This is a genomic window from Brevibacillus sp. HB1.2, from assembly GCF_013332495.1.
GTDB lineage: Bacteria > Bacillota > Bacilli > Brevibacillales > Brevibacillaceae > Brevibacillus > Brevibacillus porteri.
The window spans coordinates 115,343-173,013 of the sequence record NZ_JABMIU010000009.1 but is presented as its reverse complement, the minus strand read 5'-3'; the positions used below and the strand labels follow the sequence as shown (position 1 = coordinate 173,013).

Below are 57,671 nucleotides of genomic sequence, written 5' to 3'. Positions count from 1 at the left end.
AGTGAAACGTCTGGAAGCATCAGGAGCGACAACGATTGTCGTCGTTCCGCTATTCGCTACGGCAGGAAGCAATCACGTAGGGGAAATCCGCGCGATGCTTGGACTAGACCCATGGCCGACAGGAGAGACAGACCTGATTCGCGTTCCGGTTCAGGCAAGAATTCTCTGGTGTCCGCCATTGGAGGATCACGGAAATGTCGAGCAGATCGTGGCAGAACGAATCGCAAGTCTATCACGCTTACCTAGTCAGGAGGCTTTGTTGCTCGTCGGGCACGGCAGTGACTTGCCTGGATGTCATGAACGGTGGGAAAAGCTGCTCTTGCGTCTGACATTCCGCTTGCAAAACCGCTATGCATTTGCCGCTGCCGGATATGCGACACTGAGGCCCGATACTCTGTACGATCAAGCCTGTTCACTGGCACAAAAAGGGGATGTCCTCGTGCTTCCTCTGTTCGTCAGCCAGGGCTATTTCACGCGACAAGTAATCCCGAAACGACTTGCGGGCTTGGCTTATCGCTATGAGGGCAGTGCGTACTTGCCCCACCCCCTGATTGCGGACTGGATGAGCCAATCGATTCGAATGGCATTGGTAACTGACATCTTCTCACAAAGGAGCATGTACGAGCATGGCAGAGAGAAAGCAGTGGAAGTGGGCTGCTGATCCATCCCTCAACAAAATGGAGTTTACGAAGCTGGAAAAAGACGGTCTGGATGTCATCGAAACGATCGTAAACACCTATTCCAAAGAAGGCTTCGCATCGATTGAATCTTCTGACATGGATCGATTTAAATGGGCAGGCATCTATCAGCAGCGACCAAAGAACGGCCACTTCATGATGCGCGTGCGCATACCTGGAGGCATTTTGAGCAGCGAACAAGCTCGGGTGCTCGCCAACATCGCGGAAGATTATGGACGTGATCTGGTGGATGTAACCACACGTCAGGCCGTGCAATTTCACTGGCTCACGGTAGAATCGCTCGCTGACATTTTTGATCGGCTCGCCTCTGTGGGACTATCCTCTTTTGAAGCATGTGGAGACTGCCCGCGGCAAATCATGGGGAACCCACTGGCAGGAATTGATCCCAATGAAGTGCTGGATACGCGTCTCATCGTAGCGGAGCTGGAAAAATTCTTCTTGCTCAATCGTGACTTCTCCAATCTGCCACGCAAGTACAAAATATCGCTTTCTGCCAATATTCATAACGTTGCGCATGCGCAAATCAACGATCTGGCTTTTACTCCGGCTAAAAAAGTCATGGCTGGCGAGGAAGTAATCGGCTTTCATGTATGGGTAGGTGGCGGCTTGTCAGCGAAGCCATACTTGGCGAAGCAACTGGATGTGTTCGTTCGACCAGAGGAGGTCGTCAAAGTGGCGGCAGGAGTTACGACTCTGTTCCGCGATTTCGGCTACCGTCAAAAACGTACCCATGCCCGTCTTAAGTTCTTGGTCGCTGACTGGGGACCGGAAAAGTTCAAGGAGCAATTAATAGAGCTGGTTGGAGAGCTTGAGCCGGGTGGTATCGATTTAACCTCGGGCTGGAATGGTGGATACTTTTACGGCATTCACGAGCAGCGCCAAGCAGGACTATATTACGCAGGCTTGTCTGTTCCCGTTGGACGAATGAATGCAGGGGAGCTAAATGAAGCTGCCCGTCTGGCAGACGAATATGGCGATGGAACGATTGGCACCTGTAACACCCAAAATGTCCTGATACGCAACATTCCCGAAGCGAAGGTCGCAGCTTTCCGCAATGAGCCGATAATTGTGAACCGTTTCAAATTGCAGCCCAATACGTTTGTCGGGTATGCCGTATCGTGCACAGGTACGGAATATTGCAATCTGGCTATCGTGGAGACCAAGGAGCGGATGCGTTCGCTGGCTCAATATTTGGATGATACGGTCGTTCTCGAAACGCCGCTGCGCATTCATATGATCGGTTGTCCGAATTCTTGCGGTCAGCGCCAAATTGCGGATATCGGCCTGCAAGGCGCACTGGTCAAGACATCGAACGGAATGGTAGAGGCGTTTGACATCTACGTAGGTGGGACACTGGAGGAACCGCAATTCAACCGCAAGCTCAACGCGCGGATTACTGTGGACAGACTCGGTCCGTTCCTTGCCCAATTGATCACGCTGTACAAGGCGGATCGTCAGGAAGGCGAACCATACTGGCGCTATGTGGAACGGGTAGGACTTTCCCATATCCAAGCACAGGTTGACTCCATTCTGCAACCAGCGTAATACAGATGCGGGTATAGCCAGGTTAAGGGGGGCATGTCATGGCAGAGGAAACAGAGAGCTACCTTTACAAGCTGGAAGCCGTGCTAGAGGAAGGTCGATTACTGACGGTTGTGGTCATCGCCAAAACGGATGAGCGAGCCTTCACTTCAGCCGAGAACAATCTTTTGCGACATACGATAGTGCCACCTCGTATCAGAGAGCTGAGCTTGGTTGAAAAGAAGCCGTTCGGACGCCAAGGAGTCGGGTACGTAGTGGAAACCTCTACGTTTACTTAAATATGGCGAGGGCTCTTCCTGTGAAGGAACCAAGCAGCAAGGAGGACGGATTCGTAATGAACACAGGCAGAGTCGTTTTTGTCGGAGCAGGGCCTGGTGACCCCAAGCTGCTGACGATTCGCGGCATGGAGTCGCTTCGTCTTGCGGATGTGATTGTGTACGATCGCCTAGCAAGCCCGCAGCTTCTCTCGTACGCAAAAAAGGGAGCCACCCTCATCTATTGCGGGAAAGAGGCGGATCATCATACATTGCCGCAAGAAGAGATCAACCTCCTGCTCATCCGGGAAGCTCAAAAAGGGAAATATGTCGTTCGACTGAAAGGCGGGGACCCGAGTATGTTCGGGCGGGTAGGAGAGGAAGCACAGATGTGCCGTGACCATTCTATTCCGTTTGAGATCGTCCCAGGGATTACTTCCGGGATGGCTGCTCCGCTCTATGCGGGGATTCCGCTGACTCATCGTGACTACAACTCTTCCGTCGCTTTTGTCACCGGTCACTTGTGTGAAAAAAATGCGGGAAAGGAACCGGACTGGGCTGCCCTTGCCTCGATGGAAACGTTGGTCATCTACATGGGTGTGAAAAATCTGCCTCGCATCAGGGAGCGCCTTCTTGCGCATGGAAAAGACGTCCATACGCCCGTTGCTCTCGTGCGCTGGGGGACGGTGCGTGAGCAGGAGACGTTGATCGGCAAGCTTGGGACGATAGATAAGGAAGTCGAGCAGGCTCGTTTTGCCGCACCCGCTATCATTATTGTTGGTGAGGTTGTTCGTCTGCGAGAATCGCTGAATTGGTACGAATCTCGCCCCTTGTTCGGACAACGAGTAGCCGTTGCAGGAAGAACAAGCGATGAAGGAAATAGCGAGCTCGTAATTGCATTGGAGCAGTTGGGCGCCGAAGTCCTACCGATTCCTTTGATCAAACGCTGCACGTTTGACACACCATTGACAGAGCTAGCCACTTATCGTTGGCTCGTCTTCGAGAATGAGCAGCAAGTATTCTTTTTTACTTCTGCCTTGCGACAACAGCGTTTTGATGTACGGCGCTTGACGAGCAAGCTGGCTGTTTGTGGGCAACTGGCTTTTGAGGCTTTCGAGAAACGGGGGATATATCCGGACTTGGTGCTGGATGAGAACACATCACTGCTCGCATTCCCTGACCTGCTTGCCTTGGAAAAAGAAGAGCAGGTACTCTACATAGGGGCAAGGAAGCCGCAAAGAATCACGTTGGGCCACGGCAAGGTGATTCAAGTGATCCAAGCAGGCACAGTGGAATGGGATGAGAAGCACCTCGGTGCGAAAGAGGCAGGATTGTCATTTGATTGGCTAGCGACGGATGACGCTCATACGCTGTCAGCGCTGGCGCAATTCGTCGGCAATGCCTGGTCAAAGACACCGATCGTATGTGTCGGGAAGGAAACAGCAGCTGCGGCGAGAGAAATGGGCTGGCAAACCGTGAGCAGCCATGAAGATAAAGCGATCCATGTAAATGAGCTCATGGCGTGGCGCGACCATGCCAAGCGTGGGCAGACGCTTGTCTTGTCGACGACTAGTTCGCAGGAAGGATCGTACGCTGAATGATCAAGGAGGGGGCACATGAGCCAGCTAAATTTTGCGACAGCTACAGAGGAACAACTCGCTTCCATCAATAATAGTCTCGCAAAGGGCGACACCATAGATGTAATCAGATGGGCCTACCAAACGTTTTCAGATGATTTGATTTATTCTTGTAGCTTTGGGGCCGAGGCCATGGTGCTGCTCGATATGATCAGTGGAATAAAAAAGGATGCCAAGGTCACTTTTTTGGATACGAATCTCCACTTTTCCGAGACGTACAGCTTGATTGAGCAGGTGAGAGCGAGGTATCCTGCGTTGCGGATAACGGTCAAGCAGCCGGACATCACGCTGGCACAGCAGGCAGACCTCCATGGCGAAGAATTGTGGAGCAGGCAGCCGGATATGTGTTGCCATATCCGCAAAGTACAGCCGATGGAAAGTGTGCTGACCGGAGCGGTTGCATGGTTGTCAGGACTACGCAGAGAGCAGTCGGCCACGAGAGCGAATGTCGATTTTATCAATCGCGATGAAAAATTCCAGTCGCTAAAAATCTGCCCGCTCATTCATTGGAAGTCGGAGGAAGTATGGCAGTACATTCGGGCATTTGAATTGCCGTACAACCCACTTCACGACCAGAGCTATCCGAGCATCGGCTGCGCTCCTTGTACTCGTCCTGTAAAAGAGGGCGAGGATTCGAGAGCAGGGCGCTGGGCGCAAGCAGGGAAAACGGAATGTGGCTTGCATCTCGCAAGGTAACGAAAAAGAGAAGAACAAACCAAGGATAGGAGGGGCTTTTGTATGAGTGGGAAACCTCACGGGGGAGAGCTGGTAAACCGTTTTGATCCACAGGCAGACCTGTCGGTGACTACGCATGAGGTAGAGATAGATGCATTTGCACTCGCAGATCTGGAGTTAATCGGGATTGGGGGCTACAGTCCGCTTGAGGGATTTTTGAATCGTGCGGATTATATTTCTGTCGTAGAGCAGATGCGACTGGTAGATGGTACCGTTTGGAGCATTCCGATTACGCTTCCGGTCTCGACCACTGTCGCAGGAGCCTTGCAGATTGGAGACAAGGTGCGGTTGAGCCATCAAGGTTCGGTCTATGGCATTCTTGCGATCACCGATATTTATTCACCTGACAAGGAGCGTGAAGCCCGGCTCGTCTATGGTACCGACGATACGAATCATCCTGGGGTGAAAAAACTACTGGAGCGTCCCGCCGTTTATTTGGCTGGCCCCATTACGTTGGTAAGGCGCGCCGAAAAAGGTCGCTTTGCCAGCTATCACTACGATCCGGCACAAACGAGAGAAAGATTTGCCGAGAAGGGCTGGAAAACGATTGTCGGCTTTCAGACGCGCAACCCAGTCCACCGCGCGCATGAATACATCCAGAAGTCAGCACTCGAAATCGTCGACGGTCTCTTTTTGAATCCTCTAGTGGGCGAAACGAAGGCAGATGATATCCCAGCGGATGTGCGGATGAACAGTTATCAGGTATTGCTGGAAAAATACTATCCGGCTACCCGGGTAGAGTTGGCCGTGTTCCCAGCTGCGATGCGTTATGCAGGACCGCGGGAAGCGATTTTTCACGCACTGGTGAGGAAGAATTACGGCTGCACTCATTTTATTGTAGGTCGGGACCACGCGGGTGTTGGCAACTATTACGGGACGTACGATGCCCAGCATATTTTCCGCCAGTTCCAGCCAGAGGAGCTAGGGATTACGCCATTATTTTTCGAGAACAGCTTTTATTGTAAGAGCTGCGAAAACATGGCCTCTACCAAAACATGCCCGCATGATAGTGAACATCATGTCGCGCTGTCCGGAACAAAAGTGAGGGAAATGCTGGCGCGCGGGGAGGCTCCGCCACCTGAATTTAGCCGTCCTGAGGTCGCGCTGGTCTTGATCGAAGGGATGCGACCGGTGTCCGTATCATAATCGGCTAGAAGAAAGCGGTTGTAAGAGAGGAGAGAGACAATGAGTAGAGAGGGCACCGCGAATATCGTATGGCATCCAACGACGGTAACCAAACAAGACCGTCAAAAGCGTGCAGGCCACAAAAGCTGTGTCTTATGGTTTACGGGGCTGTCTGGTTCGGGTAAATCGACGTTGGCTAATGCAGTCGAACACGAATTGCATCAAAGAGGACTAGCCAGTTACGTACTGGATGGTGACAATATACGTCACGGCTTAAACCGCGGATTGGGGTTTGGGGCAGAGGACAGACGGGAAAATATTCGCCGAATTGGCGAGGTCGCGAAGCTGTTCGTAGATGCAGGCTTGATTACCTTGACGGCATTTATCTCTCCTTATCGGGAAGACCGGGAGCTTGCGCGTAATCTGGTAGAGGCAGGAGAATTCATCGAGGTATACGTAAAATGTTCATTGGATGAGTGTGAGCGCCGAGATGTGAAGGGACTATACCAAAAAGCGAGAAGTGGAGAGATTGGTCAGTTTACGGGGATTTCAGCACCGTATGAAGAGCCTGTTCAAGCGGAACTGGTCATTGAAAGCGACAAGCAGACAATTGAAGAATCTGTCCAGAGTGTCCTTACATACCTGGAAGAGCAGCAAATTCTCTAGTTTTATGGGGATGTAAAAAAGCACGACGCGAGAGGCGCCGTGCTTTCTTCGTGAGGAAAAATATTACTTCGTAGTGGTCGCTGCTTCTTCAGCTTCCAGATCCTCAGTCAATTCTTCCATCCATTTTTGTTGATCAACCATGCTTTCAGCGATTGGACGAACAAAGCCTTTGTCGCTAAAGCTGTTGATTGCTTTTTCATCTTTCACCAGCTGTTCTACAGTCAGACCAGCATCTTTTGCTGGCGCATTGAACTTGGTTGCTTTTCCGAAGTTGTATGCATATTGATCAGCAGCCAGACCGATTGTCACTGCTTGCTTCATTTCAGGAGCTTGGAAAGTTACGCTCAGATCGCTTGTTTGTTTCACAGGCATTTTGTTGCTGTCGATGTAGAAGTCGAGGTTCCAAGCGAGCTTGTGGAAGCCTTCTTTTTTCATTTCTTCTACGATTTTTTCAGGTGTGTAAACTTTACCTGTTTCTTCCAGCCATTTTTTCGCTTCAGCCATGCCTTCGTTGACCATTGCTTCTGCAGTTGCACGCTTCTCAGCTTCTGTAGTTTTCTTGCCCAGTTCTGGATACAGATCTTCTGTCATGGAAGTGGTCAGTACCATCATATCGATCGCAAAATCTTTTACTTCTTTGCTAGCTACTGCATCGTTAGCTGTGAAGAAGAACATTTTCACGAGTTCTTTTGCGTCGATTTTTACAGTTACGTGAGTCGCTTCTACTTTTTCACCGTTCGGCAATGTAACGGATTGTTTGCCATGGTTTTTCGCGTCTGTCAATGTATAGCCATATTTACTTACATACTTTTTAACAAAGTTGAAAGTAAGGTCGTTCATTTTGTCTTGGTAGTCTTTCAGCTTCGCAGCGTTAGCAGCATCGGAGCCGCCAAACTCAGCCATGAAAGGATTGGATGCGCTCGAATCGATTACCAAGTACTTGCTGTCCAGTGGAGACTTCACGTAGACTTTATCTTCGTCAACGATCGTTTCAACAGATGCTTTTTTGTCACCTGTCCACAGCTTGTTGTCGCGCAGGAGTTTGTCGTCTTTAACTTCTACTTCAAACTTCACAGTATCCATATCCAGCTGGGAGCCTTTTACTGTTACGCCTGCTTTCAAAGCGGACAACAACGCCGTTCCTTCTTTGTCAGCCGTTTCTCCGAATGCTTCAGGCAATTTCTCAACGTCGCCTGTCAGCTTCAAGGAGCCTTCAAAATCATAGTTTGGCTTTTCAATTGTCGCTACGATAGAATCACGCACCAGGGATGCCTCGCCAGCACAACCGGTCAGCAATACTGTACCTGCTACCAGAAGGGCGCTTCCTTTTTTCCACATGATGTGTTCCTCCCCTATGTATATTATTTTTTATTCCCCTCTTCTTCTACGCACAAATAGAGAAAAGGTTTCGCAAAAACGGAAAAAAATCACAATCCAGCTAATTCTGCCCCATTTTCGTGGTAAGATGAAGGGGAAAAGATGGTTAGTGAAGAAAGGGCGTTGCAACATGTGGTCGTGGCTTCAAAAGCTGATGAACTTTTTTCAGGGAGAAAGAGAAGAAGAAATAGAGGAAGAAGGCCGTCCAGTAGGTACCGGTAACCCAACAGGTAATCCCGTTCCCCGTCAGCCTCAGCCTCAGGCGAAAACAAAAAGCATCTACCCAAAAGAACGGGTAAGCAATCGAGATATAGAAGACAATGTGCGTCAAAGAAGAGAGCGTCAGTTTCGTTTTCCAGTTGTCCCGGATGACTATTTGGACAAGAAGCGTAATCATAGCGTAAATCCTGCCGAATCGAATGAACGCAGTCGTCAGCAGGCACCTCGTGAGAGATTCGAGCCCAAGCGTGAAACGGTGCGGCCAGGAAATGATCGTGTGCTGGAAACAAAGACAGAGCCTGTTTTCGAGAAAAAGAAACCTGAGCTTGTCAAAAACAACATCGAGATACCGCAGCGTCCAAACCGTACGCCGCAAAAAGAAGCGGAAAAAGTAACGAGACCCGTTTTTTCTACAGAAGAAAAGCGTGCCTACCAGCCGTCTGAAATCGTTTCCCCTGTTTATGGGAAGATAACCCCCGCGACGCGCGAGGCAGAGCATCGGATTCATACGACTGCGGGAATCATATATCCGCGTCTGGAGCAAGAAGAGCATTTGCAGCAGGTGAAGCAGTGGGAACAAGAGATGAGCGAGCGGTATTTTCCAGAGGAGCAAGAGACTGCTTCTTTTGAGCAAAATGAACCGCAGCATGTTGTTGGAGATGAATCTATACATAACGAAAGAGAAGAGACTGCTTCGGAGTCTGCTATGGCAGAAGCTCTTGATTCAGAACGAGAGGTTGTTGCTTCCATACAAATGGAAGAGACGGTAGCAGAAGAAATAGCAGGGAAAATGATAGATACGGAGTTGCAAGCTACGGATCTGCAAGATTCTGATGTTGATGCTTTTGAGCCAAAAGGCGAAGAGATTGTAGCTCGGGAGAATGAGGAAGAAGAGGCACAAACTGAAGAGATAGAACTCGCAGAATCAATGGCCGAAGAGAAGGAATCGGAGTCTATTGGGCAACCAGAACCGACAGACTACTCTCAAACGATGGAAGAGCGACTAGCCCATGAGGAAGCCGAGCATAGATTGATCACTACACGCAGTGCGGTTGTGCAGGTGGAGAGCGAGAATGATGGCGATCACGTGGAGTCTCCTTCTGCTGGGGAGGAGAATCAAGAAGACGCAACAGAGCTAGAGAGCGATGGCCTTGAAGAGCCTGCCTATGCATCTGCAATTAGCAGATTGCTAGAAAGGGCAGAAGTAGATTCACCACAGGAGCTCAGTTCAGCAGAAGTGGGTTCGGTTTCCGAAGATACGCCAGAGCAAACAGAGCCAACTGAACCTGAATCTATTGTTCAACAAATTGTGGAACCAGTTGTGGAATCTGTAGAACCGATTGTAGAACCAGTTGCTGAATCCGTTGCAGAAACCATACCAGAATCCGTTCCAGTCTCTGTCCCTGCTGCATCCGCTGCACAGCCCGTGAACATGTCTCAGGTATCCATGACGAAGCAACCTGCGTCTGCTCCGGTAAAAGACTCGTCCACTGAAGCTGACCAAGGAGCAGAGTCAGCACAGCCGCCATACGACTTGCCGGATTTGGGACTGTTGAATCCGAGCCCGCCGGTTAGCGATGACGACGATGAGCATACCCAAATTCAAAAGCTGTTATTGGAAGAGACGCTCGCGAATTTCAATGTCAGCGCTCAGGTAGTAGGGATTGTCAAAGGTCCATCCGTGACACGCTTTGAGCTGCAACCGGCTCCCGGCGTAAAAGTGAACAAGATTACGGGATTGATTGACGATATCAAACTGAATTTAGCTGCCAAAGACATTCGCATCGAGGCACCGATTCCAGGTCGCAATGCCATCGGAATCGAAGTCCCGAATATGTCCAGCCAGCCTGTATTAATCGAAAAGATCATCAGCTCAGACAAGTTTCAGGAGCATTCCTCTCCGCTGGCGGTCGCACTCGGTATGGACATCGGCGGAGAGCCGATTATTGCGGATATTAAAAAGATGCCGCACGGTTTGATTGCCGGCTCGACAGGCTCAGGTAAAAGTGTCTGCATCAACTCTATCATCGTCAGTCTGCTTTACAAGGCGACTCCTGAGCAGGTGCGATTGCTCTTGATCGATCCGAAAATGGTGGAGCTCGCCCCTTACAATCATTTGCCGCATCTGGTTACGCCGGTCGTGACGGAGGCCAAGCAAGCAACGGCTTCTCTCAAGTGGGCCGTGGAAGAAATGGAGAAGCGCTATGCGCTGTTCGTAGATGCGGGTGTTCGCGATATTGAACGCTACAATCAGACGACAGATGATCAGCTGCCTTATATCGTAATCATCATCGATGAGCTGGCTGACCTGATGATGGTCTCGCCGCAGGATGTGGAAGATTGCATTATCCGGATCGCTCAGAAGGCACGTGCTTGCGGTATTCATTTGCTTCTGGCGACACAGCGCCCATCCGTAGATGTTATTACCGGAAACATCAAGGCAAACGTACCGACTCGTCTTGCTTTTGCCGTGTTCTCCCAAGTTGACTCACGTACGATTCTCGATCAGTCTGGGGCAGAACGACTGTTGGGTAGAGGGGACATGCTGTTCCTTGAGAGCGGCACGACTCCAGTTCGTCTGCAAGGGAACTTCGTTTCAGATGACGAGATCGAGCGAATTACGCACATGATCAAAAAGCAAAGAAAGCCTGCTTACATTTTCAGCAAAGAAGATTTGGAGCAGCAGGTTGCATCGTTTGACAGCGGAGATGATCCGTTGTATCTAGAAGCGCTCGTGTTCGTGGCCGATCAAGGACAAGCTTCTGCATCTGGATTGCAACGCCGTTTCCGCGTCGGATATAACCGTGCCGCTCGTCTCATCGAAATGATGGAGGCAGATGGGTACGTCGCAGGACAAAGCGGCGGTAAGGCTCGCGCTGTCCTTATTTCCAAGGAGGACGCACAAGCCGTAGTGGAGGGATCGACACTCCTGTAATAAATGAGGGTCTTGCATCGAGCAAGGCCCTTTCTACACGGACGAGTTGCCTAAATATTCAGTAAGGTAGTATGCTATAGGATAGATGTGAGATGGAAAGGAACGATGACGATGAATCCGCTGGCGAAAAAGTATCAGGAGATTGACGACAAAATTGTCTTGTTCAATGAAGAGTATTATTTGAGCGTGGAAAAAATCGACATTACCGCAATGACGCTGGAAAAAAGGGAGTCTCTCTTTAACCAGCTGTACGATTTCGACAGTTCGGATATGGAACTGGAGATCGATGTCTCCGAGGAAGAAAAGGGCGTTTGGTACCTGCAATTACTCGTACCGCATGTATTGACGTTGCCTGAGGCTGCCAAAAGACGCATCGAAAATGGAACCAATCAACTCACCCAGCATTTGAGTGAACAGGCAGATGAGCTCGTGAGAACGCAATTGCTCGGGGAAGAAATTTATACCTATGTAAAACGCTACAATCCGGATTTGGAGCGTATTGCCTAATAACAAACATCCATCTATCCCACAACGAGGGGCAAGATGGATGTTTTTCATTCCCCTTAGCTTTTGGCCGTTTTGGTCGTTAGCCAGGTGCAGGCAGTTTTATTTGTCGTAATCGCAATCCATTCGCATGGTTGATTGTTTACAGGAGTGATCAAGCGCAGTGTATCGCCTTTGAGACCGCCGTATTTGACGGAGGCGCTGGGGGCTGTTGCGACATACACCACACGTTCGTTGATGGAAACAGTTGGGATAAAGGTAGAGTTTTCGGATTTGTAGCCGCTAGTGAGGGAAACAGGAACAGGGAGGTTTTTCATGGAGAGGGTTATTTTATCCGAAGACTTGTGATAAAACATTTTTCCAGTAACCTGGCTGAAGTCGCCACCATCCACGGTGACTACCAATGGGTACGTTCCGGTGCCGAAGAGCATGATCGCGTGATCAGAACCGGAATAACGGTTATTGATGAGGGAGACATTTCCGCAGCGGTTCAACGAAATGTTTTGGGTCAACCGAGGGTCAAACGAACAGTCTCTCACGGTAACTTGTCTTTCGGCGAGTACATCCCATGGCTCCAAGCTCAAGGCATAGCCGCCGATGGAAGTAGCTGTATCGTTGGCCTCGAAGCTGCAGCCATCAAATACAAGACCTACATCCGAATAATCCACGGTCAGACCGGTACCAACCGTCTTTGTACTTCCTTGTGCGGTCGTATGCAATACCCAGCGACAGTTGCTGAAGGTCATGTTTTTCATAAAGTTCACCCGATTTTTCTGATCAGGTGCCGTATAAAAAACCGAGGAGCTGATACAGCCTGTCATGCCGGTGAGACTGAAGCTGGCGAGCGAAACAAGCTGACTACCTTGCACGACCATCGGGGAGGACAGATCTCCTTCCAAGTCGAGCTGTTGACGGCAAGAGATATTGCTCAGGTTTACGAACATGGGTGTGGCTCCGTCGAACCCTGCATTGAGCTCGACCTCAAAACGATCACACGCTACATTCGCTGCATTCAGACGCTCCAGGCCACCCGTCACCGTAATATCTGAGCGTGTACGCTTGCGGTTGTCACTGTAAAAATCGGTAATTTGCACAGTGCGGACATAGGAGTTCGTTTCTCCGGCAAAGTAAAAATGGTCGGCGATTCCATCCGTACACCATACTTGTCGTAGCGCTACATAATTGATATAGCTGCTAGGACCGCCACCACGAATGTAGAAATCGGCGCTATGCTCGTAATCGTAAGGATCGGGAGGCAGTGGGTTTGCTCTGGCATTGGAATCAATCTTTAGGTTGGTGACCACAAAAGAATCCGCATCACCATCCGTGGATGTAATCGAGAACAGCCAGCGCCAATCTGCGGCAGTTGAATTGGCTTTCCTTTTTAACACGGAGTAAGGACCGATTCCCAGCATCACTAGGCTTTTTCCTGTCCCCAGGATGACCTCCAGCCTGTTTGGTTCAATGATATAGGTGCCAGCAGGGAAAAACAGAGGAATTTGCAAGTTCAGAGCAGCAGTCAAGGCAGCCTGAATTGCTTGGGTATCATCGGTCACTCCATCCCCCTTTGCTCCGTACGTTTTTACATCAATCCACATAAAAGCATTCTCCTCCAAAAAATGGGTAGACAAGATTGTCTTCTTTTCATTTCATTCAACCATTTCTCAAATGTTGACAACCATTTGGTAAAAAGGGCATGGACTACATAAAAAATGTGTTCCATAAACTTCGGGCAGCCACTGGCATATTTGTCCTAGAACCTCCGTATGAATAAGCAAAGAGGTGGATAGTATGTCGATTTTGGTGACAGGCGCAGCTGGATTTATCGGTTTTCATGTAGCACGACGGCTTTTGGAACAAGGACAGACGGTGTGGGGGGTAGATAATTGCAATGAGTATTATGACCCGGTCTTGAAGAGCAAACGACTGGAAATCCTCCAAGCGTATCCATCATTTCGTTTTTTCAAAGCGGATATTGCAGATCAGAGCAAAATGGACGAGTTGTTCCGAGAAATGGAGCCGGAGATTGTCATTCACTTGGCTGCTCAAGCGGGCGTCAGGTACAGTCTGGAAAATCCTCATGCTTATACGACCTCCAATATCACCGGGTTTCTGAACATTTTGGAAGGGTGCCGACGGTCGAGAGTCAGGCATTTGCTCTACGCATCCTCAAGCTCCGTCTACGGAGGGAATACAAAGCTACCATTTGCTGAGTACGATCCCGTAGATGAGCCGGTCAGCTTGTACGCAGCGACGAAAAAAGCCAATGAACTGATGGCCTATACCTATAGTCATTTATACGGCCTGCCTGCAACGGGACTTCGTTTCTTTACGGTATATGGGCCTTGGGGACGACCCGATATGGCGCTCTATACGTTTACCAAGGCGATTTTGTCGGGAGAGCCTGTCCGCATTTTCAACTACGGCAACATGACAAGGGACTTTACGTATGTGGACGATATCGTCGAAGGGATGCTGCGGCTGATGAATCGAATTCCCCAAAGGGAAGGGGATAAGGCGCCGTATGAGGTGTTCAATATCGGGAATCACCAGCCGATCGATTTACTTACCTTTCTTTCGATTCTGGAAGAGAAGCTGGGTAAAAAGGCTGTTCGCGACTATTTGCCCATCCAGCCGGGGGATGTTCCTGCTACCTATGCGTCAGTGGAAGCTCTGTATGAGGCGACAGGCTTTCGACCGAAAACACCAGTCGATGTAGGGATATCTCGCTTTGTAGACTGGTACGTCAGCTATTATGGTGTGGCTCATGCGTAAAAAAGTGGGTGTAGTAGGTCTTGGATATGTAGGACTGCCTGTCGCGATTGCTTTTGGGCAAGTGCTTCCAGTAGTTGGTTTTGACATAGACGAAAGACGCATACGCAGTCTGGAGGGCGGAATGGATGAAACGGGAGAGATGTCGACGGATGAGCTAAAGCGAGCCAACATCACGTATACAGATGACCCCGCAAGTCTCGCAACGTGCGATTTTATCATCATCACGGTACCCACTCCTGTCGATTCTGCGAAACGGCCCGATATGCGGGCACTCATTTTCGCATCTGAAAGCGTTGGGCAACATCTGACTTCAGGGACCATCGTCGTCTATGAATCGACCGTTTATCCAGGGGCAACAGAAGAAATTTGTATTCCTGTATTGGAACAAGCGTCTGGAAAGCTAGCGGGGACTGATTTTTTCGTCGGTTACTCACCTGAACGAATTAATCCGGGGGATCGGGAACGGAGATTGTCCCAAATCGTCAAGGTCGTTTCAGGGCAAGATCGCCAGACGTGTGAAACGATTGCCGAGATGTATGGGTTGATTGTAGAGGCGGGTATTCACAAAGCGCCTTCGATTCAGGTGGCTGAGGCAGCCAAGGTGATTGAGAACACACAACGCGACATCAATATCGCCTTGATCAATGAGCTCTCGATTATATTTGACCGCTTGGGCATTTCTACGGCAGATGTACTCGAAGCAGCACGGACAAAATGGAATTTCCTCCCTTTCTCTCCGGGACTCGTCGGTGGTCATTGCATTGGCGTCGATCCGTACTATTTGACATACAGGGCGGAGAGTGTGGGTTATCATCCGCAGGTCATACTGGCTGGACGACGGATCAATGACGGAATGGGCAAGTTCGTTGCGACCTCACTCGTGAAGCAAATGATCTGGCAAAATATTGCGATTCAAGGCTCGCGAATTACGATCATGGGCATCACCTTTAAAGAAAACGTGTCGGACATTCGCAATAGTCGGGTCATCGACATTATTCAGGAACTAAAGGAGTTCGGAGTAGAGGTCCAAGTGACAGATGAATTGGCTTGTCCAGAGCGGACGAGAGAGGAATACGGTATTCAATTACGAGAGTGGGAAGACCTGCAGCCTGCCCACGGAATCGTATTGGCCGTACCCCATGAGCGATATCTGCACCTGGGATGGGAGGAGCTTGCAGGGCTCTTGTATCAGGGGCAAGGTGTCATCGCAGACGTGAAAAGCGTGCTAAATCGCGAAACATGCCCGGCAGAAATTAGTCTGTGGCGTTTATGATGACCATTCTTTGAATAACGATCACCTGGAGCGGATGAATATGAGCTACCGGAAGAGAAGATTCTGGTTAAGCTTATCGGACGCAGGAATTATCAGCTTGGCTGTCTGGTTGGCCTGCCTGGTTCGATTTGATTTTTCTTTCGCGGAGATAAGCGAATATCAACCTATGTATTTGATGATGGGCCACGTACTGTTCGTCGTGACAGGCATGCACTTTGCTCAACTCTATCGAGCTGTTTTCCGCTATGTCAGTGTTCGCGAACTGGTCTCGATCATTTTAGCTACGAGCTTTTCCGTTTTAGCTCTCTATCTGGTACTGAAAATGACGTACCTGCTTGGTTGGTCCATCCGATTTCCCACCTCACTTTTTCTCATGACGCTCGCCTTTGTCTTGTTCGGGATCACAGGCTCCCGGTTTGTATGGAAGTGGTGGTATGAAGAGCGGGAGAAAAGAACCCAGGATCGCAGGCGCACATTAATTATCGGGGCAGGTAGCGCAGGTGTGCTCGTAGCCAGGGAGATGAAAACCTCGCCTTTGTCGGAGCTACGTCCAGTGGCTTTTATCGATGATGAGCCCAGCAAACAAAATCTGCGTGTGTACGGCCTGCCAGTTGTAGGGAATCGGGCTGACATCGCCCGCGTCGTGCAACGACTTTCCATATCAGACATCGTGATTGCCATGCCATCCGCTTCCCGGCAGACGATTAAGGAGATTTTCGACATTTGCAAAACGACGAGAGCGAGCGTCAAAATTTTGCCGCATGTAGCAGACATCATCAGCGGAAAAATCACGATGAACATGATTCGGGATGTAGCATTGGAGGATTTATTGGGAAGGGAGCCTGTTCAGGTCAATCTGGAAGAGATTACGGGGTACTTGCGGCAGCAAGTCGTACTTGTGACAGGAGCGGGCGGCTCGATTGGGTCCGAGCTTTGCAGACAAATAGCTAGATTTGGTCCAAGGAAACTGCTTCTCTTGGGGAACGAAGAGAACGGCATTTTTGAAATGAGCCTGGAGCTCTCGCGTTTGTTTCCTGAACAGGAAACGGTCAGCCTGATTGCAGATATTCGTGACAGACAAAGAATTGCTTCGATTATGCATGAGTATCGTCCCGCCGTTGTGTTTCATGCGGCAGCCCACAAGCATGTGCCGTTAATGGAGAACAACCCGTGTGAGGCATTAAAAAATAACATTTTGGGTACGAAAAACGTTGCGGAATGCGCGCTGGAAACCAGCGTTTCTCATTTCATCCTGATCTCGACGGACAAGGCAGTGAATCCAACCAGTGTGATGGGTGCCACGAAAAGGATCGCTGAGCTTCTGATCCAGGGTTATAACCATTTCGGACTTACCCGTTTTGCGGCTGTTCGTTTTGGAAATGTCCTGGGGAGCAGGGGGAGTGTCGTTCCTGTTTTTCTCAATCAAATCCGGGCAGGTGGACCGATTACCATTACGCATCCAGATATGGAGAGATTCTTTATGACCATTCCTGAGGCTGCCCAGCTCGTCATCCAGGCGGGAGCACTCGCTCAGGGAGGGGAGATATTCATTCTCGATATGGGGAAACCGGTCAAAATTGTCGATATGGCCCTCGACCTGATTCGCTTGGCAGGCTTGGAGCCCGGTAAGGATATTCCGGTTGTATTCACGGGAGTTCGTTCGGGTGAGAAGCTGTACGAAGAAATTTTGACGGAGGAAGAAGGCTTGTCGTCTACTTGCCATAATCGCATCTTCATTGGGAAGCCGCTCGATTTTTCCTGGAATGAGCTCTTGGCAGGGATCGCCCGGTTGGAGCAAATTGCAGACAAGGGAGCGACGATGGAGGACAAACAAACCATTATCGAGACTTTGCAAGGGATCGTTCCTGGCTATCAATCCACTTCTTACGTGAAGGAAGAGTCTACGCCAGTCCCTTATCAAGTGGCGATCGGATGAGCGTCAGCAAATGGAAGGAAAAGATTGCCTTGATAAAGTGGAAGCGGCTGCTTGTATGGGGAGGATTGATTTGTCTCATCAGCTTGAGTGGCTATGGTGTGTATGTCTATCTGTCGTTAAAAGAAACGGCCAGTAAAATGTATCTCCCTGTCCGCACGCAGAAATCTGTCGAGGTACCTGTAGCGACTGCACCAGCTACTGTGAGGCAATCGCCGACCGTGAATTCCCAAGAAGCAACTACAACGTCTGCGGCTGAAGTGGAGAACTCCGCTATCTTGTCCAAAGAACCGCTCACTCTGCTGCTTCTTGGCGTTGATGAACGAGAGAATGACAAGGGGCGCTCTGATGTCATCCTCGTACTCTCCGTCAACCCGAAAACGAAATCTGCGTTGCTCCTCAGCATACCGCGTGATACGCGAACCGCTATGGCTCACAAAGGTACTCAGGATAAGATCAATCACGCATATGCATTCGGTGGAGTGCAACAGACAGTAGACACCGTCGAACAGTTTCTCCAATTTCCCATTGATTACGTGGTGACCGCGAATATGGAAGGATTCGCAGGTGTGATCGATGCGCTGGGAGGAGTGGAAGTCAACAACAAGCTTGCCTTTACTTATGCGGATTACACCTTTCCAGTAGGTCCCATCCAGTTAGACGGGAAGCAAGCCTTGGTCTATGCTCGCATGCGCTACGAAGATCCGAGAGGCGACCTCGGGCGCAACGAAAGACAGCAGGAAATCATCAAGGCATTGCTGGACAAAGGTGTAACCCTTGCAGCGCCTACCCGATTGAATGACGTCCTTGCGACGATGGAGAAATACGTGAAAACGAACATGACCTTTGATGTGATGAAACAGCTTGCCTTAAGCTACAGCACGGCAGTTACCTCCGTCGAGACGATTCGTTTGGAAGGAAAGGGTCAAATGATCAATGGAATCTACTACTATATCGTCAGCCCGCAAGAGCGTGAGAGGTTGACCGAGAGTCTTTCAACTTTTCAAAAACAAATCGAACCTCCCGTACAATTGCCGAAAGAAGGAAGTGACAGCATGGCGGGGCAAAGGGGGAAGCAGGATGAATGAGGAGCTTAATCTTCGTGAAATACTTCTGATGTTGTTGAAGCGATGGAAGCTGATCCTTTTGATTACGTCTTTATGCACCATCGGAACAGCGCTCGTGAGCTTCTATTTACTGACACCAATTTATCAGGCGAAGACGGAGATATTAGTGAATCGCTCGCTGGATTCAACCGTAGAGAGCATGTTATCCGTCGCGGAAATTGATTCCAATCTGAAATTGATTGAGACCTATCGGGTGATAATTGAAAGTCCGCGGGTGATGGAGCGCGTGCTCGAAGTGATCGGGGCGGGCGCTACGATGGAGGGTCTGCTGCTTCAAACGAAGGTGGAGCCAGTTAAGGACTCGCAGGTCATTTCCATTACAGTAGAAGATCCGGATCAGGGCAGAGCTGTGCTCATCGCCAATACAATCGCGACGACCTTTCAGGAAGAAGTCGTCAAAATGCTTAGCATGAACAACGTGCATATTTTGGCAGAAGCCCGAAACAATCCGGCGGCCATTCCAGTGAGTCCAAAACCAATCCTCAATTCGGTGATCGCCTTTGTCCTCGGGTTGGCAACATCTATGGTCGTCGTCTTCTTGTTGGTGCAGATAGATACCCGACTTCAATCGGAAAAAGAAGTGGAGGAGTATTTAGGCTTACCTGTACTGGCAACGATTGCGGTGATTGACAAAAAAACGCGGAAGGCATTTCGCCAGCCCAAGGTGGAGGAAGTGAGGAATGAGTATGAGAAGGCAGAAGCCTGATGATCGTTACCAAAAGCTGATCGCCCATTGGGAGCCGCTGTCTCCGCTGGTAGAGGGCTACCGTACCCTTCGCTTAAACATTCAGTTTTCCATGGGCGACAAGCTGATGCAAACGATTTTAGTCACCAGTCCAGGGGCTTCTGAGGGAAAAACGATCACCGCTGCCAACCTGTCCTTGATGATGGCAAAGGATCGCAAAAAAACGGTGCTGCTTGATTTTGACTTGCGCAATCCGCGGGTACATTTCACCTTTGATATGCCGAATCTGTACGGAATTAGTTCTTACTTTTCGGATATGTGCCAGATTGACGATATTATTCAACCATCTGGCGTGTCAGAGCTGTCGATCATTACGGCAGGGCCAATCCCGCATAATCCGGCGGAAATGCTCGGAACGCCACGGCTCTTGGAATTGATGGCATACCTGCGCCACAATTTTGATTTTGTGATTGTCGACAGCCCGCCATTAATCGTAAGCGACGCAATGGTGCTGGCAAGGGAAATGGACGGCTGTGTCATGGTGGTGGATGCAAGCAAGACGAAGCGGGATTCTGCTGTCAAAGCGGTAGAGCAGTTAAAAGCGGCAGGAGCCAATCTGCTCGGTGTTGTTCTCAACAACAAGAAGGTAGGGAAGAGAGAAGGCTACTACGGATATGGGTACAACGCATAGCAGAAAGCGGGGCGTTTGTAAGCATGCATGCCCTCAAATTAGCTTGGCAACGACAATGGAACCGTCTGCATAAAGATCGCGATGTTCACGAAGTGATTCGCGGCTCGGCCTTCACGTTTTTGTTTCGGCTCCTTGGCTTCATACTGCTCTATCTCTTGCAGTTCTACATTGCCAGAGAGTATGGAGCCGAGAGCCTGGGCATCTATTCGCTGACGATTACCCTGATGAACATCGGAATGGTGCTGGCCGTTTTGGGGACGGATACCGCCATAATCCGCTTTCTCTCGGAGTTTCGCGCGAAAGGCTCGCTTTATCAGATTTCCGAAGTATTCAACAAAGTAGTGCTGTGGGCGACGCTGATTTCGATTGTGCTTGGGGTACTTTTGCATGTGTTCTCAGAGCAGGTGTCCGCCTACGTGTTTGCAGGGGAGCTGCCAGCAGAGGCACTGCGAGTCGTCGCGTGGATGCTTCCGTTTGTGTCGCTCGCAAGGCTGTATGCATCTGCGTTTCGGGCACTGCATCGGGTTGTTATCTCGATCACTGTCGATATCGTCGGTATGCGTTTTCTGCACTTGGCGTTTCTTTTCATCGCCATTCCTTTTTTCGAACCCAGTACGATGCTCTTGATTCAACTGCTCGCAGCTGCTGTTATCTTGAATGCTGTCTATGGGATGGGGCAGTGGTATGCGACGAGCCGAGGATTCCGTAATGGTGTAGAGCCGACTACGCGAGAACCTGGCGTTGGCTTGAGGGAAATTATTGCAGTCGCACTGCCCATGTATCTCAGTGCGTCGATGGAATTGATTATGACGTGGACAGATATGATCATGCTGGGCATTTTTACGGATGCAAAAACAGTTGGGGTATACAGTGTGGTCATTCGTCTGGCAATGGTGACGGGCTTTGCGCTGATTTCCATCAATACGATCCTCTCTCCCAAGTTCTCTGAGCTGTACGCACGTAATGATATGGACGGCTTGAAAAAGATGATTGCGTTTGCCAATCGTCTCATTTTCTTCACCTCTGCTCCTCTCAATCTGCTCGTAGCGATATTCGCCGTTCCGTTGCTTACTTTTTTTGGTGAAGAGTTTGCGAGTGAGAGCCTCGTCCTTGTGATTTTGTGTATGGGGCAGTTTGTCAATTTTTGCACAGGCAGTGTCATCCCCTTATTGACGATGACCGGACATCAAAAAACGGCCCGCAATATTCTTGTCTGTTCAGCTGCACTGAACATAATCGGAAACGCTTGTCTCATTCCGCTGTATGGAATTATCGGGGCCGCCATTGCTACTTCGATCAGCCTGATTTGTCGAGATCTTTGTGCTTCGTATTGGGCATCCAAATATTTTGGTTTTCGCACGTGGTATATCCCGTTTTTATCCGAAAAATATTCCGTCTCGCTCTCGGAGACGAGGTCATGAAGAAGGTGGCTTACCGTGAAGGATGAGCTGTATCCGTCTATGTTTTGGGATAGTGAAGAGACCCGCTATTGCCGTGTGCAGGTGCAGAAGCCGTGGAGCAGGGAGGAATTTTGGTCGTACTACTTCACACGACGCATCTCCATCTATGTGAGTTTATTGCTGACCCGAAAAACACAAATATCCCCCAACGCGATTACGATTGGGGGGATTGTCGCCGGACTCCTTAGCGCTGGAGCATTTATGTACGGAACGGCGGCATCCTTTCTGCTCGGCTGCTTCTTCTGTCAGGTGTGCTACTTGGCGGATTGCGTCGACGGAGAAGTAGCCCGCATGCGCAACCAGAAGAGCAAGGGAGGAGAATGGCTGGACATCGGGCTCAACTATGCACTCTATCTGGCGTCATTCGGTGTGATATACGGCATCACGAATCATCACGCGATGTTGAGTCCGTGGCTGCTCTATTTGATTTTGCTCACGATTTTTGCAGAGATATTGGCGACCAATGGCTCCGATCTCGTCTTTAGTCAAGGGAAAATCTCTCACGAAACAGTCTCTATGAGAAAGCGCAGCAAATGGATCGATGCTTTTGTCTTCCTTTTTCTTACCCAAACGGGCTATCAGTTGGGCGTGCTGGTTACCGCATTTCTGTGGGCAATCAGCGGTCAGATGCTATTTTTGCTCCTATGGTCCTTCTACCACCTGTTTGTTGGGCTGGCCAGATCGATGTACAAGCTGAAGCTGAACATCAAATACGTCATGCCATCTCTGAAAGAAGGAGGGGAGTCAGATGAAGGCACTGCTCATGGCAGCAGGTCTCGGGTCACGAATCAACGAGCAAATTGACGGAATTCCCAAGTGCACAGTGGATATCGGAAGCCAAGCGCTCATTGAAAATACGATAGCGGAGCTAAGGCGCCACGGAATTGAAGACATCGCGATGGTGGTGGGCTATCAAGCTAACGTGATTACCGAGTTGCTCAGAGATGAACCTATTCGTTTTTATCACAATCCTTTTTATGATCGGACGAATAGTATGGTGTCCCTCTGGTTCGCCCGCGAGTTTTTGCAAGGAAGCGACTGCTTGCTGTTGAACGCCGACGTTTACTTTGAATCGAAGGTACTGGAAGTCGTGTTGCAAGAGACCGCGTGTCCCGTCATGTATGCTGATCCAGCCCGTTGCTATGAGGGAGATTATAAATTTGGTTATGAAAACGGACTGCTGATTCGTCATGGGAAGGGACTCTCGCTGGAAGAGACAACTGGCGAATACGTTGGAATTGCCAAACTACACGAGAGCTTTCTGCCGATATTTTTGCGTCGATTACAAAGGTTGATTCAGGAGAAGCAGTATGATCTGTGGTGGGAAAATGTCCTCTATTCTTTTTTGGGCGAAAGGAATGTATATGTCGCACGAATACCACCGGGATTGTTTTGGGCAGAGGTTGATACGTGGGAGGATTATCAGCGAATCCTGCAATTCACCAACCATCTGGCGCACAGGTGAATGATGATCAAGGAGAAGCTCTCACCGGACAAGGTTCTACTTTTGCTATATGTGGTGCTCAAGCCCTTCTACTTCTTCCCAAGTGGCAATCCGCAAATCGCCGATTTTATTATGCTCATCTTGATCGGCTACAGCTTCTTGTTTCGCCTGGGTCGCATTAACCGCAGACTCGGACTTTTTCTCTTCCTTACCTTTCTGTTTTTGTACGACATTATGATGGTGAATGGCATATGGACGATTGCACTCGGCGGGGAAATGGATGTATTCAGCTCGACCAAGTGGTATATGTACAACGGCGCCGTGATGCTTGCCCTGGTTATTTTGTTCAGGCGCAACCCTCAAGAGTACGTCAAATGGGTCTTCCTGGCTACGTCCACTTCCTTGCTCATTCAGGCATTCATTCTCGTGTCAGGACTGTCACCGGATAGTGACGAGTTCAGGCAATCCTTGTTCTTCAACAATCCGAACCAGCTCGGCTATTTTGGGCTTTTGTGCATGGGGATATGCCTGCTGTGTGCTCGCTTCGTACCTGTGAAGACCCTACCTCTCTTTATTGCGATCGGCACGGCGTTTAGTATCATTGCAGCATCCTTGTCGAAAGCAGCGATCATTAGTGCTGTAGGGATGTACCTCGTTTTTTTGCTCCTCTCCATCAAAGAACGAACGGGCTTGTTTTGGATGAATCTGCTTTGTGTGCTCATCTCGTCCTTCACTGTCTTCTTCATCTATTTGTACACCAACGAAAACGTACTGAGCGATGCATCTATTTACACACAAATCGAAGAGCGAATGGTATCACTCGGGGAAGATTCGGATGACAATTTGGCGGCGCGGGGCTATGACCGGATTGCCAACCATCCGGAGTACATTTTGTTCGGAGCAGGGGAAGGGATGTACGATCGATTTAACAGCAGCATTTCATTGGAACTCCATTCTACCTTAGCCAATCTGTTCTTCTCCTACGGTGTCATGGGCACGGTGTTGTTCATTCTCATGATTTATGGGGCGGTCCGTGGGCATCGATTGGTTGCTTGGTATCCACTTGTCTTCCAAATTTTGTACGGACTCACTCATAACGGAATTCGCGAAACGTTTTTCTGGATCATGCTCGCGCTGTATTTCGTGACAGCCGAAATCAATACGCGTCAGATCAAAAATGGCGGTGATCTGCTTGAAAAAAATCTTGCAAGTATGCGCAATTGACCGCTCTGTAGAAAGCTTGCTGTTTCCCCTGATTGAAAAGCTGATGGGTGAAGGCTACGAGGTGCATACCGCGTGTTCGGATACGGGGCGCTTTGATGTGTTAACAGCAAAGGGATTGACGCTCAAAAGTATCCCCATTAAGCGAAAGATCGACCCGATTTCCAATTTGGTGACAATTGGGGCATTGTATCGACTAATGAAAAGGGAGAAGTATGATGTCGTGCATGTCCATACGCCGATTGCCGCTGTTCTCGGGCGCGTGGCGGCAAGGCTGGCAGGAGTGCCACATGTCATTTACACAGCACATGGCTACTTCTTTCATGAGGGCATGAGCAAAAGTACGTATCAGATATACTACACGCTGGAAAAATGGTTTGCCCGGCATATGACTGACTATCTTTTACTTCAGAGTCGAGAGGATTACGAGTTGAGCGTGAAGGATAGCTTCTCCTCCAAGACGGAGCGGATTCTGCACATTGGCAACGGCGTTGATCTCACAGAACGCTTTCACCCGCGACACGTAACGAGAGAAAAGGTCAAGTCTATCAAGGCCTCTCTGGGGCTGCGGGATGAGCATGTGGTGATCACCTATGTAGGACGTATGGTCTCGGAGAAAGGGATTTTTGAGCTGTTGGAAGCCTTTCGCAAGCTGGCGGGCGAATTTCCGCGCCTGCGCCTCTTGTTGGTGGGGGACGTGTCTTCCAGTGAACGCGATCAGCGAGGTCAAGACTTCGTAGGGCTTTGCCGCCAGCATCCGCAAATCATTTTGGCTGGATTCCGCACAGACATCCCAGAGCTGATGGCCGCCAGCGATATATTTGTTCTTCCCTCTCATCGCGAAGGACTGCCTCGATCCATCATTGAGGCGATGGCGATGGCAAAACCAATCGTCGCCACGAATATCCGTGGATGTCGGGAAGAAGTCAGGGATGGTGTCAACGGATTTTTAGTAGAACCGAAACAAGTGTGTCCCTTGTATGCAGCCTTAAAAAAGCTCGTAGTTGATTCCAGACTCAGAGAAGCATTCGGGCAGAATAGCCGCAGCATCGCGCTTGAGCACTTCGATGAGCGAACAGTCCTTGCGAAGCAGGTGGCCTTGTTTGCCCAACTGACTGGTCAGCTACGAGAAGAAAGAGGGCAGGAGAAAGGAGGCAGCGGAGAAGATTGGACAAGACGGGAGCATTCGTCATTTCCCTAGACTTTGAACTTTACTGGGGCGTCCGAGACAAGAGAACCATTCAGTCATATGAGCAAAATTTGTTAGGTGTTCGTCAAGTGATCCCCGCACTTTTGGAGCTGTTTGCCAAGTATGAAATGCACGTCACCTGGGCTACTGTCGGTTTTTTGTTTTGCGAGTCGCGCAAGGAGCTAGCAGGCGTCATCCCACGGCATCTCCCGGCGTATTCCGATGATAAGCTGTCACCCTATCCCTATTTGGACACAGATGCGATCGGTGAGCATGAGCAGGTCGATCCGTATCACTTTGCTCCTTCCTTGATCAAGCTGATTTCCTCTTACCCGCATCAATTCATCGGAAGCCACACTCTTTCCCACTATTATTGTCTAGAGCCGGGTCAGACTCCCGCTGCTTTTGCTGCTGACCTTGACTCTTTTCAGAGAGTCACTCGCAAAAAAGGGTACTCATCTTCCAGCATCGTTTTTCCGCGGAATCAGGTACAGCCTGCCTATTTATCTTTGTGCAAGAAAAAGGGGTTCCGTTCCTATCGCGGCAACGAGCAGTCTTGGATGTATCACACAAGAGGGGCTACCGAAGAGACATTGTTCAAACGAGCCATGCGACTGATGGATGCGTATGTAAATCTCTCCGGTCATAACAACTATGAATCATTGCGGCGTAGTCCAGAGGGAATGGTCGATGTTCCATCCAGCCGGTTTTTGCGTCCTTATTCTCCTCGCCTACAGAGGTTGGAAAAATGGCGCATGAAGAGAATCAAATGCGACCTGACTCATACGGCGGAGCACAAGCGCTTGTATCATCTGTGGTGGCATCCGGAGAACTTTGGGAGTCACATCGAAGAGAATTTGTCCTTTTTGGAGGAAATCCTCCAGCATTACGCCATGTTGCGCGAGAGGTACGGCATGCAGAGCCTCAGCATGGAGGAAGCGGCAGCAAAGTGGAATCAACAGGAGGTGCGGCATGAAGTCCTTGTTTGATCGTTGCGTTTCCTTCCTGATGCTCGTCATTCTGTCCCCCTTGATTTTGCTAGTGAGTCTGCTCATCCGCTGGAAGCTGGGCTCTCCGGTTTTGTTTGTACAAGAGAGACCAGGTTTGCACGGAAAACCATTTTTCATCTATAAATTTCGCACGATGACCAATGAACGCGATGAGAGTGGAGAGCTTCTCTCTGACGAGCAGCGACTGGGATCATTCGGAACGCTTATGCGCAAGTATAGCTTGGATGAACTGCCGCAAATATGGAATGTGCTTCGTGGTGAAATGAGCCTCGTAGGACCGAGACCGCTACTGATGGAGTACCTGCCCCTGTACACGCCACGGCAGTTGAAGCGACACGACGTAAAGCCGGGGATTACAGGCTGGGCGCAGGTCAATGGGAGAAATGCGATTGACTGGGAGCAAAAGTTCGAGCTGGACGTCTGGTATGTAGAAAATGGCAGCTTTTTTCTGGATATGCGGATCATCGGTCTGACGATCAAGCGCGTTTTTCAATCGACAGGCATAAATCAGCAGGGCAGCGTCACGGTAGAAGACTTCAGAGGGAGTGAAAACACAGAGCGCGCTGGGAGGGAAGCATGTGAGCCTGATCGTACTTTCGGAACTGGATGATTGGACCGAATATTTGCAACGGTTTTTAAAATTAGATGTGTCCTACACGAAAGAATACGTACAGCTGTACGCCAAAATGGAGCAGGGCACGCCAGAAGCTGTTTTTTTCAAGAGTGGGGAGAACGAGGTTTTCTACCCGTATTTGGTCAGACGTCTGGATGAGTGGATTCCTGGCTATGCCGATTTGGTTTCGATTGGATACGGAGGGCCATTCGTCGTGGGGGGACAGACGGCTGCTCGATTGTTCCAGGAGCAATTCCATGTCTACTGTCGGTACAAAAACTACCTGACGGAAACGGTTCGCTTTCATCCGTTGCTGGGGAATGCGGAGCTGTTCGTGGGTCAAATGCGACTGGATCTGGTGAGAATGGTAACGGCAGTCGATTTGCGCCCCACACTTGCATACATTCGTGCCCACTATACGCAAAACGTGGGACGAAATATGAGGAAGGCCGCAGCAAACGACGTCCGGGTTACATTGGGCGGAACTGATTGGCTTCCTTCTTTTATCCAGTTGCATCGGGAGACGATGGACCGCAACCAAGCCGCGGCGATCTACTACTATGCTCCAGAATTTTTTTTAGGACTCATGAAAAAAACAGCACTGTGCAATCCGCGGCTTCTGCTTGCCATGCATGAGGATCGGCCGGTGGCGGGAGTGCTTTTGCACAGTGGAAATCAATTTGCCCATTATCAGCTAGGGGCATCACATACGGAAGACATGGCGCTTGGCGTCAACCACCTCCTCTTCGACGCCATGATCCAGCAGGCAAAGCTGGATGGAGCGGAGCTGCTTCTCCTTGGAGGAGGGAATCTGGACGGAGATGGCTTGTTCCGTTTCAAGTCCTCGTTTGCAAATGGCAATCATTTTGCTTACTGGATGGGCAAGAAAGTTCACGATGAGGAAGTGTATTTGGCTTTGTGCCAAAAACTACAGGTCGATCAGGCTGGCGAGCAAGATTTTTTTCCTGCCTATCGCAATGGGGGGACGTCGAAATGAGTGTGCAGCAGCGGATCTTTTTATCACCGCCACATATGGGGGAGGACGAGCGGGACTTGGTGGCAGACGCCTTTGCCTCCAATTGGATCGCGCCGTTGGGGGAACACGTCGATGCTTTTGAGAGAGAGATTGCCCAGTATGTGGGCGTAAAAGCTGCACTGGCTGTTTCCTCTGGTACGTCTGCTATCCATCTCGGGCTTAGGCTAGCAGGCGTTGCTCCGGGTGATACGGTGTTCTGCTCCAGTCTCACCTTCGTTGCCAGTGCCAATCCGATTCTGTACCAGGGAGCAACTCCGGTATTCATTGATTCCGAGGAAGAGTCTTGGAATATGTCACCGCTGGCATTAGAGAGAGCCCTGCGGGAAGCGGCAGCAGCGGACAAGTTGCCCAAGGCGGTGGTCATCGTTAATTTATATGGGCAGAGCGCGGAAATGGGGCAGCTGATTGCGCTTTGTGAGCAGTATGGAGTGTGCGTGGTGGAAGATGCCGCAGAATCGTTAGGGGCTGTATACAAAGGGAGAATGAGCGGTGCCTTTGGTCATGTTGGGACCTTTTCATTTAATGGCAATAAAATTATGACGACTTCAGGTGGTGGAATGCTCGTCTCCGATGACGTTGAGGCGATCGAAAAGGCGCGCTTCTGGTCGACGCAGGCGAAGGAGCCAGCCAGGCATTACCAGCATGAAGAGATGGGCTACAACTATCGGTTGAGCAACGTATTGGCGGCAATTGGCCGGGGGCAGCTGCACGTTTTGGAGGAGCGAATCGAGGCAAGGCGAGGGATTTACAAACGTTATGAACAAGCTCTCGGACAATTGCCTGGTATTTCGTTTATGCCAGAGCCGGCGACAGGGCGATCCACACGATGGCTGACGGTGATGACACTGAATCCAGCGGACACACCCCTCTCTGCTACACAACTGATCGATGCACTGGGCAAAGCAAATATTGAAGCCCGTCCCGTGTGGAAGCCGATGCATCTGCAACCGTTGTTCGCGCAGTGCCAATACTATCCGCACCAACCTGATGAGAGTGTATCAGATCGGCTATTTGCCCAAGGTGTTTGCTTGCCGTCCGGTTCCAGCTTGACCGCTGAACAGCAGGAGCGAGTCATCGGTGTTATCACGAACTGCCTCCTGAACCAGGAGCAAGGGGTGCGCCATGTATAGTTATGAGCAGATAGAAAAATGGCGTAGTCTGTGCTCGTCTTCTTTTTACGTACTGGACACAGTGAAGCTCTCCGAGAACTATCGTCGTTTCCAACGGGCTTTTACTCGACGCTATGAGCATGTGGTCGTCGCGTATTCGTATAAGACCAATTATTTGCCGTTTTTATGCCAAAAGCTGCATCAGTTAGGGGCGCATGCAGAAGTCGTTTCTCGACTGGAGTACGAATTGGCACTGAAGCTCGGCGTCGATCCTGCGTCCATCATTTTTAACGGCCCGCTCAAAACGGAAGAGGACATTCACCTTGCCCTGGAGCAGGGGAGCCTGATCAATCTGGATTCCTTTTCGGAAATTCCGTGGGTGGTGGCCTACGCCAAGCGGTATCCCGAGAAGACGTTTCGGATTGGGCTACGGATTAATGTGGATTTGTCCAGGGGTGGAGTCAGTCCTCTGCAAAATGGGTACGAGGTCAGTCGATTTGGCTTTTGCGTCGAAAACGGCAATTTGGAAAAAGCCCTGAGCCATTTGGCTGTCGCCCCGAATGTGCATGTAGTCGGGTTACATGGACACTTTTCCACCAATCGCAGTGTCGGTGTGTATCGCCAAATTGCGCGCCATCTATGCCGTGTGGGGAAGCAGCTTCTGGGCGAGCGGCTTGCTTTTCTCGATATGGGAGGCGGATTCTATGGCGAGCTCCCGACCTCGTTTGGGATGACGACTGCACCAACCTTTGAGGAGTACGCCGAAGCGATTACGTCAGTTATGAAGGAGGAGCTGGCAGAGCTGGATCATGCGCCGTTGCTAATTCTGGAGCCAGGTATTTCACTCGTGGCAGATGCCCTTGATTTCGTGTGCCAAGTCATCGATGTAAAAGAAAACAGAGGAGAGCGGTTTGTTCTCGTGGATGGAAGCATTCACAATATCAAGCCGACGATGCACGCGCACCTCTTGCCAGCCCGACTTGTGTGCAACCGCAAGTCAGTTCCCGAAGCGAGCTATCATGTTGTCGGGTATACGTGCATGGAAAAAGATTATTTGCTTCAAGGCTACACGGGGCCTCTGCCTGATATCGGGGATTATTTTGTCTTCGGACACGTAGGGGCGTATACGCTTGTCTTTAATCCACCTTTTATTCGGGAGAGGCCGCCGGTTCTCGCCATCGATGGAAAAGAAGCGATCATTGTCAGAGGAAAAGAGACTCTCCAACAATTCATTCCCGAATCGGTTTATCGTTTTCACGTTGACAAGCAGGGGGTCGTGAACTGAATGAACGTACTTGTGACCAGTGTAGGCAGGCGAGTCAAGCTGCTCCACTATTTTGTACGAGAATGGGGTGACACTGGCAAAATCATCGCAGTCGATTGTGATCCGACGGCCCCCGCCCTGTACGCTGCTCATTATCATGAGCAGGTGCCGCGTATTGATGATCCTGGTTATCTCGATGCCCTGCTACAAATTTGCCAACGGTACGAGATCAAGGCAATCCTCTCCTTAATTGACCCTGAGCTGACACTGTTGGCTGCGCATGCAGATCGGTTCTACATGGAGGGCATCGAGGTAATCGTGTCCAGCCGGGATGTAATCGAGATGTGCTTGGATAAATGGGCAACGTATGAGTTTGTGTCCGCGCATCAGATTCCCGCCATTCCCACCTTTACCAAAATGGACGAGGTACAAGCAGCGCTTTTTGCAGGGCAGATTATGTATCCATTGATCGTCAAGCCGCGGTATGGAAGTGCCAGTTTGGGCATCACACGTGTGGAGAATGATCAAGAATGGTCCGCGCTCATGGAAAAAACGGAGGATGTCGTCATTCAACCGTTCTTACAGGCAGAGGAGTACGGAGTGGATGGCTATGTGGATCTGATCTCGGGAGAGCTGGTGACACTTTTCACCCGCAAAAAGCTGCGAATGCGGGCGGGGGAGACGGATCGCTCCCTCGCGGTAAAAGATCCGCGTTTGCTATCACTAGCGAAGGAACTCATTCGTGTCCTAGAGCCGCGTGGGCCAATTGACATCGATTGTTTTTTGGTGGGAGATCAGTACGTTGTGTCGGAGATCAATCCCCGTTTTGGCGGCGGATATCCGCATGCGCACGAAAGCGGAGTGAACAGCGTGCGTGCGCTTCTTCAAAACATAAAGGGTCTGGTGAATGTGCCAAAAGTGGGGGAGTACAAGGAAGGAAGCATCATGATGAAATACGATGAGGTCATGCTGCTGGAATGAACGCAACCATCGGCATTCATGAGCGGAGCATGGGCAGGAAGCAAAACGGAGTTCCTGCCCTCTCCCTGCTTTCCGGCACCAACACTTTATAATACCAGTAACAGTATATTTCTCTACTGTGCTACAATCATAGTTGGGCGAGTCGCTCATTCGATTGAAGGTCAGGAGTGTTACTTGTTATGGTTATGATCCAGTTCGTTCGTAATCGGTAATGTGAGGTACAGATCAACGTAATCCCGCATTTTTTTGAAAATGCTTGGGGTTTATTTGACTGTGCCTTTTTTCATTCACCGAAATACGAATGAATGGGGTGCTTTTTTTGATGTCTACAGCTATCTCTCAGCATGTGGAGATTTTTCGTTGTCCAATTTGCCAGGCAGCTATGCGCAACGTACCTGCATCCAGCTTGGTATGCAACAATCATCATTGCTTTGATTTATCCAAGCACGGCTATGTTCACTTGGCTACGCGAACCTACAAAACAAAGTATGACAAGCAAATGTTCGCAGCGAGAAGGACGATAATGGAGCAAGGTTTTTTTGATCCATTGTATGACGTGTTAAGCGAAGTCATCCTGCATATTACAGAACCCGAGGAAAGCCAGATGTATGTACTGGATGCAGGATGTGGCGAAGGCTATCATCTGTCGCAGGTTCGGCAGAGAGTGATGCAAACGAGCGAAGTCCCCTTTATCGGAGTGGGTGTCGATCTCGCCAAAGAGGGAGTTATGCTCGCGGCGAAGAGCGATCCAGAAGTAGTTTGGTGCGTTGGCGATTTGACGAAGGCGCCGTTTGCCGACAGACAGTTTCCTTACATTTTCAATCTGTTATCTCCATCCAATTCGGATGAGTTTCATAGACTCCTGGCTGATGATGGACGGATGATCAAAGTCATTCCCGAAGCCAACTATTTGCGAGAACTACGAGAAGTCTTGTATCAAGAGACACCAAAAACAAAATATGCGAATCATCGTACGATCGATCACTTCAAAGCCAGCTTCCAGCTAATCGGCAAAGAACGGATTCAGTATCAGTTCCGACTGGATGAAGGGAGTCTTTCTTCCCTGCTCCAGATGACTCCGTTGGCATGGGGGGCTACACCTGAGCAGTTGGAACGGGTGTCTGACTTGGCAGGAGCGGACATGACGATAGACTTGGTTGTGTTGATTGGCAGGAAATAACGTAGCGACTGTCCTGAGCGGGAAAAATCCGTTCTGGACGGTCGTTTTCTTTTGTTTGACAGCGTTCCTTCTTTTATTGAAAATAAATGTGAATAGTCAGAAAGGTTTTGGAGGGATAGTATGGGAGCGGATCAGGAAGAGGCTTCCTTTTTGCGCGTAAAACCTTTACTTGCGGATATCCAAAAGCATTGCTTGTCCCTCACGAAAAACGACTGGGATGCGCAGGATCTCCTGCAAGAAACATTGACGAAGGTGTATCGTTCCTTGCAGAAGGCTCCAGGCAGACAACTGACCAAGGCATTTTTGAGGCAAATTGCCACGAATGCTTGGATCGATCATTGCCGGAAAGGAAAGGCGAATGAGCATCCCGCCCTGTTTGATGAAGCGATCTATCTGCATCAGCCCACTGTAACCGATGCGTTTGTGCAGAGAGAGGTGTTCGAGCAACTGGCTGATCGTCTAAATGCCAGACAGATGGTGCTGATTCTCATGATGGACATTTTTTCGTTTACGGCGCAGGAAACAGCCACATTGCTGCATACGACTGTAGGGGCAGTGAAGGAAGGTGTGAAGAGGGCACGCCAGCGCTTGTTCGTGTTGGCAGAGCAATACAGACAGGATGAAAGCCCATCCAGCAAAAAGAAAATCGACAAAGCTGGACGTCGTGATTCGTCTGGATTGGTATCAAAAGAAGGGTTCGAGCAATTTTTGGCTGCTTTTCGTGCGGGGGATGCCTATGCGATTTGTCAAACGTACCTGCGCCTCGCAGAGCAGGGCGTGAGCGTGGAAAAGGTTTCGGTAGCAGGCGATCGCCTTTTCTTTGCTGTTCGTGACCCGGATGGACATTTGCTGCATTTTTTTCAGAAATGGTAGAGGTACCCGTTTCTTTTTGTTCTTTTCTTTCGTTTATGAGGGTGAACGTATATTGGAAATAAAGGAGCGAACACAAATGAGTATTCATGTACGTAACTTTGCGGTTGTACAGCTACCAGTCAAAAACTTGGAGGTATCCATAAAGTGGTATCGGGAGGTGCTTGGCATTCCGTTTACTTTCGAATTTTCACCTGGAGACAACGAGGCTTGGTTGAACGTAGGCGGAGTAGGTCTCGGACTCATTCGTTGTCCGGAAGTTCCGCGTTTGGACTTTACCGATATGGCCGGACAAGCCCAACCGATCATCTCTTTGCAGGTAGACCAAATCCATGAGGTTTATGAGGAACTGAAAAGCAAAGGAATCGAAGTAGGTGAAATGACGTATAAGAGAGGCGGGGGCTATAGCTTTACGTTTCGTGATCCAGATGGGCACTTGAACCATCTATGGGGTGGATGGCCATCTGCTGAGGATGAAGAGCGAAACGCATAGAGTCATTCTGTTCGATAAAGCCACCTGAGAGAGTTAAGCAGGTAATTATTTCTAGATTCAGGGACGCGGTGGAGAGAAGAATATTTCCAGTCTACGCTCCGGGCTACTTCCTGCTAGGAAGTGGAGACTGTCCGCTCCGCAGCGATCCTGCGGTTCAATTCGGCCAGAAACGCAAGGGAATGTTCGTAACAATTTTTTCGGTCCTTCATTAGCGAAAAGGTGGTGCTTGCCATTATGCAGAACATATAGAATAACTACAGATATCTATAGATCAATGAAGCACGTAAAAAGGGAAACAGGTGATCACCAAATGAGAGCAAACCGGATGGAAGCGTTCAGCGATGGCGTACTGGCGATTATCATTACGATCATGGTGCTAGAATTCAAAGTACCGGAAGGCCAAGACTGGTATTCGTTAATCGAACTAGGCCCAAAAGTGCTTAGCTACATCTTTAGTTTCGTTTATGTCGGCATCTACTGGAACAACCATCATCATCTGTTGCACATGATTCGAACAATGAACGGGCGGCTGATGTGGCTCAACTTGATATTGCTTTTCTGGCTATCCTTTATTCCCTTCACGACCGCCTGGATGGGGGAAAGCCATTTTGCCCCCGCCCCGATGGCATTGTACGGGATCGTTCTTCTGCTTGCAGCGACTTCTTACAGGTTTCTCCAGCTCGCAATCATTAGCCAGCATTCCGGTGATTCCGCATTCGTAAAGTCAATGGGCAGAGACTGGAAGGTGAAAGTATCTCCTTTTCTCTACTTGCTCGCAATATTGACCGCGTATGTGGGTCCATGGGTTTCCGGTTTCTTTTACGTACTCGTTGCTGTGATCTGGGTCGTGCCAGAAAAGCGAATCGAGCACATCTTGAGAAGCGAATAATTGGGCCGAAGAAGCAAAGCCTCCAAACCGGAGGCTTTGTTTCAAGTAAATCCGAAATGAATTATTTTTCGAAAAAAATAGGTTTCTTTACAGCTTGATTAAACGAACGGAGAACGAGCGTCAAATACAACGAACTCAAAAATGGCCATCCCGCAAAGGATGGCCTTAAAACTTATTATCAACCTTGCTTCACTTTATTCAGTAATCGCGTGCTGCGTCGAACCAGCGTTGAGCTGTCTCCTCCGTTATAGGCTGGCCGATTTGGTGGTCAGACTGGCTTAGTTGCCATACAGCTTCACCAAGGTCTTCTCGTTCAATGGTTTCGATACCTTTGAGGGTGTTGAAACGCACGGTGAAGGCGGTAATGGCTGCCTCCGCATCAGCAAGGCTGCGGGCTTGAGCCAAGGCCGCTTGTGCAACGTCATAAGCTTCATTAGCCAGCTTGGCCAGACGTTTCGGCCAGGATGAAAATGGGCGGCCAAACTCGGTCGTCCACCACTCAGGCTTCCGTAATTGGCTCACTGAAGCGTAGCCTGTCCACGGGCGGGTCTTAGCTCGCGCTTTCATTTGCTGTCTCAGTCGCTTGCCAGCAATCTCCTCCACGTTATAGGCGATAAATCTGTCAAGCAAAGGCCACACATGTAATGGCGGCAAGTCACCCAGATCAGGCATGAAGCGCAGCTCCAAATTCGTTAACTGGGACTGACGAGCTAGCAAGTCCAAATCGCAGAAATTCCCCCACAAACTCAGTGATGTAAGATTCTGAAATCGACTTAGGCACTCCAGTGAGATAGGCTGCGCCAGCGGTTCGTTTCGAAGCGTCAGGCTCGTGACCTGATGCAGCTCGCCCAGATCGGGTAGCAAGAAGGGATCCTTATTCTTGCGGCGGCTGGTGCCCGGCTTCAGTGTCAGAGAGTATGGCATGTCGCCATCGACAGAGAAACGCGATAGATCGCCAGCTACACTCAGACGGAAATATTCAGAGACCAAGTGCTTCGGGAGTTTTAGATGCAAACGGCTTTCAAACTTGTCCAGTTCGATAGACAAGTCGTGCAATTTGGAATGGCTGGCGTCCACGACTATGTCATTAGGCAGGATTGGAACCCATGACATTCCTTCAATGGGGCGTTCATTGGCCCAGTCGAAGAAGCCTGTGTCGCTACCTGTGTAGTACAGAACTCGCGGCCAGGGCGATCCAGCTGGTGTGGCAAAAGAATCGAATACGCTCCAATTGATAGGTGTATAGGGATCGATGTGAAGGTCTGCTTTATTGCCCAATTGTGACGGTCCAATGGAGAGGCTCCCTACGCCGGGCTTGAGAACAAGCGTGTGGCTCTGTGGGCCAGTCAGGTCGATGGGATAACGACCATCTTCTCTAATAGAACCAATAGGAGAACGAGATTGCTTGTGAATTGGCATTTCCTTCATCCTTCCTTCTTAACTCCTGACTTCTGTGCTATGTATCAATCCATCTCAGTACTTTGGAGATTAATAAAAATATAGCATATAAATCCAGACCGAACTTGTAGTTGCTGCGGTGGAGAGAAGAATATTTCCAGTCTACACTCCGGGCTACGTCCTGCTAGGAAGTGTGAGACTGTCCGCTCCGCAGCGATTTGCGTGGAAACGAAAAAGTGGTAGCCGCTCCGTCGCAGGGGCATGTTGCATTTCTTTTGCCCGCAAATCCCCGCAAAGCTGGGATGGACTTCGAAAGTCGCTAGGACTGGAAATATTCTTCTCTGGCCTAGCGAATGGTTTGTACACAATCTTTCAAAGCCTATCTGAAAACCAACAGTTCGTAAGGAAACAGGAGAAATAAGCGAAGATCTTTGGGGCACCTACCGAGGCGCAATGGAAAAAGCGAAACACGCCTTTAAGCGTCCACCTCTGAAAAGCATCCCTGAACCTCTACTTTGGACGCGGTTTCGCTTTTTCCATGGAGCCGTGCAGTCAATCCCCCAAGCTGGTGACCCAAGAAGCTGGAGCGTTTTCTCCTGTTTCCTCCCACCACAGCAGCTAGAATGACGAGTATCAAAACAAGACTTAAAGTATCAAAATGATACAATTTAATCTCATTTTGATACGGTTACCACCAAACTAATAAGCCACCCACGCCTCGCACTGTTGGCACGATCCTTGCTCTATCAAAAAGGATGAAACCACCCGAGGAGGAACCCATCGATGGATAAACGCCCACCAATCTACGTTGTGAAAAATAATAGAAAAAATAGCGAGAATTCTCGCATTCCTACCTATTTGACCGAAAAAGAAACCCGTTTTGCCAAAGCCTTTCACGAATCTCTTGCAAACTACGAGCCGACTCCCCTCGTTACATTGCCTGTACTAGCACGTGAGCTGGGAGTAGATCAGGTACTTGTAAAAGATGAGTCCAAGCGATTTGGTCTCAATGCCTTCAAGGTTCTGGGAGCTTCTTATGCGATGGCTCGTTTCTTGTGCGAAAAGCTGGGGAAATCAACAGAAGAGATGACCTTTGAAGCATTATGTTCCCAAGAAATGAGAGACCGAATCGGAGAAGTCACCTTCGTCACTGCGACAGATGGCAATCACGGACGGGCAGTTGCATGGGCTGCTAAAGCGCTCGGACAGCATGCCGTTGTTTATTTGCCCAAAGGATCCGCCCAGCAACGGGTAGATGCGATACGGGAGGCGGGTGCACATGCCCACGTCATCAATGGAAACTACGATGAAGCCGTGCGTCTCTCAGAACAAATGGCGAAGGAACGTGGTTGGCAAGTGATTCAAGATACAGCATGGGAAGGCTACACGACCATTCCCACGTGGATCATGCAAGGCTATACGACGATGGCAGCAGAGGCCATGGAACAACTCACAGCCCTCACTGACGCCAAACAGCCGACGCATTTGTTCTTGCAGGCAGGTGTCGGCTCCATGGCCGCCGCAGTCTTGGGACATTTCGTAGCAGCACAAGCAAATAAAGACCTAACGACCGTGATCGTCGAGCCGCATAGCGCCAATTGCATGGTCCTCTCAGCAGAAAAGAACGACGGACAACCACATGCAGCTACGGGCGAGCTAGGAACCATTATGGCGGGTCTAGCATGTGGTGAGCCGAATCCGATGGCATGGGAGATCTTGCAGGGGCATGCAAACTTCTTCGTCAGCTGTGCCGATTACGTGGCGGCAAACGGCATGCGCCTACTTGCGGCACCGGCTGGAGACGACCCTTCCATTGTGAGTGGGGAAAGTGGAGCAGTCGGGGTAGGGCTTCTTGCTGCCTTGATGAGCAAGCCTATGTATCATCAACAGCGTGAGCAGCTCGGCTTGAATGAAAATTCCGTTGTTCTGTGCTTTAGTACGGAAGGGGATACGGATCGGGATATCTACAGACGTATCATCTGGGAAGGTGCATGCCGAGAAGAGGAGGAGATGACAAAATGAACGTGACGATCAATCGAGGCGAACTGATTTCATTGGTACAGAATTTGATTCGGATTGATTCGGTGAACCCGTACCTGGATGAGGATGGACCGGGCGAGAAAGCGATCGCCGCATTTATTCGAGAGCGTTTGGAGGCGGCAGGACTGGAGGTTCATGTCACACCTATTAACGACACCGCGGTCAATGTCGTCGGGATCCTACGGGGAGCAGGCGGAGGCAAATCCCTGATGCTAAACGGACATATGGATACGGTGAGCGCCAAGCGCATGGAGATTCCGCCGTTTGAGCCTACCCTTGTGGACAACAAAATTTACGGTAGAGGCAGTCAGGACATGAAGGGTAGTCTGGGGGCCATGATCGCCGCAGTAGAGGCGATCGCACAAGCAAAGGTTACTTTAGCAGGAGATGTCATTTTGACTTTTGTCGCTGACGAGGAGTATAAAAGCATCGGCACAGAGGAGCTGGTAAAGGCGTACAAAGCAGATGCAGCGATATGCTGTGAGCCTTCCGATCTGGCGATTGGTGTCGTTCACAGAGGATTTGCCTGGGTCAAATGCGAGGTGCTGGGCAAGGCAGCTCACGGAAGTCGTCCAACAGAAGGGATTGATGCAATCGTTCGTGCGGGCAGGGTCCTGCAAGAGCTGGAGCGTCTTTCAGACAGATTGGCTCAAGGCACGGCTCATCCGATACTCGGTGCGGCATCTGTCCATGCTTCACTCATTCAGGGTGGAACAGAGCTGTCCACCTACCCAGATTATTGCCGCATCGACTGGGAGAGAAGGACGTTGCCGGGCGAGACAGAGGCAGACGTGGCCAATGAAATAGAAGCGATCCTACAGAAGCTGCGCGCTGAAGATGAGACGTTCCAAGCAAGCGCCGAGCTGTCATTTTTGCGAGAGCCGTTTGAAGTCGGGCTGGATGAACCTGTTTATATCGCTCTTCAGGCAGCGTGTAAGAGCGTGATGGGAAAAACACCCGAGGTATGCGGATTCTCAGGGTGGACGGATGCGGCATTATTGCAGGAAGCGGGAATCCCTACTGTCCTATTCGGACCAGTGGGAGCCGGTCTGCATGCGGCAGTCGAATATGTAGAGGTAGATAGCTTGGTAGACATGAGTGTCATCTTGGTGGAGACAATTTGCGATTTTTGCCAGTAAAAAAATGCATAAGGGCTGGCTTCCCCTGTGATGCGCTATAATGTAGGCAATAGATTGACGGGAGGGGAAGCCCGATGCCCTTGCGAGATATTCAAGAAAGTGTGCAACAGATTGCTTCGGCTGTTGCATCCGTTCTGCGCGTAGAGGTAGAGATTGCGGACAGTCAGTTTTTGCGGATCGCAGGGACGGGGAAGAATGAGGCTGGCGTTTTGCGGACGATGGCAGGAGAGGACCATATATACCGGGAGTCGTTGCTCGCCGGGCATCCTGTTGTGATCATGCATCCAGGGCAGGATGAGCGGTGTCGTCCCTGTATGCATTATGGAAATTGCACGGAGACGGGAGAGATTTGCTGCCCGATACAATTAGACAATGAAAATATAGGTGTGATCGGCCTGCTCGCTTTCGATGAGGAGCAGCGCGAGCGGTTGTTTGCGGATGTGGATGCGATATTGACCTATTTGCAAAAAATGGCCGAGCTGATCGCCATTAAGCTAAAAGAGCATTACTTGTACGTCGAGCAGTTGCATACGGTAGAAAAGCTGCGTGTCGTCATGGATGAAATGGACAAAGCCATGTTTCTCGTCGATCAAGACAATCGGATCATTCAGGCGAACCAGCGTGCCCGTCAGTATTTGCAGCTCGATCACGACGACAGTCAAATGGCAGGATGGATAGACGCTATTCGCGATGCAGATGCCGCGCAGTCTGCGCCAAAGCAGGTCGTTTTGTCCATCGGGCAGGAAGAAAAGACATTTTTGTTTGCCATTAAGCCCATTCTCCTGGCAGGAACGGTCAAAGAATGGGTGATTACGCTAGATGATGTACAGGAAGTCGTGCAAATCGCAAGGCAGGTGAGTGGATACTCGGAGCCCGACCCTTTTCGGATGATCGGTGGAAACAGTCCTGCGATTGTACAGGCAAAGGAAGTGGCAAGACGTGTAGCAGCCAGTGATTCGACTGTCTTGCTCCAAGGGGAAAGTGGAACCGGAAAGGAGCTCTTTGCTAGAGCCATTCATCAGGCAAGCCCGCGCCGTGACGAGCCGTTTCTCTCGATTAATTGCGCCGCAATCCCTGAGCATTTGATGGAGAGCGAGCTGTTCGGTTACGAGGAAGGCTCATTCACAGGAGCGCGAAAGGGTGGAAAACCGGGGTTGTTTGAGGTCGCAGGAAAAGGCACACTGTTTCTCGATGAAATCGGGGATATGCCCATGCACTTACAGAGCAAGCTGCTGCGCGTGTTGCAAGAAAAGGAACTGTATCGAATTGGAGGTAACGGCAAGCCCATACGCTTAGCGGCAAGGATCATTGCAGCAACCCATCTGGATTTGCAGGAGCGGGTAGACGCGGGGTTGTTTCGCTTGGACCTGTACTATCGATTGCATGTGATTCCCATTCACTTGCCCTCGCTGCGAGAACGTAGAGAGGATATACTTCCTTTGGCGAATGATATCCTTTTGGCGCATGCGAATCGGGTGGGGAAGAAATTGCACGGCTATTCCCAAGAGACGCAAAACGTCCTGTTTCATCACGACTGGAGAGGAAATGTCCGAGAGCTGGAAAATGTAATCGAGTACGCAGTCAATATGGAAGCAAACGCTTGGGTTCAGCCCTCGAGCTTGCCGATTCGAACGGGAATGCTGCGTGAATCTTCCTCGCATTCCAATAAAGAAAGTCAGGGGTCATTCGACTGGCAAAAGCAAGGGCTTACACTGAAAGAACTGGAACGAGCCGCAATCGATACTGCGATGCAACAAATCCGGGATAGAAACGGACGAAAAGAAGAAGCAGCTGTACTATTAGGCATAAGCCGGGCAACGTTGTTTCGGAAACTGCGCGAGTATGGTCTCACCTGATCTTTGCTTCTAGCTGATTTTTTGGGATTGAGCGGATAATGTGGTATGATGGTTTCGATGAATGAAAGAGAGAATGGTATAAGGAAGGAGTGCCAAAAGAAAATGAGAGAAGTATTAGGATGGATTCGATCGATAACCTTTGCTGTCGTTTTCGCTCTTGTCCTCGGAATCTTTGTATTTCAACCGTTCAAGGTTGATGGGCATTCCATGGACCCTACCTTACAAGACGAACAGCGCATATATGTGTCTAAACTATCACACACGTTTTCTTATTTGCCAGATTACGGCGAGATTGTCGTGATCGACAGTCGGGTAGAGCGAGACCGTACGTTGATGGACGATATCGTGGGGCATCCCTTGGTGTCGCTGGTCACAGGTCAAGGCGATGATCACACGATGTATGTCAAGCGAGTCATTGGAAGACCAGGCGACGTACTAGAGTTCAAAGACAACAAGGTGTATCGAAACGGTGAGGCATTGAACGAACCATATATCAAAGAAACGATGGAATATGTAGCAGACGGAAAGATCACGGTTCCAGCCGATCATGTTTTTGTCATGGGAGATAACCGGAATCACAGCACAGATTCCCGCGATATTGGTTTTATTCCGCTGGATCATGTGATGGGAACCATGATCGAAAATCCTCTCAAAAAGTAAGAACGTGAGTGAGAAAAGGTTGTCCAATTATGGGCAACCTTTGTTTCATAGAAAAAGATGTCCCACTCTTCTGATAGCTCTAAAAAGGAGGACGGCTTATGCCCAGCATTTTGATAGCGGATCGGGACCAGAACGAACGAATCGGAATCGGATGGCTCGTCACCAGCTATGCCATTCCGTATGACAAGGTGCATAGTGCCGGGACCATGGAAGACGTTTACGAAATGATGGAAGCGCATACACCGGAAGTGATCTGTATTGAACTGGACATGATTGGGCGCGGGCAGTGGGATCGGCTGAAGCTTCTGGTGGATCAGTATCGTCCGACTGTTGTGGTGACCACATCAGAGGCGACATTCGAGCGTGCGATGCAGGGGATTGGACTTTTTGCACGCGATCTATGGCTGAAGCCACAGACACCTGAATACATCAGGAGAATCCTGACGAGATGTTGCCAGGAGCGCTTGGATCGAAAGCGAATGAACGAAGAGAAGGGAATGGGAGCGGACAATGACAGGGATGTCTCGTATCTTGACCTGTTTTTCCCCGGGCATGCACAAGCCAAGTCTTTTTCGCTCATGCTGGCTCAATTGGAGGATCCGAAGCGGCATCCGGAACTGCTGCGCTTTTTTGAGGAATATCCGTTTCGCGACAAACCCAATCTATTGCCGCTAGGGGAGACCATTGTGGGGGTTTTTCCAATGGATGCTGCGGTCTCGCCTTCTAGTCTCCACCAAATGGGCAAGCGCTTGCTGATGGACTGGGAAGCAAACAGTGATGCGCCGCTCTTTTTGGTCATGTATGACGCAAGCAACTATGAGCAGAGCTTGAACGAAACGTATGCGGAAGCGAGCCAAGCGCTGCAAGTCCGCTTTTTCAAAGGATATCGGCAAGTGACGGTCATTGATAATCGTGTGAATTGGATGATGATTGACCCATTTTTGACCCCTGCCGAACAGCGCACGTGGGTTGAAATGCTGGATGAAGGCAATCGGGAAGAGTTGAAGCAGTGGCTGTATACACACTTCTTTTACAAGGAAGAGCCTTATCCGGAGCCGGGACTGTTGCGTATTCGGCTGACGAGTATTTTGGCCCAAGTCAGGCGCTACATGAAATCACGTGGTCTTGACTCCGCACCTTTGGAAGAGGAGTATCACCGGGTTTTCGAAACGATTCTTTACTCGCCGATCTTGTATCGGATCGTAGTGGAACTGCTGCTGTTCATCAATCAGCTTCTTGATGTCGCTCATCATTCCATCGACGAGTCCCGTGCAGATGTTGTGGAACAGGCGATTCGCTATATAGAAGGCCGCTACACCGATCCGGCACTGCGCTTGGAGGAAGTCGCACGCTATATCGACCGCAGCCCTTCCTATTTCAGTACGCTGCTCGCGCAAAAGCAAGGAAGCTCTTTTCGCCAAATACTCACATCGTTGCGAGTAAAAGAAGCACGCCGATTGCTTCTCGAGACATCCTTGTCTGTCCATGAGGTGGCAGAGCGATGTGGATTCATCAACGCCAATTATTTCAGTAAAATTTTTAAGGAAAAGACAGGGACAACTCCACGTTTGTTACGAAATCAGAGAAAAAGATAGAAATCGAAAGAAAAGACAGATTTTTTTGTCAAACCATGAATGCGGTTGCATGTGAATCGAAAATAGAGGCACCAAATCGAAAGTGCGGTGCCTTTTTTGTCTTTCCTTGCTTTTTTACAATGGAGCTAAGAAATACATCCTTTTAGAAAAGCAGGTGGAAATGATGACGACGACACAATCCGTTGAGCAATTGATCCAAGCCTTTTCAGGTACCCAATTACATACAAAGGGATGGGTGCAGGAAGCGGCGCTGCGCATGCTTTTGAACAACCTCAATCCTGATGTAGCTGAGCGTACAGAGGATCTGGTCGTATACGGCGGAATTGGCAAGGCGGCACGGAACTGGGAATGCTTCGATGCGATTGTCAAAACATTGCAAACGTTAGAGAGTGATGAAACACTCCTCATCCAGTCTGGGAAGCCGGTTGCTGTATTCAAATCGCATACCGATGCACCGCGTGTGCTGCTGGCAAACTCGAATCTGGTGCCTGCTTGGGCGAATTGGGAGCATTTCCACGAGCTAGACAAAAAGGGTTTGATGATGTACGGACAAATGACAGCGGGAAGCTGGATTTATATTGGCAGCCAGGGCATCGTGCAAGGGACGTACGAGACGTTTGCAGAACTGGCACGCCAGCATTTTGAAGGCACACTGACCGGAACGATTACCTTGACAGCTGGCTTGGGCGGAATGGGTGGTGCGCAACCGTTGGCCGTATCGCTCAATGGTGGCGTCAGCATCAATATCGAGGTGGACCCGACCCGTATCCAACGCAGACTGGACACGAAATACCTGGATGTGATGACAGACAGTCTAGACGAAGCGATCCGTTTGGCGGAAGAAGCGAAACGCGACAAAAAAGGCATTTCCATCGGATTGCTAGGCAATGCACCGGAAGTGCTGAATGCCATGCTGGCTCGCGACTTTATCCCGGATGTGCTGACGGACCAGACCTCCTCGCATGATCCACTCAACGGCTACATTCCCATCGGCATGTCACTTGCGGAAGCAGCCGAACTGCGGACACGCGATCCGAAAGCGTACGAATCCCGTGCAAAAGCAAGCATCGCTGAACACGTTCGCGCCATGCTCGCCATGCAGGAAAAAGGAGCAGTTACTTTCGACTATGGCAATAACATCAGGCAGGTGGCAAAAAACGAGGGTGTAGAGGATGCATTCCGTTTCCCTGGCTTTGTGCCAGCCTACATCCGTCCGCAATTTTGTGAGGGCAAGGGGCCGTTCCGCTGGGTAGCGCTATCCGGCGATCCTGAGGATATTTACAAGACAGACGAAGTCATTCTTCGCGAGTTCTCCTACAATACTCATCTGTGCAACTGGATTCGCATGGCGCAGGAGCGCATTCAGTTCCAGGGACTGCCTTCCCGCATTTGCTGGTTAGGCTATGGCGAGCGTGCGCGTTTTGGTCAAATCATCAATGAGATGGTAGCGCGCGGTGAGCTTTCGGCCCCTATCGTCATTGGGCGTGACCATCTGGACTCCGGTTCTGTCGCTTCGCCAAACCGTGAGACGGAAGCGATGAAGGATGGCAGCGATGCGGTTGCAGACTGGCCGATTCTCAATGCCATGATCAATGCAGTAGGCGGAGCGAGCTGGGTATCTGTGCACCACGGAGGAGGCGTTGGCATGGGCTACTCTCTCCACGCCGGAATGGTCATCGTGGCAGATGGTACTCCAGAAGCAGCACGTCGTCTGGAACGAGTTCTCACGACCGATCCAGGCATGGGCATCGTCCGACATGTCGATGCAGGGTACGACCTCGCAGTTCAAACAGCCAAGGAAAAAGGCGTCCACATTCCGATGATAAAGGAGTAAGAGCCATGACTAAACCTGTATGGATTCGCCACGCCAGTCAGCTTGCTACTCTGGCTGGCAGCTCCTCTTCCCCGGTAGTAGGAGCGCAAATGAATGAGCTGTCGATCATCGAGGACGGAAGCATCTGGCTGGAAGACGGCGTTATCCAGCGTGTGGGAACAGATGAGGAGCTGGCGCTTTACTATCGAGACCGTGCGCATGAGGCGCAAATCATCGATGCTTCGGGTAAGCTGGTCACACCAGGGCTGATCGATCCGCATACACATCTGGTGCACGCGGGCAGTCGGCAAAACGAGTTTAATATGCGGCTAAACGGTGCGACGTATATGGAGATTATGAACAATGGCGGGGGAATTCACTCGACAACCGCAGCGACGCGCGCAGCTACCCACGAAGAGCTGTTTGCTCAGAGTAAGCAGCGTCTTGACCAATTTCTGTTGCATGGGGTTACAACTGTTGAGGCGAAAAGCGGCTACGGCCTGACATTGGAAGATGAGCTGAAGCAGCTGGAGGTCGCCAAGCAGTTGCACGAGGAACATCCCATGGACATCGTCAGTACCTTCATGGGTGCACATGCGGTGCCGCGCGAATACAAGGAAAATCCGGATGCATTTGTAGATGTGGTCATCGAGGAAATGATCCCAGAGGTTGCTCGTCGCAAGCTGGCTGTTTTTAACGATGTGTTTTGCGAAAGAGGTGTGTTCACCCCTGAGCAGTCCCGACGCATTCTCGAAGCAGGAGTCCGTCATGGGTTGCTGCCGAAGATTCATGCGGACGAAATCGAACCGTATGAAGGGGCAGAGCTGGCAGCTTCTGTTGGCGCGGTATCAGCGGATCATTTGCTGCGCGCCTCTGACAAGGGGATTAAACAGATGGCAGAAGCGGGTGTCATCGCTGTGTTACTGCCCGGTACGGCATTTTTCCTGATGGCAGAGTCAGCAAATGGCAGGAAAATGATTGATCGTGGGGTGGCTGTCGCGATTTCGACGGATTGCAATCCGGGCTCGTCTCCAACCGTTTCGCTCCCACTCATCATGAATCTGGGTTGCCTGAAAATGGGGATGACGCCAGCCGAGGTGCTGACGGCAGCTACTATCAATGCTGCTCACGCAATCCGCTGCGCGCATGAAGTCGGCAGCCTTGAGGTAGGGAAAAAAGCAGATGTCACGATTTTTGACGTCCCTGATTTCATGACCTTGCAATATCGTTACGGAATCAACCACGTAAACACAGTAATCAAAAACGGAGCGATTGTCGTTGCTGGGGGCAGACTGGCGTAATATGACCCTCTCCGGACTTCCTGCTTCTGCCATGAGCAAGAAAAGTGGTATGATGGTGGCAGGTTTGAACAAGCAGAGGAAAGAGGGGTTAGTCATGTCAGGATTCGGAATTTTCCGTGATGTGGTCACGTCAGAACAGCAACTGCGCGAAATGGTTGGAGAACCAAGTCGTCTCGTACAGAACAAGGCGATAACCCAGTTGGATGACCATAGCCGCAACTATATTGCCCAAGCGCCATTTCTCATCATTGCCACAGCAGACAAAGATGGCCATTGCGATGCTTCGCCACGCGGAGATGCGCCTGGTTTTGTGCATGTCATCGATGATCATCATCTCGTCATCCCTGAGCGCCCAGGAAACAAGCGGATGGATACTATCACGAACATTTTGGTCAACCCGCATATTGGGCTTATCTTTTTGATTCCTACGCTGGAAGAGACGTTCCGCGTGAACGGCAAGGCTTGCATTATTCGCGATGAAGAAATACTGGCGAAGATGGCGGTAAACGGGAAGGTGCCTACGCTTGGGATCGGTGTGAAGGTAGAGGAGTGCTTTGTGCACTGTGCGAAGGCATTTATGCGCTCTGGTCTATGGAAGCCGGAGTCATGGCCGGCAGAGGGGACGACTCCTAATGTCGCACAAATGCTGGCGGACCATGTGAAGCTTCCGGGTGTGACGGCAAAAGAAGTGGCGGAGGGCTTGCAAGACAGCTATACGAAACGATTGTACTAATCATGTCGAAAGAGAAACGGCAGCCATCCATTCAGCGTGATGGCTGCCGTTTCGTCATGTTATTCGCGAACAGGATCATCTACCAGCCACCCTGCACCGACTTCACCCCAGTAGTAACACTCCAACGAATACGATTGCATATTCGAATAGCGGATGTGTTCCGGGATAAGGAATGCGGGATTTACGCCACCTGTTCCGCCTGTGGGCGTTCCTTTGGTGATCCCGCGGAAAATGACCTTGATATTATAGGTGGGCAGATTGGTCATGCTCCTCAGTCTATTAATAACTCTTTGCTTGAGATCGCCTAGTTCGGCAGCCGCATTGTTTTCCGTTTTTGTGTAAGGCCAAGGATTTTCCGAATGATACTTTTGAATGACGATGACGTATTCATCATAATTACCAGTGTCGCGCCGTTTGTCCAATTGGCCGATCGCTTCGTGAATGCGGGCGTTAATTTGTAAATCATCATGGGAGCTGATCGTTTTGATCTCCATCGCAACGCGTTTATTTACTTCTAAAACGTTGGAATGATCCTCGTCTTCGTCCATTATGTGGACACTCTCATCGTTGGCGTTTTCCTGCTTCTCCAAATAGTTGTAATCGATGTCAGGATCGTTGTCCTTATCTTGACCGAAATATGGCGTGATCTCCTGTCCGAAAAGACGCTGTGCTTCTTCTAGTTCTGTATAGTTCCCACCTGTAACCGAGAAAATATCCGAAATTTTGGAGTGCAGACTGTAGCTGTATTTCACTTTGTTAAAGTAAGACAAGTAGTTTGTCTCGTCAAAAAGTTCATTGATTGTTCCTTCATGCAAATCATTGGTTTTCGCCACATGCTTATTCCACATTCTGCGTGCATCTAACAAGGCTTCATCCCACGTTCCTTGTATGATTGGGGATGATACAGAACTTGTTGTGTTATGGTCCGTGCTGTCCAGCTTGGTACCAGAAGCCGCAACAGATCCGTAGCGATCAGCTTCCGCTTCGAGAGCAGGATCGTCATTGATCGGCAGGCTGGCATCCGGAACGTTCGCTTTTACCCGTCCTTGTCGTTGCTGAACCACATGTGTCAGCTCATGACCGAGCAGTTGCTGACCACTTCGCGTCTCGGGCTGATAAGTGCCGGGAGCAAAGTGAATGTCATTCCCTTGGGCAAAGGCAACAGCCCCGATTTGGGAGGCGACAGACGATTCTGGATGAATCTGTACATCTGAAAAATCAGTGCGAAAAGCCTTCTCCATTTTTGCTTGGACGGAATCGGGGAGTGAGCGACCGCTACCGGAAGAGAGATTCTCCGATTTTTGCAAGGGAGTCCTCGATAACATGCGCTGCACAGCCTGATTGCCAAGAGTCTTTTGCAGAGAAAGGATGTGGGAAGAGTGACTTGCCTTTCTTTGGACCTGGCTCGGTTGGAGCATGGACCTGGAAGCAGGTGCTTTCGTTTTTTCATGAGTCGCATCCATAGAAGGCTTGCTAGATTCATAGCGTCGCATGATTACACCCCCTCTGCTTTTGTCACGTCCAATTGAATGGGTTCCTTTTGCTGTGCTTGATAGAAATAGAGATACAAATACGGGTCGACCAAATAGCTCGTGATAGCTCCAGAACGGTTAGAATACGTGGTGGACGTCTTGGGCAAAATGGCAGATTTGCTGTCGAGCTCGTTCCGATCTTCTTTGACGATAGAGATGATCTGTGGGTGATATACGTGGACGGCAGTGACAATCTGCTTGCTAGGGTGTCCTGGTGCTGGTTCAAGTGTAAAAGCCATGCTCATGTCACGGTAGGTAAGCTTTTGAGACGATAAGATGGCCTCGTTTGCTGGTGGAGCTTCGGGTACTTTTTGATCGGCAGAAGGAGTGACAGCTCCCTCGGCTTGTTTTGGCGCGTCATCGTCGGGCTTGCCCATAATCTCTTCCAGCTTGCTCCTGGAGATGCCGATGAATCCAGGTAAATAAATACGTCCTTCACGGAAGTACCCCTTGTACAACGGCAGGCCTTCCTTGTCGTAGAGCACCCCGATGCCATCGTAGGAACCTGCGCGAAATTGCCCTTGATACAACAGAGCGTCTTCGGCAGAACGAAGCTCTCCCGTTCCGTGATAATGCCCTTCGGCAAAGCCGCCTTTATACAGCGTTACGCCACTTGCATCACGAAGCTCGCCCTGCCCGTGATACACACCCAGTAAAAAATCACCTTGATAGACGATGCTACCACTGGTGGAGAGTTTGGTACCGGCTCCATTGAAGTGCCCATTTCGAAAATGACCTTCATACACGAGCTTGCCATCCCGATCAAAAAAACTACCGGTTCCATTGTATCTGCCGTCCACAAATTGCCCTTTGTACTGCACGAGCCCGTTTTCGTAGTAATCGGTACCTTCACCGCCGTAGAAGCCATTGTCAAACAGTCCGCCGTAGAGCAGCTTTCCATCCTTCGTAAAAAGCCTGCCAGCTCCGTTGTACACGCCATTTTTAAAAGCGCCCTCGTATTTGATTGCGCCGTTTGTGTACAATTCCTGACCGGCTCCATCGAGCTTCCCATTTTTGAATTCTCCCTGAAAAACGACTTGCTGGTTGTCGTTGTACAACGCTCCCTGACCAGCGTAAACGCCATTTTCAAACCCACCTTGATAGACGAGAACGCCTTTCCGGTATCCTTTGCCTAAGCCTTGTGGAGTGCCACTTTTGAACTCGCCATTGTAAAGGAGCTTCCCATTGTCGTCATAGAGCTCGCCTTTTCCGTCATACAGACCATCTACGAGCTGGCCATGATAAATCATCGTGCCCTCCGGGTTGTAGATAATCGCCAGACCCGTGTCGGAAATCTGTTGATTTGGAGTTTTTAGATGAATGACGATGGGACGCTGCAAATAGCGGTTAAGCGCATCGGGAGGATTGATGAACAGGAAGTAGACTAGGACAAGGAGGAATAGTCCTGTCAAAATGAGAAAGCGTTTGGCGATGTAAAAACGGCCGATATGCACGTAATCGTTGAGTGAAGTTTCTTTTTTGGCGAACAGTCCGGCAATGCCGTTCTTGATCCAATCGAGGGCTTGCTTGGGGAGAGCGGCTCCTTTTTTTATCCAATCCTGCACCCATTTTTTGAGCGGATTGATGAGCGGGTCGACAATCGTTTGTTCCGTTAGCTTTTGGAGTTGTTTGTCCATAACGTTTCCTCCCTATCTGTCAGGGAACCTGAATCGTCGCTTGACCGGGGTTCGTGATCTGGATGACGCCACCCCAGCTACACATGAGCTTGGAGGTTTGATTGAGGGCAGGCATGTTGGCGACGAGAACAGTAGGGGAGCCAGGAACCCAAGGAGCGGCGGTGACAGGAACGCAGGGGACCGGAGTGAAAACACCCAGCTTCGCCGCTGTAGCTGCTGCGACCTGAGGGTTGGACATCGTATTGCACATCCCGAATGGAAGGACGTTTACCATCGGTTTATTGTCCATGATGTTTGCGATCGGCATACTGGTTGTGACGCGGTTCACTGGGAGCACCATGAGTGAGCTGGGAGCTGCCCCGAAGCTGCACTGTAGCATGGCTCCTCCGCAGACGAGTTGTCCCATAAAGCCAACTCCTTTGCATAAGTCATCTGGTAAGATATTGAAAATCAATCTGTATAGTAGTATAAATGTCAAATAGAGAAGATGTATAGCGAAATTTGTAATTTTTAGTATAATGTTGCTTGGTATCATTTTCGAAAATATGTTTTCGAGAGATGGGAGAACCGCAAACGATGGTAAATAACAAGAAGTATTCCTGGTTGTCCGGACTGCTGATTGTGTTTGTTGGGATCGGCTTGCTGCTCGTTTGGAACGTGGATAGAAGCGGGAAGCAGGGCGTACCGTTTCGAGGGATCGACAGCATCGCGGTCAATAGTCAAAAGGATGTCATCCTCATAACGGATGGACATCAAAAGCTAATTAGCCTGTCCCCTGATCGGTCGCTAAGGTACCAACAAGTACTGGAGCAAAATCCAGAAGAAGGCTTGGAAAATTTCACAGAGGTAGCCATCGACGAAGAAGGCTATGCGTACGTGCTGATTACAAAGCTCGATAGCTTTGGTTTGCGAACCGTATCCGAGAGAATCGTGCGAATGTCGCCAGATGGAGAAATCGTACAAGTCGTGTATGAAGATTCATACGGAGCGAACAGCTCGTACAAGCGCATTGGCAAGGTACGCTCCCTGCAAGTCGCGAAAGATCGTCTTTCCTTTTATGTTTATCAACACCCTGAAGTGATTGCCTATCAATTTGTACCCTCTGACTCACCCCCCACACAACTCTATCAAATCCAATTGCCTAATGAAGTATACGTCAATGAAATCACAGGAGTAGACCCGCAACTTACCTATGTCACTACCAAGCGCGGAGAGGTTTTCCAGGTCGACGTTCCCCTTGGGAGCAGGGAAGCTCAAGTGAAGGGTCCGCTCTACATTCACTCCGAACGGTCCGAAAAGAATCATACCGTCCCCAATCATGTAAAAGTGGGGCCAGCAGGTCGTCTCCTTTTCTACAATTCCGATCAAAATGTCATGGAACGCTTCGATCCCGCACATCCAGATGAAATCGCCTTGATGGTGCCTTCCAAAACATTCGAGCAGATCAAGTCGAGCGATAGCAGTGCACTAACGGCGTTTGCTGTAACCCCCAAGTATGAGTTCGTAGTGGCCACAGATAGTCAGCTCGCCTTCTTGGATCAACAAGGAAATATGATGACCAAGCTCACTTCCCCGTCAGTATCCGAAAAAGACCGCTTGAAGGAATGGACCTGGTGGACAGGATTGGGAGTGGAAATTCTTCTGTTTTGTGTCATTCAGTTTCTGTTGTTTCGCCTCTTCCGGATTCCGTTGATTATCAAGCAAACGATCGTGATAGCTCCACTAGTTGTTGTCCCCGTATTCCTTCAACTGGAGGGAACGAAGCTGACCTTTTCTTTTATGGAGCAGGAAAATCAAACCGATCTTCGCCTCCAAGCCTATGTTATTTCTACCCTGATCGAAGGGGACAAGCTGGATGGAATCAACGGAGCCATTGATTACATGAATGCGGATTATCAAGCAGTACAGGCCGACCTGAAAAAACTGGAGGTCCCAGATGATGTGAATGTGAACAGGGGGCTGTACAAAACGATTTATAAATACAAAGATGGCGAATTGTTTCTCATGATGGATGACAATGACAGCGCAGAAGTGTTTGAGAATGTGCCCATTGATGACGAGTTCCGCAGTGTGGTCATGAAAAGGGAGATCGTTTCCGGTAAAGCACAGGATCGGACAGGCTACTGGATGTACGCGATGGCCCCGATATACAACTCCTCCGGTAAGCTATCCGGTGTGTTGGAGCTGGGCAGAGAAATGAACGGAGTCCGTATGCAGCACACCGACATGTCCCGTGAGCTCGGAAAAGGCGCTGCGCTGGTCTGGTCGATTTGTGCGAGTCTATTTTTCCTTTTCTCGTGGCTGACATACCGAAACATTCGCAATCTGCAAACGAACGTCTCCGATATGGGAAAAGGCGACTACAGTGTGGTGGTGAGGGTTCGCTCCATGGATGAAATTCAAAAGCTGGCAGAAAGCTTCAACCAAATGGCAAAGCGCATTCGTCAGTACATCTCGAATATCACGAGGATGAGCGAGGCGAACAATCGCTTTGTGCCGCAGCAGTTTATCCATTTTCTCGGGAAGGAAAGCATACTCGACGTGGAGCTGGGTGATCAGGTGGAGCGGGAAATGGCGATTATGCGCATGAGTCTGCAATCGTTTCATGCCATCTCTCATCGTCTGCGACCAGAGACGACCTTCCGCGTCATCAATGCGTTTCTCAAGCGCTTTGCTCCGATTGTGAACGAGAATCAAGGAATGATTACCGAATATCTCGATCCCGGCGTGCTTGCTGTTTATCCAAAAGAAGCGAAAGACGCGCTGGATGCGGCTGTACAAATGCGCCGTACGTTAGCGGACTATAACGAGCAACGGGCGGAAAAAGGGTACGATCCGATTGAATTGCGGGTTGCGCTGCATCACGGTCCACTGATGCTCGGAATTATTGGCGAGTCGACGCGTCTGGAGGCTGCGATCATATCGGATCACGTCCGCGTGGTGGAGAAAATGGAAAAGATGGCAGAAACGCTCGGAGCCTGCATCCTGATGTCCGATTCGCTGTTTGCCAAAATGGGAGAGAGCACGCCGTACCGATATCGTGATTTAGGCTGGGTGCATATAGAGGGAGAGGCTCAGCCGATGCATTTGTATGACGTCTACGAAGGGGACACTGACCAGATTCGTGCACACAAGGAGGAGACGAAGGAATTGTTTGAGCAAGCGATTGTGATGTATCAAAATGGGAGGTTTCACGATGCACGCTCCGCTTTTCTGTCCGTCATCAAGCAAAACCGCTGGGATCAGGCGGCGCGACAGTATTTCTACTTATGCGACGAATACGCCCAAAAAGGGGCCGAACGAGATTGGTCTGGCGAATTGAAAATATCGTAGGAGCGGTGAAAAAGCGAAATGACTAGTCCCGAATCGAATCACAACCAGTGGAACTATTACGAAGAAATGCTTCGATGGCTGGATGTTCATCTGATGCGCTTGCTGGCAGTGCGAGCACAGCAGGGGGATGATTATCCGCTTGATCAAATGAGGGGGGTGATTGTCACAGAGGAAGAAGTCGTGCAATTGCTCGAGGCAGCCCCGCCAGCAACGCAGCTATGGGAAGCTTTCACAGAGCGGGTGGCAGCATGCGAGGAACGACTGGATGCCCTGCACATGCAAGAAGCAGGTAGCGTACCGATTCTGGCAGTGGCAGAGGCTTTTTCGCTCAATCGCTTCGAGCTGGGGTGTTTATTTCTTTGCCTGGCAGTCGAGCTGGATCGGAAGTACGAAAAGCTGTTTGGCTACCTCCTTGATGATATTACGTGCAAGTCACCTACTCCCGAATTGGCGATGCAGCTATTTTGCCAGACAGCTGCTGAGAGAATAGAGGCCTGGACAGCGTTTACGCAAAAAAGCAAGCTGGGCCGATTGCTGCTTTTTACCGAGGCGGACATGGGTGGAAGCGGCTCTTGGCTCTCTCGGCCGTTAAAGCTGGATGAACGCATGCTGCACTTTTTGACGACAAGGGATGGAGGTGATGCCAGTCTGCCGCCTTGGCTATCCTGGAGCTTGCCAGATCAAGAGTTGGAACCATATGTAGGGGAGAGCGCGATTCATTTGCAGGAGCGCTTTGAAACATTGTGGGAAACAGCAGGAGCAGATTCAGAGCGACTTCTCCTGCACTTGCATGGTCCGACTGGCGTTGGTAAAAGGCATCGCGTTAAGCATTTGTTTCATCGCGTCAGGCGGCCGGTGCTGTTCGTCGATGCAGAGCGCTTGATCCGGGAGGAAGCTTTTGCACGAAGATTACAGCAGGTATTGCGGGAGGTGCAGCTGCGGCGGGGGGTACTGTGCTTGCATCAGTTCGAGGTTTTTCTGACAGAAGAGGTACAAACAGCTGGGCGCAAGCAGCTGTTGATGGATGAACTCGAAAGCTTTTCAGTACCCACTGCCATTGTGGCGAAAAGTCAATGGAAGCCGCAAAACGCTCTGGGGAAGCGGATTTGGCTGGAAATGGAGGTACCTAGTCCAGATGAAACGGAAAGGAGGCGATTATGGGAAACGGGCTGTGCAGGCATGAGCTTTTCTCAAGAGATTGACATAGGCGTTTTCGCAGGGAAATTCAAGCTGAATGCGGGGCAAATCAATCAGGCGCTTCACAGAGCAAATGAGATGGCGATGCAGACGAAAGAAAGGATCATTACGAAAATGCACCTGCATGACGCTTGTTTCCTGCAAATGAGACATGCGCTAGAAAAGCACGCTTCTCGATTGAGACCCAAATACAGCTGGGAAGATCTGATTTTGCCTGAGGAGCAACTGACTTTGTTGCGAAACGCCTGCAATCAGGTGACCTATCGAAATGTTGTTTTGGGGGAGTGGGGCTTTGGGCGAAAGCTCTCTTATGGCAAGGGCGTCAGCATGTTGTTTGCAGGTCCTCCGGGTACGGGCAAGACGATGTCGGCGGAAGTCGTGGCAAATGAACTAGGTCTGGAGCTTTTTAAAATTGACCTGTCGCAGGTGATCAGCAAGTACATTGGGGAGACGGAAAAAAACCTCCACCACATTTTCTCAGAAGCGAGAATCGGCAATGCCATCCTCTTCTTTGATGAAGCCGATGCCCTTTTTGGCAAGCGCTCAGAGGTGAAAGATTCGCATGACAAATACGCGAATGTGGAAACGGCCTACTTGCTGCAAAAGATGGAGGAGTACGAGGGGGTCTCCATTTTGGCGACGAATCTCCTGCAAAATTTTGACGAGGCCTTCATGCGCAGAATCAACTACGTGGTGAAGTTTCCTTTTCCCGAACCGTTCTATCGCGAAGAAATATGGCGCAGCATGTTCCCGGCCGATACGCCGCGAGCTGCTGACATCGATTTTGAGTTTCTCGCGTCCAAGCTACACATTGCTGGGGGCGGGATCAAAAATGTGGTTCTCGCTGCCTCTTTCTTGGCTGCATCGGAAGGCACGCCCGTTTCCATGAGTCATTTGATTGCGGCTGCCAAGCAGGAGTTAAAAAAGACGGGTAAGCTGCTATTGAAAGAGGATTTGGGGGAGTATGCCATCAGGTAGTACGTATCGGAAGGGTGCATGATTTTACAAAATTAGATAAAAATTCATGCAAAACCATTAATTTCAATGTTATGATAAGTATATTCTGTCAAATAATGTCGAGGTGAACGGGTATCAGCCAGTACACCGCCATTGCTGAAGTAGGAGAGACGCTGCTCGCTCTTTTGCGCAAAGAGATGACGCCGGAGCCGATTAGCCAGCCGGAGTTGATCGGCCTAAGCTCGCCTGCTCAGCCAGGAGATTTGGCGCTAGCCTTGTTTTTATACGAAATCCGGGAAAGTCAGGAGAGGCAGCACATGATGATCAGTGAAGGTACTGATCAGTTGCGATATCCCCCAATGACGGTCAATCTATCCTACATATTGACCGCCCATTCCCCAGCAGAACAGCATACCCGCATGCTGGACGAGCATCGCATCCTCGGGCGTGCCATGCAGGTTCTCTACGACAACGCCATTTTGCGTGGCGATCAGCTTCAAGGCTCCCTCGCAAACATGGATACAGAGCTTCGTGTCGTCGTGGAGCAGCCTCCCGTTGATAAACTCATCCAACTATTTCCACATGTTCCGTACAAGCTATCCATCGGCTACTCGGTAGGGCCGGTTCATATCGATTCAACCCGAGTTCGTTCAACGAAGCGCGTACTGGAACGGGATATTCGGATACGAGGGGAAGGTCATGGTTAATGGATCAGCATTTCCAGGTGCGCATTCGTTCCGTCTTCTCGTATGCCGTCCGTCTGGTGGACATGTATACAAGAGGAGCCCCTTTTCGCTCGAGCTTGTCTGTTCGCTTGGCGAATCATCTACAAGTGCCCGTATGTAAAGGGGACGGATGGTATATCTTTACGGACTTGCCTGATGGGATTTACACGCTCTCCATAAGCAGCCGGGAGTATATGGATCACTCCACGTCCTTCTCCGTGATCACTGGGAGTACTTCTTACACGGAGTCCATCATTTACTTGCAACCGAGTCCAGCCTATCCATTCCAGGCAGGAGACTCCCTTGTTCGAGGGAGAGCTTGCGTGGAGGATGGTTCCCCAGCTGGCGGAGCCTATGTGCAGGCTGTCATCTCGTATGAGCGAGATGCCCCGGTGAGATTGGCCGAGGACGCTGACAAAGAGGCCACGGAGCTAATCGTAGCCAGTAAAAAAGGTCAAGTCGATTTGGCTGACGCTTTTCTTCTCGAAACACCCACATGCAAAGGGACGATCATTCGTTTTGCAAGTCCCCCAAAAGGTCGGGTTTATCCCTTGACCGAACCTCTTGCTTTTGCCTACCCAAGAGGCACTGTCTTACTCCCCCTGCTCGAAACGCATTGCGACGACAGAGGAGAATTCGTAGTTGCCCTTCCGTTGTTTCTGGAAAAAACTCATGCTCGTATGAATATTGAAGTGCGGCGGGAAGAAGCCGCTGGTTTTGCCGAGCTTTCCATTCAAGCCGGTACGACCAAATCCATAGGTATCATCCAAATGAACAGATCCAAATAGGGTGATCCGGCAGTTGTTTGGCGTCGGTCCAT

48 protein-coding genes (1 of these 48 cut by a window edge) are annotated in these 57,671 nt (G+C 50.1%); 42 read left to right on the top strand and 6 right to left on the bottom strand.

What is annotated here, in order from left to right; translation table 11 throughout:
* The 7 genes in view from HPY28_RS20295 to cysC are tightly spaced (at most 56 nt apart) and all read left to right on the top strand, a layout consistent with a single transcriptional unit that may run on beyond the window.
* Window positions 1-661, top strand: the 3' portion of a protein-coding gene (locus HPY28_RS20295; protein ID WP_017250548.1) for a sirohydrochlorin chelatase. 152 nt of this gene lie to the left of the window's left edge; only the last 661 of its 813 coding nucleotides appear in the window; its start codon lies beyond the left edge, outside the window; its stop codon occupies window positions 659-661.
* A complete protein-coding gene (locus tag HPY28_RS20290) occupies window positions 627-2,243 on the top strand; it encodes a nitrite/sulfite reductase (protein ID WP_174231275.1) in 1,617 nt (538 codons plus the stop codon). The genes HPY28_RS20295 and HPY28_RS20290 overlap by 35 nt, the downstream gene beginning before the upstream one ends.
* Window positions 2,244-2,281: 38 nt before the next feature.
* Window positions 2,282-2,518: a DUF3906 family protein gene (locus tag HPY28_RS20285; RefSeq protein ID WP_173623725.1), complete on the top strand. Its 237-nt coding sequence runs from the start codon at window positions 2,282-2,284 to the stop codon at window positions 2,516-2,518.
* Window positions 2,519-2,574: 56 nt separating this feature from the next.
* Entirely contained in the window at window positions 2,575-4,095 is a 1,521-nt protein-coding gene (gene cobA / locus HPY28_RS20280; protein WP_174231274.1) for a uroporphyrinogen-III C-methyltransferase, read from the top strand.
* Between the two features lie 15 nt (window positions 4,096-4,110).
* Window positions 4,111-4,827, top strand: coding sequence for a phosphoadenylyl-sulfate reductase (locus HPY28_RS20275; RefSeq protein ID WP_174231273.1), 717 nt, complete (start codon window positions 4,111-4,113; stop codon window positions 4,825-4,827).
* Window positions 4,828-4,869: 42 nt separating this feature from the next.
* Window positions 4,870-6,012 (top strand): sulfate adenylyltransferase, encoded by a 1,143-nt coding sequence (gene sat / locus HPY28_RS20270; protein WP_173623723.1) that lies wholly within the window; start codon window positions 4,870-4,872, stop codon window positions 6,010-6,012.
* A 39-nt stretch (window positions 6,013-6,051) separates the two neighbouring features.
* Window positions 6,052-6,657 carry an adenylyl-sulfate kinase gene (gene cysC / locus HPY28_RS20265; RefSeq protein WP_017250542.1) on the top strand — a complete coding sequence of 202 codons (606 nt, stop codon included), beginning with the start codon at window positions 6,052-6,054 and terminating at the stop codon, window positions 6,655-6,657.
* 63 nt (window positions 6,658-6,720) lie between these two features.
* Here the strand turns inward: cysC and HPY28_RS20260 are convergent, their stop codons facing one another.
* Window positions 6,721-7,995 carry a hypothetical protein gene (locus HPY28_RS20260; RefSeq protein WP_017250541.1) on the bottom strand — a complete coding sequence of 425 codons (1,275 nt, stop codon included), beginning with the start codon at window positions 7,993-7,995 and terminating at the stop codon, window positions 6,721-6,723.
* Between HPY28_RS20260 and HPY28_RS20255 the strand changes: the two genes are divergently transcribed.
* Both HPY28_RS20255 and HPY28_RS20250 read left to right on the top strand, forming a co-directional pair.
* On the top strand, window positions 7,994-11,188 hold the full coding sequence (locus HPY28_RS20255) for a DNA translocase FtsK (RefSeq protein ID WP_483297554.1): 3,195 nt from the start codon (window positions 7,994-7,996) through the stop codon (window positions 11,186-11,188). The genes HPY28_RS20260 and HPY28_RS20255 overlap by 2 nt on opposite strands.
* Before the next feature lie 111 nt (window positions 11,189-11,299).
* Entirely contained in the window at window positions 11,300-11,695 is a 396-nt protein-coding gene (locus HPY28_RS20250; RefSeq protein ID WP_026043245.1) for a hypothetical protein, read from the top strand.
* A gap of 56 nt (window positions 11,696-11,751) precedes the next feature.
* Here the strand turns inward: HPY28_RS20250 and HPY28_RS20245 are convergent, their stop codons facing one another.
* Entirely contained in the window at window positions 11,752-13,290 is a 1,539-nt protein-coding gene (locus HPY28_RS20245; protein ID WP_174231272.1) for a glycosyl hydrolase family 28-related protein, read from the bottom strand.
* Window positions 13,291-13,483: 193 nt separating this feature from the next.
* Here HPY28_RS20245 and HPY28_RS20240 point away from each other — a divergent pair, with 193 nt between their 5' ends.
* The 21 genes from HPY28_RS20240 (at window position 13,484) to HPY28_RS20140 (ending at window position 34,935) form a co-directional block, all read left to right on the top strand.
* On the top strand, window positions 13,484-14,467 hold the full coding sequence (locus tag HPY28_RS20240; RefSeq protein ID WP_017250537.1) for an NAD-dependent epimerase: 984 nt from the start codon (window positions 13,484-13,486) through the stop codon (window positions 14,465-14,467).
* A complete protein-coding gene (locus tag HPY28_RS20235; RefSeq protein ID WP_026043244.1) occupies window positions 14,460-15,740 on the top strand; it encodes a nucleotide sugar dehydrogenase in 1,281 nt (426 codons plus the stop codon). The genes HPY28_RS20240 and HPY28_RS20235 overlap by 8 nt, the downstream gene beginning before the upstream one ends.
* A 40-nt stretch (window positions 15,741-15,780) precedes the next feature.
* Window positions 15,781-17,676: a polysaccharide biosynthesis protein gene (locus tag HPY28_RS20230; protein ID WP_017250535.1), complete on the top strand. Its 1,896-nt coding sequence runs from the start codon at window positions 15,781-15,783 to the stop codon at window positions 17,674-17,676.
* The gene (locus HPY28_RS20225) at window positions 17,673-18,761 is read left to right on the top strand and encodes an LCP family glycopolymer transferase (RefSeq protein WP_173623718.1); all 1,089 of its coding nucleotides are present in this window, start codon (window positions 17,673-17,675) and stop codon (window positions 18,759-18,761) included. Before HPY28_RS20230 ends, HPY28_RS20225 begins: the two co-directional genes overlap by 4 nt.
* Window positions 18,754-19,506, top strand: a complete 753-nt coding sequence (locus tag HPY28_RS20220) for a YveK family protein (RefSeq protein ID WP_174231271.1) — start codon at window positions 18,754-18,756, stop codon at window positions 19,504-19,506. The genes HPY28_RS20225 and HPY28_RS20220 overlap by 8 nt, the downstream gene beginning before the upstream one ends.
* Window positions 19,481-20,176: a CpsD/CapB family tyrosine-protein kinase gene (locus HPY28_RS20215; RefSeq protein WP_017250532.1), complete on the top strand. Its 696-nt coding sequence runs from the start codon at window positions 19,481-19,483 to the stop codon at window positions 20,174-20,176. Before HPY28_RS20220 ends, HPY28_RS20215 begins: the two co-directional genes overlap by 26 nt.
* Window positions 20,177-20,199: 23 nt before the next feature.
* Window positions 20,200-21,597 (top strand): flippase, encoded by a 1,398-nt coding sequence (locus HPY28_RS20210; RefSeq protein ID WP_174231270.1) that lies wholly within the window; start codon window positions 20,200-20,202, stop codon window positions 21,595-21,597.
* A gap of 15 nt (window positions 21,598-21,612) precedes the next feature.
* A complete protein-coding gene (locus HPY28_RS20205) occupies window positions 21,613-22,440 on the top strand; it encodes a CDP-alcohol phosphatidyltransferase family protein (protein ID WP_017250530.1) in 828 nt (275 codons plus the stop codon).
* The gene (locus HPY28_RS20200; protein WP_174231269.1) at window positions 22,385-23,101 is read left to right on the top strand and encodes a phosphocholine cytidylyltransferase family protein; all 717 of its coding nucleotides are present in this window, start codon (window positions 22,385-22,387) and stop codon (window positions 23,099-23,101) included. The genes HPY28_RS20205 and HPY28_RS20200 overlap by 56 nt, the downstream gene beginning before the upstream one ends.
* Window positions 23,102-24,304, top strand: a complete 1,203-nt coding sequence (locus HPY28_RS20195; RefSeq protein WP_174231268.1) for an O-antigen ligase family protein — start codon at window positions 23,102-23,104, stop codon at window positions 24,302-24,304. It begins immediately after the preceding gene.
* The gene (locus HPY28_RS20190; RefSeq protein WP_371813519.1) at window positions 24,264-25,502 is read left to right on the top strand and encodes a glycosyltransferase family 4 protein; all 1,239 of its coding nucleotides are present in this window, start codon (window positions 24,264-24,266) and stop codon (window positions 25,500-25,502) included. The genes HPY28_RS20195 and HPY28_RS20190 overlap by 41 nt, the downstream gene beginning before the upstream one ends.
* Window positions 25,469-26,479: a polysaccharide deacetylase family protein gene (locus HPY28_RS20185; protein ID WP_174231266.1), complete on the top strand. Its 1,011-nt coding sequence runs from the start codon at window positions 25,469-25,471 to the stop codon at window positions 26,477-26,479. The genes HPY28_RS20190 and HPY28_RS20185 overlap by 34 nt, the downstream gene beginning before the upstream one ends.
* A complete protein-coding gene (locus HPY28_RS20180) occupies window positions 26,463-27,110 on the top strand; it encodes a sugar transferase (protein WP_174231265.1) in 648 nt (215 codons plus the stop codon). Before HPY28_RS20185 ends, HPY28_RS20180 begins: the two co-directional genes overlap by 17 nt.
* Window positions 27,079-28,110: a GNAT family N-acetyltransferase gene (locus HPY28_RS20175; protein WP_106836056.1), complete on the top strand. Its 1,032-nt coding sequence runs from the start codon at window positions 27,079-27,081 to the stop codon at window positions 28,108-28,110. Before HPY28_RS20180 ends, HPY28_RS20175 begins: the two co-directional genes overlap by 32 nt.
* Window positions 28,107-29,279: a DegT/DnrJ/EryC1/StrS family aminotransferase gene (locus tag HPY28_RS20170; RefSeq protein WP_217444844.1), complete on the top strand. Its 1,173-nt coding sequence runs from the start codon at window positions 28,107-28,109 to the stop codon at window positions 29,277-29,279. The genes HPY28_RS20175 and HPY28_RS20170 overlap by 4 nt, the downstream gene beginning before the upstream one ends.
* Complete coding sequence (locus tag HPY28_RS20165; RefSeq protein WP_174231264.1) at window positions 29,272-30,543, top strand: type III PLP-dependent enzyme domain-containing protein; 1,272 nt, start codon at window positions 29,272-29,274, stop codon at window positions 30,541-30,543. The genes HPY28_RS20170 and HPY28_RS20165 overlap by 8 nt, the downstream gene beginning before the upstream one ends.
* Window positions 30,544-31,503: an ATP-grasp domain-containing protein gene (locus HPY28_RS20160; protein ID WP_174231263.1), complete on the top strand. Its 960-nt coding sequence runs from the start codon at window positions 30,544-30,546 to the stop codon at window positions 31,501-31,503.
* A 322-nt stretch (window positions 31,504-31,825) separates the two neighbouring features.
* Window positions 31,826-32,683 (top strand): putative RNA methyltransferase, encoded by an 858-nt coding sequence (locus tag HPY28_RS20155; RefSeq protein ID WP_254613163.1) that lies wholly within the window; start codon window positions 31,826-31,828, stop codon window positions 32,681-32,683.
* A gap of 120 nt (window positions 32,684-32,803) precedes the next feature.
* On the top strand, window positions 32,804-33,556 hold the full coding sequence (locus HPY28_RS20150; protein WP_174231261.1) for an RNA polymerase sigma factor: 753 nt from the start codon (window positions 32,804-32,806) through the stop codon (window positions 33,554-33,556).
* Between the two features lie 76 nt (window positions 33,557-33,632).
* Complete coding sequence (locus HPY28_RS20145; RefSeq protein WP_017250518.1) at window positions 33,633-34,046, top strand: VOC family protein; 414 nt, start codon at window positions 33,633-33,635, stop codon at window positions 34,044-34,046.
* 310 nt (window positions 34,047-34,356) lie between these two features.
* Window positions 34,357-34,935, top strand: a complete 579-nt coding sequence (locus HPY28_RS20140; RefSeq protein WP_173623708.1) for a TMEM175 family protein — start codon at window positions 34,357-34,359, stop codon at window positions 34,933-34,935.
* 198 nt (window positions 34,936-35,133) lie between these two features.
* On the opposite strand, the gene HPY28_RS20135 is transcribed toward HPY28_RS20140, so the two are convergent.
* The gene (locus HPY28_RS20135) at window positions 35,134-36,354 is read right to left on the bottom strand and encodes a hypothetical protein (RefSeq protein WP_174231283.1); all 1,221 of its coding nucleotides are present in this window, start codon (window positions 36,352-36,354) and stop codon (window positions 35,134-35,136) included.
* A 762-nt stretch (window positions 36,355-37,116) separates the two neighbouring features.
* On the opposite strand from HPY28_RS20135, the gene dpaL reads away from it, so the two are divergent.
* From dpaL to HPY28_RS20095, 8 genes are all read left to right on the top strand, one after another.
* Window positions 37,117-38,355 (top strand): diaminopropionate ammonia-lyase, encoded by a 1,239-nt coding sequence (gene dpaL / locus HPY28_RS20130; RefSeq protein WP_174231260.1) that lies wholly within the window; start codon window positions 37,117-37,119, stop codon window positions 38,353-38,355.
* Complete coding sequence (locus tag HPY28_RS20125) at window positions 38,352-39,512, top strand: ArgE/DapE family deacylase (protein ID WP_174231259.1); 1,161 nt, start codon at window positions 38,352-38,354, stop codon at window positions 39,510-39,512. The genes dpaL and HPY28_RS20125 overlap by 4 nt, the downstream gene beginning before the upstream one ends.
* Before the next feature lie 74 nt (window positions 39,513-39,586).
* Complete coding sequence (locus tag HPY28_RS20120) at window positions 39,587-41,368, top strand: sigma-54-dependent Fis family transcriptional regulator (RefSeq protein WP_174231258.1); 1,782 nt, start codon at window positions 39,587-39,589, stop codon at window positions 41,366-41,368.
* A gap of 102 nt (window positions 41,369-41,470) precedes the next feature.
* Window positions 41,471-42,028: a signal peptidase I gene (lepB, locus tag HPY28_RS20115; protein WP_017250512.1), complete on the top strand. Its 558-nt coding sequence runs from the start codon at window positions 41,471-41,473 to the stop codon at window positions 42,026-42,028.
* Between the two features lie 98 nt (window positions 42,029-42,126).
* Window positions 42,127-43,623, top strand: coding sequence for a helix-turn-helix domain-containing protein (locus HPY28_RS20110; protein ID WP_174225928.1), 1,497 nt, complete (start codon window positions 42,127-42,129; stop codon window positions 43,621-43,623).
* A 163-nt stretch (window positions 43,624-43,786) separates the two neighbouring features.
* A complete protein-coding gene (gene hutU, locus HPY28_RS20105; RefSeq protein WP_017250510.1) occupies window positions 43,787-45,457 on the top strand; it encodes a urocanate hydratase in 1,671 nt (556 codons plus the stop codon).
* Between the two features lie 5 nt (window positions 45,458-45,462).
* Window positions 45,463-46,737, top strand: a complete 1,275-nt coding sequence (gene hutI, locus HPY28_RS20100) for an imidazolonepropionase (RefSeq protein WP_174231257.1) — start codon at window positions 45,463-45,465, stop codon at window positions 46,735-46,737.
* A 94-nt stretch (window positions 46,738-46,831) separates the two neighbouring features.
* Window positions 46,832-47,470, top strand: coding sequence for a pyridoxamine 5'-phosphate oxidase family protein (locus tag HPY28_RS20095; RefSeq protein ID WP_026043241.1), 639 nt, complete (start codon window positions 46,832-46,834; stop codon window positions 47,468-47,470).
* Between the two features lie 59 nt (window positions 47,471-47,529).
* Here the strand turns inward: HPY28_RS20095 and HPY28_RS20090 are convergent, their stop codons facing one another.
* From HPY28_RS20090 to HPY28_RS20080, 3 genes are read right to left on the bottom strand one after another with little or no spacing between them, the layout of a single operon-like run.
* Window positions 47,530-48,963: an eCIS core domain-containing protein gene (locus HPY28_RS20090; protein ID WP_174225926.1), complete on the bottom strand. Its 1,434-nt coding sequence runs from the start codon at window positions 48,961-48,963 to the stop codon at window positions 47,530-47,532.
* Between the two features lie 2 nt (window positions 48,964-48,965).
* On the bottom strand, window positions 48,966-50,639 hold the full coding sequence (locus HPY28_RS20085) for an MORN repeat-containing protein (protein ID WP_173623702.1): 1,674 nt from the start codon (window positions 50,637-50,639) through the stop codon (window positions 48,966-48,968).
* Window positions 50,640-50,658: 19 nt separating this feature from the next.
* Window positions 50,659-51,045 carry a DUF4280 domain-containing protein gene (locus HPY28_RS20080; RefSeq protein WP_007721356.1) on the bottom strand — a complete coding sequence of 129 codons (387 nt, stop codon included), beginning with the start codon at window positions 51,043-51,045 and terminating at the stop codon, window positions 50,659-50,661.
* 170 nt (window positions 51,046-51,215) lie between these two features.
* On the opposite strand from HPY28_RS20080, the gene HPY28_RS20075 reads away from it, so the two are divergent.
* The 4 genes from HPY28_RS20075 to HPY28_RS20060 all read left to right on the top strand — a co-directional run bounded on the left by HPY28_RS20075 (window position 51,216) and on the right by HPY28_RS20060 (window position 57,639).
* Window positions 51,216-53,972: an adenylate/guanylate cyclase domain-containing protein gene (locus tag HPY28_RS20075; RefSeq protein WP_174231256.1), complete on the top strand. Its 2,757-nt coding sequence runs from the start codon at window positions 51,216-51,218 to the stop codon at window positions 53,970-53,972.
* An 18-nt stretch (window positions 53,973-53,990) separates the two neighbouring features.
* The gene (locus tag HPY28_RS20070) at window positions 53,991-56,147 is read left to right on the top strand and encodes an AAA family ATPase (protein WP_174231255.1); all 2,157 of its coding nucleotides are present in this window, start codon (window positions 53,991-53,993) and stop codon (window positions 56,145-56,147) included.
* A 113-nt stretch (window positions 56,148-56,260) separates the two neighbouring features.
* Window positions 56,261-56,833: a Pvc16 family protein gene (locus tag HPY28_RS20065; protein ID WP_047071825.1), complete on the top strand. Its 573-nt coding sequence runs from the start codon at window positions 56,261-56,263 to the stop codon at window positions 56,831-56,833.
* Window positions 56,833-57,639, top strand: a complete 807-nt coding sequence (locus HPY28_RS20060) for a hypothetical protein (RefSeq protein ID WP_174231254.1) — start codon at window positions 56,833-56,835, stop codon at window positions 57,637-57,639. The genes HPY28_RS20065 and HPY28_RS20060 overlap by 1 nt, the downstream gene beginning before the upstream one ends.
* Window positions 57,640-57,671 lie beyond the last annotated feature (32 nt).

Coding starts and splice junctions, on each gene's coding strand:
- HPY28_RS20290 (WP_174231275.1), top strand. CDS start 627: ATGGCAGAGAGAAAGCAGTGGAAGTGGGCTGCTGATCCATCCCTCAAC.
- HPY28_RS20285 (WP_173623725.1), top strand. CDS start 2,282: ATGGCAGAGGAAACAGAGAGCTACCTTTACAAGCTGGAAGCCGTGCTA.
- cobA (WP_174231274.1), top strand. CDS start 2,575: ATGAACACAGGCAGAGTCGTTTTTGTCGGAGCAGGGCCTGGTGACCCC.
- HPY28_RS20275 (WP_174231273.1), top strand. CDS start 4,111: ATGAGCCAGCTAAATTTTGCGACAGCTACAGAGGAACAACTCGCTTCC.
- sat (WP_173623723.1), top strand. CDS start 4,870: ATGAGTGGGAAACCTCACGGGGGAGAGCTGGTAAACCGTTTTGATCCA.
- cysC (WP_017250542.1), top strand. CDS start 6,052: ATGAGTAGAGAGGGCACCGCGAATATCGTATGGCATCCAACGACGGTA.
- HPY28_RS20255 (WP_483297554.1), top strand. CDS start 7,994: ATGATGTGTTCCTCCCCTATGTATATTATTTTTTATTCCCCTCTTCTT.
- HPY28_RS20260 (WP_017250541.1), bottom strand. CDS start 7,995: ATGTGGAAAAAAGGAAGCGCCCTTCTGGTAGCAGGTACAGTATTGCTG.
- HPY28_RS20250 (WP_026043245.1), top strand. CDS start 11,300: ATGAATCCGCTGGCGAAAAAGTATCAGGAGATTGACGACAAAATTGTC.
- HPY28_RS20245 (WP_174231272.1), bottom strand. CDS start 13,290: ATGTGGATTGATGTAAAAACGTACGGAGCAAAGGGGGATGGAGTGACC.
- HPY28_RS20240 (WP_017250537.1), top strand. CDS start 13,484: ATGTCGATTTTGGTGACAGGCGCAGCTGGATTTATCGGTTTTCATGTA.
- HPY28_RS20235 (WP_026043244.1), top strand. CDS start 14,460: ATGCGTAAAAAAGTGGGTGTAGTAGGTCTTGGATATGTAGGACTGCCT.
- HPY28_RS20230 (WP_017250535.1), top strand. CDS start 15,781: ATGAGCTACCGGAAGAGAAGATTCTGGTTAAGCTTATCGGACGCAGGA.
- HPY28_RS20225 (WP_173623718.1), top strand. CDS start 17,673: ATGAGCGTCAGCAAATGGAAGGAAAAGATTGCCTTGATAAAGTGGAAG.
- HPY28_RS20220 (WP_174231271.1), top strand. CDS start 18,754: ATGAATGAGGAGCTTAATCTTCGTGAAATACTTCTGATGTTGTTGAAG.
- HPY28_RS20215 (WP_017250532.1), top strand. CDS start 19,481: ATGAGTATGAGAAGGCAGAAGCCTGATGATCGTTACCAAAAGCTGATC.
- HPY28_RS20210 (WP_174231270.1), top strand. CDS start 20,200: ATGCATGCCCTCAAATTAGCTTGGCAACGACAATGGAACCGTCTGCAT.
- HPY28_RS20200 (WP_174231269.1), top strand. CDS start 22,385: ATGAAGGCACTGCTCATGGCAGCAGGTCTCGGGTCACGAATCAACGAG.
- HPY28_RS20195 (WP_174231268.1), top strand. CDS start 23,102: ATGATGATCAAGGAGAAGCTCTCACCGGACAAGGTTCTACTTTTGCTA.
- HPY28_RS20180 (WP_174231265.1), top strand. CDS start 26,463: ATGAAGTCCTTGTTTGATCGTTGCGTTTCCTTCCTGATGCTCGTCATT.
- HPY28_RS20170 (WP_217444844.1), top strand. CDS start 28,107: ATGAGTGTGCAGCAGCGGATCTTTTTATCACCGCCACATATGGGGGAG.
- HPY28_RS20165 (WP_174231264.1), top strand. CDS start 29,272: ATGTATAGTTATGAGCAGATAGAAAAATGGCGTAGTCTGTGCTCGTCT.
- HPY28_RS20160 (WP_174231263.1), top strand. CDS start 30,544: ATGAACGTACTTGTGACCAGTGTAGGCAGGCGAGTCAAGCTGCTCCAC.
- HPY28_RS20155 (WP_254613163.1), top strand. CDS start 31,826: ATGTCTACAGCTATCTCTCAGCATGTGGAGATTTTTCGTTGTCCAATT.
- HPY28_RS20150 (WP_174231261.1), top strand. CDS start 32,804: ATGGGAGCGGATCAGGAAGAGGCTTCCTTTTTGCGCGTAAAACCTTTA.
- HPY28_RS20145 (WP_017250518.1), top strand. CDS start 33,633: ATGAGTATTCATGTACGTAACTTTGCGGTTGTACAGCTACCAGTCAAA.
- HPY28_RS20140 (WP_173623708.1), top strand. CDS start 34,357: ATGAGAGCAAACCGGATGGAAGCGTTCAGCGATGGCGTACTGGCGATT.
- HPY28_RS20135 (WP_174231283.1), bottom strand. CDS start 36,354: ATGCCAATTCACAAGCAATCTCGTTCTCCTATTGGTTCTATTAGAGAA.
- dpaL (WP_174231260.1), top strand. CDS start 37,117: ATGGATAAACGCCCACCAATCTACGTTGTGAAAAATAATAGAAAAAAT.
- HPY28_RS20125 (WP_174231259.1), top strand. CDS start 38,352: ATGAACGTGACGATCAATCGAGGCGAACTGATTTCATTGGTACAGAAT.
- HPY28_RS20120 (WP_174231258.1), top strand. CDS start 39,587: ATGCCCTTGCGAGATATTCAAGAAAGTGTGCAACAGATTGCTTCGGCT.
- lepB (WP_017250512.1), top strand. CDS start 41,471: ATGAGAGAAGTATTAGGATGGATTCGATCGATAACCTTTGCTGTCGTT.
- HPY28_RS20110 (WP_174225928.1), top strand. CDS start 42,127: ATGCCCAGCATTTTGATAGCGGATCGGGACCAGAACGAACGAATCGGA.
- hutU (WP_017250510.1), top strand. CDS start 43,787: ATGACGACGACACAATCCGTTGAGCAATTGATCCAAGCCTTTTCAGGT.
- hutI (WP_174231257.1), top strand. CDS start 45,463: ATGACTAAACCTGTATGGATTCGCCACGCCAGTCAGCTTGCTACTCTG.
- HPY28_RS20095 (WP_026043241.1), top strand. CDS start 46,832: ATGTCAGGATTCGGAATTTTCCGTGATGTGGTCACGTCAGAACAGCAA.
- HPY28_RS20090 (WP_174225926.1), bottom strand. CDS start 48,963: ATGCGACGCTATGAATCTAGCAAGCCTTCTATGGATGCGACTCATGAA.
- HPY28_RS20085 (WP_173623702.1), bottom strand. CDS start 50,639: ATGGACAAACAACTCCAAAAGCTAACGGAACAAACGATTGTCGACCCG.
- HPY28_RS20080 (WP_007721356.1), bottom strand. CDS start 51,045: ATGGGACAACTCGTCTGCGGAGGAGCCATGCTACAGTGCAGCTTCGGG.
- HPY28_RS20075 (WP_174231256.1), top strand. CDS start 51,216: ATGGTAAATAACAAGAAGTATTCCTGGTTGTCCGGACTGCTGATTGTG.
- HPY28_RS20070 (WP_174231255.1), top strand. CDS start 53,991: ATGACTAGTCCCGAATCGAATCACAACCAGTGGAACTATTACGAAGAA.
- HPY28_RS20060 (WP_174231254.1), top strand. CDS start 56,833: ATGGATCAGCATTTCCAGGTGCGCATTCGTTCCGTCTTCTCGTATGCC.